53 protein-coding genes, 1 tRNA gene and 1 pseudogene (1 of these 55 only partly in view) are annotated in these 55,126 nt (G+C 72.2%); 22 read left to right on the top strand and 33 right to left on the bottom strand.

Features of this window, described 5'->3' with window-relative positions; all coding sequences use genetic code 11:
- Nucleotides 1-197: 197 nt before the first annotated feature.
- The gene (locus tag ACZ4NT_RS02965) at nucleotides 198-305 is read right to left on the bottom strand and encodes a keywimysin-related RiPP (RefSeq protein ID WP_121409093.1); all 108 of its coding nucleotides are present in this window, start codon (nucleotides 303-305) and stop codon (nucleotides 198-200) included.
- 624 nt (nucleotides 306-929) lie between these two features.
- Here ACZ4NT_RS02965 and ACZ4NT_RS02970 point away from each other — a divergent pair.
- Entirely contained in the window at nucleotides 930-1,682 is a 753-nt protein-coding gene (locus tag ACZ4NT_RS02970) for an FAD binding domain-containing protein (protein ID WP_467722973.1), read from the top strand.
- 153 nt (nucleotides 1,683-1,835) lie between these two features.
- On the opposite strand, the gene ACZ4NT_RS02975 is transcribed toward ACZ4NT_RS02970, so the two are convergent.
- From ACZ4NT_RS02975 to ACZ4NT_RS02985, 3 genes and pseudogenes are all read right to left on the bottom strand, one after another.
- Nucleotides 1,836-2,213 (bottom strand): toxin Doc, encoded by a 378-nt coding sequence (locus ACZ4NT_RS02975; RefSeq protein WP_121409095.1) that lies wholly within the window; start codon nucleotides 2,211-2,213, stop codon nucleotides 1,836-1,838.
- Nucleotides 2,213-2,452 (bottom strand): hypothetical protein, encoded by a 240-nt coding sequence (locus ACZ4NT_RS02980; RefSeq protein ID WP_183117239.1) that lies wholly within the window; start codon nucleotides 2,450-2,452, stop codon nucleotides 2,213-2,215. The genes ACZ4NT_RS02975 and ACZ4NT_RS02980 overlap by 1 nt, the downstream gene beginning before the upstream one ends.
- A gap of 102 nt (nucleotides 2,453-2,554) precedes the next feature.
- Nucleotides 2,555-3,477 (bottom strand): annotated as a pseudogene (locus ACZ4NT_RS02985) (SGNH/GDSL hydrolase family protein).
- Between the two features lie 573 nt (nucleotides 3,478-4,050).
- On the opposite strand from ACZ4NT_RS02985, the gene ACZ4NT_RS02990 reads away from it, so the two are divergent.
- Nucleotides 4,051-5,625 carry an MFS transporter gene (locus tag ACZ4NT_RS02990; protein ID WP_467722976.1) on the top strand — a complete coding sequence of 525 codons (1,575 nt, stop codon included), beginning with the start codon at nucleotides 4,051-4,053 and terminating at the stop codon, nucleotides 5,623-5,625.
- 119 nt (nucleotides 5,626-5,744) lie between these two features.
- Here ACZ4NT_RS02990 and ACZ4NT_RS02995 read toward each other — a convergent pair whose 3' ends face one another.
- From ACZ4NT_RS02995 to rpmG, 9 genes are all read right to left on the bottom strand, one after another.
- Nucleotides 5,745-6,377: a TetR/AcrR family transcriptional regulator gene (locus ACZ4NT_RS02995; protein WP_467722978.1), complete on the bottom strand. Its 633-nt coding sequence runs from the start codon at nucleotides 6,375-6,377 to the stop codon at nucleotides 5,745-5,747.
- 329 nt (nucleotides 6,378-6,706) lie between these two features.
- A complete protein-coding gene (locus ACZ4NT_RS03000; protein ID WP_467722980.1) occupies nucleotides 6,707-9,508 on the bottom strand; it encodes a DUF5682 family protein in 2,802 nt (933 codons plus the stop codon).
- Entirely contained in the window at nucleotides 9,505-10,617 is a 1,113-nt protein-coding gene (locus tag ACZ4NT_RS03005; RefSeq protein ID WP_121409100.1) for an ATP-binding protein, read from the bottom strand. Before ACZ4NT_RS03005 ends, ACZ4NT_RS03000 begins: the two co-directional genes overlap by 4 nt.
- A gap of 113 nt (nucleotides 10,618-10,730) precedes the next feature.
- Nucleotides 10,731-12,323: a vWA domain-containing protein gene (locus ACZ4NT_RS03010; protein WP_467722982.1), complete on the bottom strand. Its 1,593-nt coding sequence runs from the start codon at nucleotides 12,321-12,323 to the stop codon at nucleotides 10,731-10,733.
- A complete protein-coding gene (locus ACZ4NT_RS03015) occupies nucleotides 12,320-13,738 on the bottom strand; it encodes a hypothetical protein (protein ID WP_467722984.1) in 1,419 nt (472 codons plus the stop codon). The genes ACZ4NT_RS03010 and ACZ4NT_RS03015 overlap by 4 nt, the downstream gene beginning before the upstream one ends.
- The gene (locus ACZ4NT_RS03020) at nucleotides 13,708-14,226 is read right to left on the bottom strand and encodes a hypothetical protein (RefSeq protein WP_467722986.1); all 519 of its coding nucleotides are present in this window, start codon (nucleotides 14,224-14,226) and stop codon (nucleotides 13,708-13,710) included. The genes ACZ4NT_RS03015 and ACZ4NT_RS03020 overlap by 31 nt, the downstream gene beginning before the upstream one ends.
- 211 nt (nucleotides 14,227-14,437) lie before the next feature.
- Nucleotides 14,438-14,560, bottom strand: coding sequence for a type B 50S ribosomal protein L36 (gene ykgO / locus ACZ4NT_RS03025; protein ID WP_121409104.1), 123 nt, complete (start codon nucleotides 14,558-14,560; stop codon nucleotides 14,438-14,440).
- 41 nt (nucleotides 14,561-14,601) lie between these two features.
- Nucleotides 14,602-14,862 carry a type B 50S ribosomal protein L31 gene (locus ACZ4NT_RS03030; protein WP_467722989.1) on the bottom strand — a complete coding sequence of 87 codons (261 nt, stop codon included), beginning with the start codon at nucleotides 14,860-14,862 and terminating at the stop codon, nucleotides 14,602-14,604.
- Between the two features lie 47 nt (nucleotides 14,863-14,909).
- Nucleotides 14,910-15,074 carry a 50S ribosomal protein L33 gene (gene rpmG, locus ACZ4NT_RS03035; protein WP_121409105.1) on the bottom strand — a complete coding sequence of 55 codons (165 nt, stop codon included), beginning with the start codon at nucleotides 15,072-15,074 and terminating at the stop codon, nucleotides 14,910-14,912.
- Between the two features lie 543 nt (nucleotides 15,075-15,617).
- Here rpmG and ACZ4NT_RS03040 point away from each other — a divergent pair.
- Both ACZ4NT_RS03040 and ACZ4NT_RS03045 read left to right on the top strand, forming a co-directional pair.
- Nucleotides 15,618-16,628 (top strand): hypothetical protein, encoded by a 1,011-nt coding sequence (locus ACZ4NT_RS03040; RefSeq protein ID WP_467722991.1) that lies wholly within the window; start codon nucleotides 15,618-15,620, stop codon nucleotides 16,626-16,628.
- Nucleotides 16,629-16,784: 156 nt separating this feature from the next.
- Complete coding sequence (locus tag ACZ4NT_RS03045) at nucleotides 16,785-17,777, top strand: zinc-dependent alcohol dehydrogenase family protein (RefSeq protein WP_467722993.1); 993 nt, start codon at nucleotides 16,785-16,787, stop codon at nucleotides 17,775-17,777.
- Nucleotides 17,778-17,798: 21 nt separating this feature from the next.
- On the opposite strand, the gene ACZ4NT_RS03050 is transcribed toward ACZ4NT_RS03045, so the two are convergent.
- Together ACZ4NT_RS03050 and ACZ4NT_RS03055 are read right to left on the bottom strand one after the other, a co-directional pair.
- On the bottom strand, nucleotides 17,799-18,224 hold the full coding sequence (locus ACZ4NT_RS03050) for an ArsR/SmtB family transcription factor (protein ID WP_467722995.1): 426 nt from the start codon (nucleotides 18,222-18,224) through the stop codon (nucleotides 17,799-17,801).
- A 51-nt stretch (nucleotides 18,225-18,275) separates the two neighbouring features.
- A complete protein-coding gene (locus tag ACZ4NT_RS03055) occupies nucleotides 18,276-18,623 on the bottom strand; it encodes an STAS domain-containing protein (RefSeq protein WP_121409108.1) in 348 nt (115 codons plus the stop codon).
- Between the two features lie 227 nt (nucleotides 18,624-18,850).
- Between ACZ4NT_RS03055 and ACZ4NT_RS03060 the strand changes: the two genes are divergently transcribed.
- The 3 genes from ACZ4NT_RS03060 to ACZ4NT_RS03070 all read left to right on the top strand — a co-directional run bounded on the left by ACZ4NT_RS03060 (nucleotide 18,851) and on the right by ACZ4NT_RS03070 (nucleotide 20,944).
- The gene (locus ACZ4NT_RS03060; protein WP_121409109.1) at nucleotides 18,851-19,333 is read left to right on the top strand and encodes an ATP-binding protein; all 483 of its coding nucleotides are present in this window, start codon (nucleotides 18,851-18,853) and stop codon (nucleotides 19,331-19,333) included.
- A 487-nt stretch (nucleotides 19,334-19,820) separates the two neighbouring features.
- On the top strand, nucleotides 19,821-20,336 hold the full coding sequence (locus ACZ4NT_RS03065) for a GNAT family N-acetyltransferase (RefSeq protein ID WP_121409110.1): 516 nt from the start codon (nucleotides 19,821-19,823) through the stop codon (nucleotides 20,334-20,336).
- A gap of 23 nt (nucleotides 20,337-20,359) precedes the next feature.
- Nucleotides 20,360-20,944: an EF-Tu/IF-2/RF-3 family GTPase gene (locus tag ACZ4NT_RS03070; protein WP_467722998.1), complete on the top strand. Its 585-nt coding sequence runs from the start codon at nucleotides 20,360-20,362 to the stop codon at nucleotides 20,942-20,944.
- 36 nt (nucleotides 20,945-20,980) lie between these two features.
- Here ACZ4NT_RS03070 and ACZ4NT_RS03075 read toward each other — a convergent pair whose 3' ends face one another.
- From ACZ4NT_RS03075 to ACZ4NT_RS03090, 4 genes are all read right to left on the bottom strand, one after another.
- The gene (locus tag ACZ4NT_RS03075) at nucleotides 20,981-21,328 is read right to left on the bottom strand and encodes an STAS domain-containing protein (RefSeq protein ID WP_121409111.1); all 348 of its coding nucleotides are present in this window, start codon (nucleotides 21,326-21,328) and stop codon (nucleotides 20,981-20,983) included.
- Nucleotides 21,325-22,659, bottom strand: coding sequence for a SpoIIE family protein phosphatase (locus tag ACZ4NT_RS03080; RefSeq protein ID WP_121409112.1), 1,335 nt, complete (start codon nucleotides 22,657-22,659; stop codon nucleotides 21,325-21,327). The genes ACZ4NT_RS03075 and ACZ4NT_RS03080 overlap by 4 nt, the downstream gene beginning before the upstream one ends.
- Nucleotides 22,656-23,459 (bottom strand): alpha/beta fold hydrolase, encoded by an 804-nt coding sequence (locus ACZ4NT_RS03085; RefSeq protein WP_467723000.1) that lies wholly within the window; start codon nucleotides 23,457-23,459, stop codon nucleotides 22,656-22,658. Before ACZ4NT_RS03085 ends, ACZ4NT_RS03080 begins: the two co-directional genes overlap by 4 nt.
- Before the next feature lie 216 nt (nucleotides 23,460-23,675).
- Entirely contained in the window at nucleotides 23,676-25,772 is a 2,097-nt protein-coding gene (locus ACZ4NT_RS03090) for a DUF1996 domain-containing protein (RefSeq protein ID WP_467723002.1), read from the bottom strand.
- Between the two features lie 218 nt (nucleotides 25,773-25,990).
- On the opposite strand from ACZ4NT_RS03090, the gene ACZ4NT_RS03095 reads away from it, so the two are divergent.
- On the top strand, nucleotides 25,991-26,461 hold the full coding sequence (locus ACZ4NT_RS03095) for a GNAT family N-acetyltransferase (protein WP_121409114.1): 471 nt from the start codon (nucleotides 25,991-25,993) through the stop codon (nucleotides 26,459-26,461).
- 23 nt (nucleotides 26,462-26,484) lie between these two features.
- Here the strand turns inward: ACZ4NT_RS03095 and ACZ4NT_RS03100 are convergent, their stop codons facing one another.
- The 5 genes from ACZ4NT_RS03100 to ACZ4NT_RS03120 all read right to left on the bottom strand — a co-directional run bounded on the left by ACZ4NT_RS03100 (nucleotide 26,485) and on the right by ACZ4NT_RS03120 (nucleotide 32,503).
- A complete protein-coding gene (locus ACZ4NT_RS03100) occupies nucleotides 26,485-27,369 on the bottom strand; it encodes a universal stress protein (protein ID WP_467723005.1) in 885 nt (294 codons plus the stop codon).
- An 80-nt stretch (nucleotides 27,370-27,449) separates the two neighbouring features.
- On the bottom strand, nucleotides 27,450-27,956 hold the full coding sequence (locus ACZ4NT_RS03105) for a flavodoxin domain-containing protein (protein WP_467723007.1): 507 nt from the start codon (nucleotides 27,954-27,956) through the stop codon (nucleotides 27,450-27,452).
- Nucleotides 27,957-27,972: 16 nt separating this feature from the next.
- Complete coding sequence (locus tag ACZ4NT_RS03110) at nucleotides 27,973-28,704, bottom strand: CBS domain-containing protein (RefSeq protein ID WP_467723009.1); 732 nt, start codon at nucleotides 28,702-28,704, stop codon at nucleotides 27,973-27,975.
- Nucleotides 28,705-28,717: 13 nt separating this feature from the next.
- Nucleotides 28,718-31,411 (bottom strand): bifunctional acetate--CoA ligase family protein/GNAT family N-acetyltransferase, encoded by a 2,694-nt coding sequence (locus ACZ4NT_RS03115; protein WP_467723011.1) that lies wholly within the window; start codon nucleotides 31,409-31,411, stop codon nucleotides 28,718-28,720.
- 186 nt (nucleotides 31,412-31,597) lie between these two features.
- Entirely contained in the window at nucleotides 31,598-32,503 is a 906-nt protein-coding gene (locus ACZ4NT_RS03120) for a universal stress protein (RefSeq protein ID WP_467723014.1), read from the bottom strand.
- A gap of 505 nt (nucleotides 32,504-33,008) precedes the next feature.
- Here ACZ4NT_RS03120 and ACZ4NT_RS03125 point away from each other — a divergent pair.
- A complete protein-coding gene (locus ACZ4NT_RS03125; protein WP_467723015.1) occupies nucleotides 33,009-33,701 on the top strand; it encodes a CBS domain-containing protein in 693 nt (230 codons plus the stop codon).
- Nucleotides 33,702-33,791: 90 nt separating this feature from the next.
- Here the strand turns inward: ACZ4NT_RS03125 and ACZ4NT_RS03130 are convergent, their stop codons facing one another.
- The 3 genes from ACZ4NT_RS03130 to ACZ4NT_RS03140 form a co-directional block, all read right to left on the bottom strand.
- Nucleotides 33,792-34,379, bottom strand: coding sequence for an Rv1733c family protein (locus tag ACZ4NT_RS03130; protein ID WP_467723017.1), 588 nt, complete (start codon nucleotides 34,377-34,379; stop codon nucleotides 33,792-33,794).
- Nucleotides 34,380-34,549: 170 nt separating this feature from the next.
- Nucleotides 34,550-35,143 (bottom strand): Rv1733c family protein, encoded by a 594-nt coding sequence (locus ACZ4NT_RS03135; RefSeq protein WP_467723019.1) that lies wholly within the window; start codon nucleotides 35,141-35,143, stop codon nucleotides 34,550-34,552.
- A gap of 107 nt (nucleotides 35,144-35,250) precedes the next feature.
- Nucleotides 35,251-35,748 carry a pyridoxamine 5'-phosphate oxidase family protein gene (locus ACZ4NT_RS03140; protein WP_467723021.1) on the bottom strand — a complete coding sequence of 166 codons (498 nt, stop codon included), beginning with the start codon at nucleotides 35,746-35,748 and terminating at the stop codon, nucleotides 35,251-35,253.
- Nucleotides 35,749-36,187: 439 nt separating this feature from the next.
- Between ACZ4NT_RS03140 and ACZ4NT_RS03145 the strand changes: the two genes are divergently transcribed.
- Nucleotides 36,188-37,903 (top strand): sensor histidine kinase, encoded by a 1,716-nt coding sequence (locus tag ACZ4NT_RS03145; RefSeq protein ID WP_121409122.1) that lies wholly within the window; start codon nucleotides 36,188-36,190, stop codon nucleotides 37,901-37,903.
- Between the two features lie 103 nt (nucleotides 37,904-38,006).
- Here the strand turns inward: ACZ4NT_RS03145 and ACZ4NT_RS03150 are convergent, their stop codons facing one another.
- Both ACZ4NT_RS03150 and ACZ4NT_RS03155 read right to left on the bottom strand, forming a co-directional pair.
- Complete coding sequence (locus ACZ4NT_RS03150) at nucleotides 38,007-38,900, bottom strand: hypothetical protein (protein WP_467723024.1); 894 nt, start codon at nucleotides 38,898-38,900, stop codon at nucleotides 38,007-38,009.
- Between the two features lie 75 nt (nucleotides 38,901-38,975).
- The gene (locus ACZ4NT_RS03155) at nucleotides 38,976-39,689 is read right to left on the bottom strand and encodes a DNA alkylation repair protein (RefSeq protein ID WP_467723026.1); all 714 of its coding nucleotides are present in this window, start codon (nucleotides 39,687-39,689) and stop codon (nucleotides 38,976-38,978) included.
- A gap of 233 nt (nucleotides 39,690-39,922) precedes the next feature.
- Between ACZ4NT_RS03155 and ACZ4NT_RS03160 the strand changes: the two genes are divergently transcribed.
- From ACZ4NT_RS03160 to ACZ4NT_RS03180, 5 genes are all read left to right on the top strand, one after another.
- Nucleotides 39,923-40,561 carry a hypothetical protein gene (locus tag ACZ4NT_RS03160; protein ID WP_467723028.1) on the top strand — a complete coding sequence of 213 codons (639 nt, stop codon included), beginning with the start codon at nucleotides 39,923-39,925 and terminating at the stop codon, nucleotides 40,559-40,561.
- A gap of 182 nt (nucleotides 40,562-40,743) precedes the next feature.
- Nucleotides 40,744-41,796 carry a zinc-dependent alcohol dehydrogenase family protein gene (locus ACZ4NT_RS03165; protein ID WP_467723030.1) on the top strand — a complete coding sequence of 351 codons (1,053 nt, stop codon included), beginning with the start codon at nucleotides 40,744-40,746 and terminating at the stop codon, nucleotides 41,794-41,796.
- A gap of 55 nt (nucleotides 41,797-41,851) precedes the next feature.
- On the top strand, nucleotides 41,852-42,538 hold the full coding sequence (locus ACZ4NT_RS03170; protein ID WP_121409490.1) for a pyridoxamine 5'-phosphate oxidase family protein: 687 nt from the start codon (nucleotides 41,852-41,854) through the stop codon (nucleotides 42,536-42,538).
- Nucleotides 42,539-42,878: 340 nt separating this feature from the next.
- Complete coding sequence (locus ACZ4NT_RS03175; protein WP_467723032.1) at nucleotides 42,879-43,310, top strand: DUF485 domain-containing protein; 432 nt, start codon at nucleotides 42,879-42,881, stop codon at nucleotides 43,308-43,310.
- Nucleotides 43,307-44,917, top strand: a complete 1,611-nt coding sequence (locus ACZ4NT_RS03180) for a sodium/solute symporter (protein ID WP_467723034.1) — start codon at nucleotides 43,307-43,309, stop codon at nucleotides 44,915-44,917. Before ACZ4NT_RS03175 ends, ACZ4NT_RS03180 begins: the two co-directional genes overlap by 4 nt.
- Nucleotides 44,918-45,006: 89 nt before the next feature.
- Here the strand turns inward: ACZ4NT_RS03180 and ACZ4NT_RS03185 are convergent, their stop codons facing one another.
- Together ACZ4NT_RS03185 and ACZ4NT_RS03190 are read right to left on the bottom strand one after the other, a co-directional pair.
- A complete protein-coding gene (locus ACZ4NT_RS03185) occupies nucleotides 45,007-47,556 on the bottom strand; it encodes a discoidin domain-containing protein (protein WP_467723035.1) in 2,550 nt (849 codons plus the stop codon).
- A 426-nt stretch (nucleotides 47,557-47,982) separates the two neighbouring features.
- Complete coding sequence (locus tag ACZ4NT_RS03190; protein WP_467723557.1) at nucleotides 47,983-48,738, bottom strand: PIG-L deacetylase family protein; 756 nt, start codon at nucleotides 48,736-48,738, stop codon at nucleotides 47,983-47,985.
- Nucleotides 48,739-48,962: 224 nt separating this feature from the next.
- On the opposite strand from ACZ4NT_RS03190, the gene ACZ4NT_RS03195 reads away from it, so the two are divergent.
- Complete coding sequence (locus tag ACZ4NT_RS03195) at nucleotides 48,963-49,490, top strand: HAD domain-containing protein (RefSeq protein WP_467723037.1); 528 nt, start codon at nucleotides 48,963-48,965, stop codon at nucleotides 49,488-49,490.
- Between the two features lie 77 nt (nucleotides 49,491-49,567).
- Here ACZ4NT_RS03195 and ACZ4NT_RS03200 read toward each other — a convergent pair whose 3' ends face one another.
- Nucleotides 49,568-49,909, bottom strand: coding sequence for an alpha-amylase (locus ACZ4NT_RS03200; RefSeq protein ID WP_467723038.1), 342 nt, complete (start codon nucleotides 49,907-49,909; stop codon nucleotides 49,568-49,570).
- A 377-nt stretch (nucleotides 49,910-50,286) separates the two neighbouring features.
- Between ACZ4NT_RS03200 and ACZ4NT_RS03205 the strand changes: the two genes are divergently transcribed.
- A complete protein-coding gene (locus tag ACZ4NT_RS03205; RefSeq protein WP_467723040.1) occupies nucleotides 50,287-50,709 on the top strand; it encodes a PPOX class F420-dependent oxidoreductase in 423 nt (140 codons plus the stop codon).
- A gap of 91 nt (nucleotides 50,710-50,800) precedes the next feature.
- On the top strand, nucleotides 50,801-51,691 hold the full coding sequence (locus ACZ4NT_RS03210; RefSeq protein WP_121409132.1) for an NAD(P)-dependent oxidoreductase: 891 nt from the start codon (nucleotides 50,801-50,803) through the stop codon (nucleotides 51,689-51,691).
- Nucleotides 51,692-51,800: 109 nt separating this feature from the next.
- Here ACZ4NT_RS03210 and ACZ4NT_RS03215 read toward each other — a convergent pair.
- Nucleotides 51,801-51,874, bottom strand: a tRNA-Met gene (locus ACZ4NT_RS03215).
- Nucleotides 51,875-52,135: 261 nt separating this feature from the next.
- On the opposite strand from ACZ4NT_RS03215, the gene ACZ4NT_RS03220 reads away from it, so the two are divergent.
- The 4 genes from ACZ4NT_RS03220 to ACZ4NT_RS03235 all read left to right on the top strand — a co-directional run.
- The gene (locus ACZ4NT_RS03220; RefSeq protein WP_121409492.1) at nucleotides 52,136-52,564 is read left to right on the top strand and encodes a DUF7144 family membrane protein; all 429 of its coding nucleotides are present in this window, start codon (nucleotides 52,136-52,138) and stop codon (nucleotides 52,562-52,564) included.
- 378 nt (nucleotides 52,565-52,942) lie between these two features.
- Nucleotides 52,943-53,461: a toxin gene (locus ACZ4NT_RS03225; RefSeq protein ID WP_121409133.1), complete on the top strand. Its 519-nt coding sequence runs from the start codon at nucleotides 52,943-52,945 to the stop codon at nucleotides 53,459-53,461.
- A complete protein-coding gene (locus ACZ4NT_RS03230) occupies nucleotides 53,458-54,624 on the top strand; it encodes an MAB_1171c family putative transporter (RefSeq protein WP_467723043.1) in 1,167 nt (388 codons plus the stop codon). The genes ACZ4NT_RS03225 and ACZ4NT_RS03230 overlap by 4 nt, the downstream gene beginning before the upstream one ends.
- 232 nt (nucleotides 54,625-54,856) lie before the next feature.
- Nucleotides 54,857-55,126: the start of an MAB_1171c family putative transporter gene (locus ACZ4NT_RS03235; protein WP_121409135.1), read on the top strand. Its footprint extends 906 nt past the window's final position; the window shows 270 of its 1,176 coding nt (coding positions 1-270); it begins with the start codon at nucleotides 54,857-54,859; its stop codon lies off the right edge, out of view.

The raw sequence follows: 55,126 nt of genomic DNA on the forward strand, positions 1-55,126 counted from the left end.
GCACCCCCTCCCCCCAACACTACATTCGCAGAAGGAAAAAGACCATGCCACGTACGGGGGGCACCCCCCCACGTTCCTTGGGCCTCGGGGGGGGGGGGGGGGGGGGGGGCCCCCCCCCCCCCCCACCCCCAGGACCGGCCCTCCGTTCCCGCGCGACGCCGGTTCCGTCGGCGGGAGGGAGGGGCGGCCGTGTCGCGTCAGAGGAGGCTGTGGCCGCCCAGCAGGTCGGGGCTGCCCTTGCCTGCCAGGCCCGTCGTCTTGTGGAAGTTGCCGGCCTTGGTGAGGGTGGGACGCTCGTACGCCATCGTCGAATCCCTTCGTCGGTGAATTCGGCGCGCATTTCGTCGAATGCGACGCCGCTTTCCTGTGCCGAATCGACAGGCGTCTCTTCTCGAATCGCCGGTCGACGCAAGGCACAAAGCTAGGCGTGGCGTTCGTCCGCCACAACGGCGCACACACACCGACCGGAGCACCGATGACGTGACACCATGCCTCTTACCGCTCTCCGTGCTGCACGCGCACCCGGCGTCCGCCGCCTTGCGCGAGGCAATCACGGGTAGGCGTGGCCTTTTTCGTCGCCATAAGCAACTTGATTTCGGTCATATGAGCGAGGGAAAACTGTTCAGGGAAAACGCGCTCTCGCCCGGGATTGAATTCCCTTGCGGCAACTGGCATCACACGCGGGTCCGGAACGATGAATTCCCCACTGCCGTTCCGGCCGGCAACTCGCTGGTTCGCGCATCCTGTTGCCCGAGGCGATGACCTCCCTAGTGGCCGCGGGGCCGTCCCCGCCGTCGGCCCCGGGGCGCACGAGATGCGGCGATGAGCCCTGTACGCGCCCCCTCGTGCATGGGCAGAATGCGCCACGTCAGCGTCATGTGGCCGAGACCCCGCCTACCCCAACTCTCCCGGAAAGCAGGTCGGTTGCCGTGCAGTTGCGTCTGCCCACGTCCGTGTCGGAAGCGCAGGCGCATCTGGCCGAAGGAGCGGTGCCGATCGGCGGGGCGACGCTGGTGTGGGCCACCTGGCAGCGGGACGGGTTCCCCGAGCAGGCCATGTCGCTGAACAGCCTCCCGGAGGCGAACGCGCTCGCGCCCGACGCCCTCGGCGCGGCCGTCGTGCTGCACCGCGTCGACGACCGCGTACCCGAGGTGCTGCACCGGGCGGCGGCTTCGGTGGGAACCGGCGCCGTACGCCGCACGGCCACGGTCGGCGGCAACATCGTCGGCAGCACCCTGCGCTGCCTGCTGCCGGCGGCGCTCGTCCTGGACGCCCGCGCGCGGGTGCTCACACCGGACGGGGCGTACGAGACCGACCTGGCCGAGCTGGTCAGCAAGCAGCCGCTGCTGCTCGGCCTCCGCTGGCGCCTGCCGGTGTCCAGCAATTACCGCAAGCTGGACGGTGCGGCGGGCGGGCCGCCGCCCTTGGTCGTCGCCGCCGCCGTGCACGCCGAGGACGAAGGGCGCAGGCGACTGCGCGTCGCCGTCCGCGACGGCTACGAAGTGCTCGGCGACAGCACCGCCTACGACGACGGCGCCGACACCGGTCGGATCCTCGATGCGCTGGCCCGTACGGACGTTGGCGCGCTGCACGCCACGGGATGGGACGCGGTCCGCCACCAGGTCACGGAACTGCTGGACCGCCCCGCCGGACACCGAGCCGGGGCCGAAGACCGCCCGTAGGGGAGATACGGCAGGCACGCCTGCGGATCCCGCCGCGGGAAGCTGTTCGGCAGGCACATCTTCGGGTCCCGGCGCACGTTCCGCACGCCCACCTGCCGTACCCGGACACGCGAACGGGGGCGGCCGCCGACGCGCCCGCCCGATCCGCCGGGGTCAGACCTTCCAGGCCCGCAGCTGATCGGCGACGGGGAGGATGCCGAGCCGGGTGTCGCGGATCCTGCGGACCAGGTCGGACAGGCCGCCGTAGGGCGGGTCGATGCCCTCACCGGACTGGTCCATGTACTGGGCGGCGACGAACGCCGCGAAGAGACTGTTGCGGTGCGGGAGCGGCTCCAGGCGCACGATGGTGTGCATCAGCGCGGCCGCCCGCCACGCGGCATCGGGGTCGGCGGCGGCAAGCGTCGGCAGTTTCGTGCGGTGCCGCGCCACGGCCGCCACGAGCGCCGAGTAGTCCGCGACCGACATGTCCTCGCTCAGCAGGGCGGTCTCCTGGACGTCGAGCAGCCAGGCAACGTCTACGTAGAAGTGCATCAGGCAGCCGCAGCGCCGTCACGTCGCTCGGAGGGCGGCACCTCGTCGGGGAACGCGTCGTCGAACTCGCCACGCAGTCGCTCCGCCCACACCCCGGCGCCGTCGACGAACTGCTTGCGCTGCATCTCGCGCACCCCGAGGTCGTGCAGGTACTGCTTGAGGCTCTTGCCGGCGGCCGCGGCGGCCGCCCGGACACCCTCGAGCTCCTCGTCGGTGAAGGACACGTTGAGCGATGGCATATCACCATGGTACCTAGTTGGTGCCACCGAGGGGAACCCCTCCCCGGATCGCTCGTCCCGGTCGAGTGGGGCGCCCGTCGGACGCCCCACTCGGGTGAACGGTCAGCCGCGGCCGCCGTGCCGTCCCAGCCGGGCGAGCACCGCCTCCGCCATGGCCTCCATGCCCTTGGCGTTCGGGTGCGCGGGTGCGGCGGGCGCCGCCGGACGGAGCGGCTCGATCCAGCGGTCGGCGGGCGCCTTGCACATGTCGTGGCCCACCGTCGGCCGGTACGTGTCGACGTACTCCGCCCGGTTCAGCAGGGCCACGGCCCGCAGCATCAGGTTGAGCCTTTGCCGGTGTCCCGCAGGTACGGGAAGTCCTTCGCGGCGAACGGGACCGACGGATAGCACCCGCTGCCGTCGTCGGGGAGGAGGTCGGGATAACCGACGAGCACCACGCGCGCGTGCGGCGCCTTGGCGTGCACGGCGCGCAGTACGCGGGCCACCTTGGGAGCGGTTTCGAGGATGTTGACGGTGAGCTGGTCGGTACCGGACGAGCCGTAGTACTGCTGACACGGGTTTCCGGTCAGATCCTTCGAACCGAGGGCGGCACAGGTGGCGATGATGGAGCCGAAGCCCATGTCGTTGCCGCCGATCTGCACGGTCACCAGGTCGGTGTCCCGTCGCACGGCGTCCAGTTGAGGTCCGTTGGTCCCCTGCGCCTTCCACATCTCCGCGGTCGTCGCGCCACCGCAGCTGACGTCGGTGAACGTGGCGACCTTGCGGTCGGCCGCGACGAGCGACGGATAGTTGTGGTCGGAGCGGGCGCAGTTGGCGTCCACCTGACGCGGGATCAGCGGACCGGAGGTGTACGAGTCGCCCAGCGCCACGTAGTCCGTCCGGTGCGGGGAGTGCCCTCCACCGCTCGTGGCGGCGGCCGCGGGAGCGAAACCCGCCACGAGGGCGCAGCTGCTCAGTGCGGCCCCCAGTGCGACGGCGCGCCGCCGTCTCGGCACCGTGCCGTCCCCGCTCGCGTCTTGATTCATCGTGCCCCTCCCCTGAAGCGCTGACGGTGCTCGGGACGGGCCGGACTCCCGGGCGGCGCGCACACGGACGCGCGGCACCGCATCCGACGTGGAGAACTCCCGCCCCGCAGGCCCTACGCCGCTTGTATACCGGCAGGTAGGTTCCTGGACCAGGTTTTGGACAACGTCGCCTCGACCGGTTGTCCGGGGCGCTTTCCCGCCACGCCCCCCGCAGGCGCCGGTACTTGGCGGCCCCGACCCGCGGGCCCGGCCCTCCGCTCGCGGCGCGCACCGGCCCGCGCCCGCGCCCTCCTCGCACGGCATGAATTCAACGAGCGCCGAAAATCATCGATGCACCGACGAGGGCAGCGAACATCCCCCCGCACAGGTCCGACCCCCGAGCATCACAGTGCACGCCTCTGAACAGCATCGATCATCGTCCACGCCGTCAAGAAGCCCTGCCGCCGCAGCCCCGGAACCTCCTCCGCCGGGCCGGTCCGGAAATTCATCACGCTGGAAACCCGGAGACGCTCCGCGGAGCCTGGAGTCAGGACCTCGGGATCTCCCGGACCTCTCCGACGAAGGAAGCCCACCATGCCGTCCACGCGCGCCCCCGCCGCCGGCCCCGCCCCGGCCCTACGCCACCACTTGGTTCTCGTCGTCACGTGCCTCGCTCTCGGCACCGTGGTCGCCGCCATGGCCTCCCTCAACGTGGCCCTGCCCGACATCGCCCGCGAGACGCACGCCTCCCAGACCCAACTGTCCTGGATCATCGACGCGTACAGCCTCGTCTTCGCCTCCCTGCTGCTGCCGGCCGGTGCGCTGGGTGACAAGTTCGGCCGGCGACGGGCGCTGCTGGTGGGGCTTGCCCTGTTCGGCGGCGGCTCGGCCGCCGCCGCGCTGACGAGCGACCCGGGCACGCTCGTCGTCCTGCGGGCCGTCCTGGGAGCCGGTGCGGCACTGGTCATGCCGGCCACCCTGTCCACGATCACGAGTACCTTCCCCCGCGCCCAGCGGGCCCGCGCGGTCAGCGTGTGGGCCGCGGTGGCCGGAGCCGGCGCGCTGGTGGGGCTGTTCGCCACGGGCGCCCTGCTGGAAGGCTGGTCATGGCGCTCGGTGTTCCTGCTGAACGTGGCTCTGGCGCTGACGGCCCTGATCGGAACGCTGCTGTTCGTACCCGAGTCGGCCGAGCCGCACCAGCCGCCTCTCGACCTCGGCGGAGCGGTCCTCGCGGTGGCCGGACTGGTCGTCCTCGTCTACTCGGTGATCGAGGCGCCGACCCGCGGCTGGGGCAGCGCGGCGACACTCGGCGGGATCACGCTCGGACTGACGGTCCTGGCGGGCTTCGTGCTCTTCGAGCTGCGCCGTCCACACCCTCTGCTGGACCCCCGGCTGTTCCTGAACCGCCACTTCACGGCGGGCTCGCTGTCGATCACCCTTCAGTTCTTCGTGTTCTTCGGCTTCATCTTCGTGATGATGCAGTACCTGCAGCTGGTACGGGGTGACAGCGCCCTCATGGCCGCGGTCGCGATGCTGCCGATGGCCCTGGGCATGATTCCGTTCGCCCGTGCCACTCCGCACCTGGTGGCCCGGTTCGGCCTCCGCGGGCCCTGGACGGTGGGCCTGCTGGCCGTGGCGACCGGCATGGGCGTACTGTCCCGGCTCGACCCGTCCAGCCCGTACTGGCTCATCGCCGGCGGTCTGCTTCCCCTCGGCGCGGGCATGGGGCTGGCCATGACGCCCGCGACGACATGCATCACCGATGCCCTGCCGCGCTCGCTCCAGAACGTCGGGTCCGCCATGAACGACCTGTCACGCGAACTCGGCGGAGCGCTGGGGATCGCCGTCCTCGGCAGCCTGCTCAGCGCCGCCTACCGGGAAGGGCTGGACCTGCCCGGCGTGCCGCAGCCCGCGGCGGAGGCCGCCCGGTCCTCCCTCGCCGCGGCCCGCACCATGGGGGACCCGGTCAGCGGCCCGGCCACCACCGCGTTCATCGACGGCATGCACCTCGCGCTCCTCGGAGCCGCTGCGGCGGCGGCGCTCGCCGCGGCGGCCGTGGCCGTCCTGCTCCGCTCCCCCGTGCGCCCCGCGCGCTCCGGCACCGACAAGGTCCTGCACACCCCGGACGATTCCCGCTCCGCGGGACCCCGGGAGCACTCCTACCGATGAGGGACGGCCGGCGCCTCCCGCACGTGTCGGGAGGCGCCGGCCACGGAGGTCCGGCGAACCCGGCCGCCGTCTCCTGTCACAAGGCCGACGCGGGCGAATCGAACCCCCGGTGCGAAGGGTCAGCGCGGGCGGGGCGCCCCGGCCGGCCGGCGCGGTGAACCGCGCAGCGCCAGCCTCAACTGCGGTGCCACGTGACGGACCACGTCCTCCGTACTCATGGATGCGACCGGTTCCAGGCGCAGCAGATAGCGCGTGGCGATCAGTCCCGCCACCACGGTGGTGAAGGCACCCGCGTTCTGCCGCGCGTTCCTGCCGGGCAGGAGAGCCGCGATCCGGTCGACGATCTCCCGTTCCACCGCCTCCTTGACCAGGTCCCCGAACGCCTCGTCACCCGCGGCGCCCCTCAGCATCGCCAGCAGCGGCGGACCGGACACCGGGTCGTCCCAGACCGCGACCACTTGGCGGACGACACGCTCCGGGAACGTGGTCAGGTCTCCCTCGTCGAGCACCTGCGCGAGCACCTCGGCCGGGTTGGCGCCCAGGGCGAGTGCGGCCCCGAACAGCCCCTTCTTCGAACGGAAGTAGTAGCTGATCAGAGCCAGGTCGACCCCGGCCTCGGCTGCGACGGACCGCAGGGTGACCGCGTGATACCCGTCCTGGAGGAAGCGGCGCCGCGCGACCGCCAGGATCGCGGCCCTGGTGTCCGGGCTTCCCGGCCTGCGGCCCCGCTGCGGTCGCGTCCTGTTCGTCACGGGCGAATTCTAGGAAGCAGTCCCGCGGGCCCGGCCATGACGGCCTCTCTTCGGGACGACGGACGAGCCGCGCCAACGGACAGCAGGGGGCCGGGTACGCGCGTGTCCCGGGCCCCGGCCCACCTGCCATCCGGCGCAGCCCGGCTCCGCCGCCACCCTGCCGTCCGACGGCGCACCCCGGCTCCGCCGCCACCCTGCCTTCGGTCGGCGGATCCCGGCTCCGCCCCCTGCCGTACGTCGGCCCGCCCTCGATCAGCCCGGCGGCGCGCCGGCGGCGCTCGCCACGTCACGCGCGCGCCCCGTGGGACAGCCGTGGCAGGTCCCCGCCGTCACACACGGTCGAGCAGCGCCGCCAGCGCGACGGCCGTATCCGGATGGCGGCCGGTCAGCACGGCGCCCACCGGGCCCCGGTCCACCGGCTCCCATGTCCCGTCGCACCCGAGCAGGCTCGCCACCGCGTCGCACGTGTCCGGATGGACGGCCAGGAGCGCGCAGCCGCTGCCCCGGTCCGTGCCACCGGCCGCGGGCAGGGCTGCCGGTACCGCCTCCGCCCGCCACGGCGGCACCCACGCGTCGAGCGCCGCGAGCCGACCGGGGAACGTCCGTCCGGCCTCGCGGACCAGCAGTGGGGCCAGCTCGGCACCACCGGACCGCAGCGTGGTGATCAGGGTCGGCAGCCACGGCAGGAGCACCGGGTCGGGCAGCCGTCCGAACGCGTTGGACACGGCTTCCACGACGAAGTCGGTGAGACCCGGCACCGGCTCCAGTGCGTGCACGAACCCGCTCAGGTAACGCGGATAGGCCGGCACCACCAGGGGGTTGCCCAGCAGCTCGTCGCACTTCCCCCGCAGCTCCGCCCGGGAGAGATGCCCGAGGTGCACCTGAGCCGCCCACAGCAGCGCCGTCTTCGACGAGTCGTGCGGATGCGACTGGACCACCGCCAGCTCCAGCTGGGTCCGGTCGCAGCCCAGGGACAGCGCGAGGCCCTCCATGCTGAACAGGAAGCCGAGCATCGCCGCGACCTGGCGCACCGTCGCGTCGTCGTCGGTGAACGCCGTCGGCAGCAGGGTGCAGTAGTGCGCGTAGCCGGCTTTGACGAAGGACTCGATCCACGCCGGCAGCACCGGGCGGCTGGTCCGGTAGTGGGCCAGCAGCCGACGCACCCGGCGCAGCACCTCCGGTGCGCCGTCGACACCGCGTTCGGCGGAGAGCACCTCCAGGGCATGTATGCCCAGCTCGTCGGCGAGACGTTGGCTGCGCAGATACAGCGTGGCATCCTCGACGGCTTCCAGGACGGTCGCCGTGGTGGCCTGCGAGCCGTACGCCGTGCGACGCAGGCGCTGCTCCAGAACCTGTTCGATGCTGACGCCCTCGTAGCCGAGCTCGATGAGCGCCCGCTGATGGGTGCCCAGTGCCAGGTCCCAGGACTCCTGAATCGGCCGGGCTCCCAGGGTCCGCTCCCCCATGATCGGGCGCGCGGCACCCTGCGGCATCAGACGGCGCAGCATCCACAGCACGTCGGAGCATTGCTCCAGCTCCGGCCGGGACGCGATGTCCAGCAACGCCCTTTGCACACCGCGCTGTTGAAGCTTCAGGTTCAGCGGCGCGAGCCGGTCGTGCACGTCGCGGGCCAGCGGCGGCAGCGCATCGTATCCGACCCGGCCGACCCGGTCGCCGCCCATCATGATCTCGACCAGGCGGCGCACATCTCGCCGGCCGGGGACGGAGTCCTTCTCGATGCAGGTGACGGCCGCGTCCTGGAAGTCGTACGGCGTGGGCTTGGCCCGGTCGCGCATCCCGGCCAGCAGGATCGACGTCTCGAACACGGCGATCGCGTCGGCGGTCGAGGCGAGGTAGCCGTTGCGCCGGGCGGCGCGCACGATCTCGACCGACCAGCCGAGCAGTTCGGTCTCGTCCAGCCGGTCCAGGACGGGCGGCCGCTGGAGGAAGCCGGTCAGCCTGTCCGAGGGCGGAGGAGCGGGCGGGGAGTCCGCCGCGGTGACGGCCTTCACGGCCGCGGTCTTCTTCGCCCCCGCCTGACCTGCCAGACGGTACGGCCGCACGCGGGTACGCCGCTGATTCTTCGCCCAGACCGTCGCGGCGATCGAGACCGAACCGGCGGCGAGGCCGAACTGCGCCTCGATCGCGGCATGGCTGGAGGGAATGAGTCCGTGCCGCCACTTGGTGGCACTGCGGGGAGTGATCTCGAAGGTGTCGGTGCCGCCGATTCCGAACTCGGCGACATGGCTGGCCGCGTGGTAGGCACCGCAGACGTAGAGACAGTCTTCGGCGGCGGTACCGGTCGCGGCGAGGTGTTCGCGCATTCTGGTCCACATGTGGCGTTCGCGGTCCTCGTCGACCCGCACCCGGTGGGGGTCGCCGGGTGCCAAGCGCCGGAAGAGACTGCCGATCAGGAACATGACCTGGCGGTAGGTGTCGTGGTCGCTGTCGCCGAGGGGCAGTTCGACGTACTGGTGCCACCACTCCGACCAGTGCCGGACCCGGCCGTGGCGCAGCAGATGCTCCTCCAGCTCGGCGAAACGGGGCCGCAGGTCGCCGATCTCCACGCCCACCGCGTCGCCGTGCAGCGCCGCCTCCTCCTGGGGCGGTGGCGCGTCGGGGTCGGCGGCTTCGCCGTCGTGGGACACGCGCGCGTCCCACTGGAAGACGTGGTCCGAGGACCGGTCGACGAGGACCAGTGCGACGCCCGGCGTGTCCAGGGCGTAGGCGATCGCCTGGTACTCGGCCGAGGCCTCGGTGATGGGTGCGACCACCGACAGCGGGGCCCAGTCCGCCGGGAAGCCCTCGATCTCGGTGGCGAACGCCTGCACCGCCACCGGGAGCCTGCAGTTGCGCAGCTCGGTCAGCAGGGGTGCCATGTCCTCGCACAGCTCCAGATAGACCACCTTGGGCTGCTTCTCCCGCAGGCGGCGCGCCATGGCGGTCGCCGAGGCGGGCGAGTGGTGGCAGACGGGGAAGATCTCCAGCGGTTCGCGGACCGCGCGGTCGACGTCGTCCACGATGCCGAGGAGGATGCCTTCGAGGGCGTCGGGTCCGCCGGCGAACGCCTGCGCGGCTTGGTTGAGTTGGCCCCGCAGGGCGCCGAAGGTCTCGTCGTGGGAGCCGCTCATGACAGGGTGGCGATCGCGTCGCGGCCGCCCTCGAGGAACTCCGGCCACGAGCCGCCCTCTTCCCTGCTGCGCGGCTCCACGACGCCGTGCAGGTACTTGTTCAGGATGGCCAGGTCCTCGGGCTCGCGCCGGGCCAGCGATCCGACGAGCGAGGAGGCGAGGGTCCGGGCGGTCAGGGCGCGTTCGCCGAAGAAGTTGCTGTGCAGGATGGCGTCCTCCAGCACGCCGATCTGCTCGGCGGTGGACAGTGCCGACTCCAGCTTCTCGTCGTCGCTGCCGGCCGCGGCGGCCGAGGCCCGCAGATCGGCGAAGCTCTGCAGCAGCACGTCCAGCAGGGTCGGCGGTACGTCCAGTTCGAGCTGGTGGCGGCGCAGCAGTTCCTCGGTGCGGAAGCGCACGATCTCCACCTCGCTCTTCTTGTTCGTCACCACCGGGATGCGCACGAAGTTGAATCGGCGCTTGAGCGCCGAGGAGAGGTCGTTGACACCCCGGTCACGGCTGTTGGCCGTGGCGATGATCGAGAATCCGGGCTTGGCGAAGACGATGCCGTCGCTGTCCAGTTCGGGGACGGAGATGTACTTCTCGGACAGGATCGAGATCAGCGCGTCCTGGACGTCGCTGGTGGAGCGGGTCAGTTCCTCGAAGCGGCCGATCGCACCCGTCTCCATGGCCGTCATGATCGGTGAGGGGATCATCGACTCCCGCGACTGCCCCTTGGCGATGACCATCGACACGTTCCAGGAGTACTTGATGTGGTCCTCGGTGGTACCGGCTGTGCCCTGGACCACCAGCGTCGAGTTCCGGGAGATCGCGGCGGAGAGCAGCTCGGCCAGCCAGCTCTTGCCCGTTCCGGGATCGCCGATGAGCAGGAGTCCGCGGTCGGAGGCCAGCGTGACGATGGAGCGCTCGACGAAACTGCGGTCGCCGAACCACTTCGGCGCGATCTCCCGGTCCAGGCCGTCGGCGCGCTCGGAGCCGAGGATGAACAGGCGGACCATCTTCGGGGACAGGCGCCAGGAGAAGGGCTTGGGGTTGTCGTCCACGGACTCCAGCCAGTCCAGCTCCTCGGCGTACTTGATCTCGGCGGGGGCGCGCAACAGGTCGGACATCACAGGGCCTCTTTCTGGGTTCACGAACGTCGTAAGTGCGTGCTGCTCGGACGAGAACGTCGCCGGACCCGCCTCGGGGGGGGCCGGGCGAGGCCCGTCGTCGGTGCCTGCCGCTAGGTGAGAAAGGTCTTCAGTTCGTGGACGAGCTTGCGTATGTGGCCGGAGAGCACGGGCGTCCCGAGGTCCTTGAAGCGCTCCTTGAACCACGGGTTGACGCTGCCGCGCCCCGCGCTCGTCACCGAACCGACCGGGATGAACCGGGCTCCCGAGCGGTGGATCGCGGCCATGCTCTGGAACAGCGGTTCGCTCTGCCATTCGTAGAAGTCGGAGATCCACACCACCACGGTGTTGCGGGGCTCGGCGATCTTGGGCTGGGCGAGGGCCATGGCGACCGTGCCGTCCGTGCCTCCCCCGAGCTGGGTGCGCAGCAGCGTCTCGAAGGGGTCGTGCACCCATGGCGTGAGATCGAGCGCCTGCGTGTCGTACGCGATCAGGTGGACGTCGACCTTCGGCAGCCCGGCGAAGATCGACGCGAGGATCGTGCAGTTCACCATCGAGTCCACCATCGACCCCGACTGGTCCACGACGACGATCAGCCGCTGGGGTGTCGTCTTGCGGGCGGTGTGCCGGTAGTAGAGGCGGTCGACGTACAGCCGCTCCTCCTCCGGGCTCCAGTTGGTGAGGTTCTTCCAGATGGTGCGGTCGAGGTCGAGGTTGCGGAACACGCGCTTCGGCGGGACCGACCGGTCCAGGGCGCCCACGGTGGACTTCTCCACCTGGGTGCGCAGCACCTCGGCGACCTCGTCGACGAAACGACGGATGAGGGCCTTCGCGTTGGCCAGCGCGACACCCGAGAGGTTGTTCTTGTCCCTCAGCAACTGCTCGATCAGGGACATGCTCGGGGTGAGCTGCGCGGCGAGCTCGGGATCCGCCAGCACCTCGCGCAGCTTCATGCGCCGCACCAAGTCGGCCTCGATGGCTCCCAGTTCCGGACCGATCGCCGGAATCAGGTGGGTGAGGTCCGGCGCCCCGCCCCGGCCCCCGGAACCGCCCCGCCCCACACCCGGGCCCGCGGCACCCGCTCCCGCCCGGCCACCGCGCAGTTCTCCCGGCTTGCAGCCGAGGGCGCGCTCCAGCCATCCCGCGTCGGACTGCCAACGCGCCAGCTGTCCGGCGGTGACCGCGCCCGTACCGGTGGCGAACGCGTTCAGCAGCACCTTGGAGACCAGCGCCGCGCGGCGTACTTCGACGGCTCGATCGCGCCGGGCCTCGTCGGCATCAGAGCCGGCACCGGTATCGGCATCGGCAATGACATCGACGTCGGGCGCTGAGGCACCCGCGGTCGCGCCCGCATACTCACCCGTGTCAGCGTCGGCTCCCGTCTCAGCGCCCGAATCCGCTTCGGTCTCCGCACCGGCGCCCGGCGCCCCCTCGCCTTCCGGCGCGCCGGGCACCATCAGGCCGTCGAACTCCGCCGCCAGGTCGGGGTGACGCTGCACGATCGAGTCGATGGAGGCCTGCGGATCCAGCAGGGTGGACGGGAGGCCGATGTCCTCGACGACACCGAGACTCGCCGATTCCAGGGTCGCCTGCTCCTCCGGGTCGAAGAGGCGGGCGAGGAGCCGCCAGTACAGGACTTGGCGCCGGTTCTCGTCGGAGTCCGCCACGGGGGCGCGGCCGGGGTCGACGTCGCTCTGCTCGGTCATGTGCGCAGCAGCCTTCCCGCGCGCTCGCGCAGCACCGCGACGGCATCGGTGGCGGCCTTCTCCGCTTTGGCCGCGGCCTTGTCCGCCGTACCGCCCGCCCACGCTCCGGCGTGGATCGCGACGGCCTTCTTCCGGACGGTCGTCTCCACGGCCAGCGGCTGGACGCGGTAGGTCCCGGCGTCCCAGCGCAGCAGCCCGATGCACGCTCCCGACTTCGCCACGGCCTCGGGGGTCAGCGGTCCGGCGGCCGGAATCCGGTCGGTGTCGACCGGGAGCGGGTGGCCCGCGACGGTGAACGTGACCACGCCCTCGTCCTGTCCGATCGCATGGCCCTCGAGGAACACGGGCACGGCCAGGGCCGCCGGGTGCCGGTCCAGGGGTGCCGTCGCCGGGTCGGTCGCGGTGGGCAGGGCGACCCGGGCGGTGGCGAAGGGGTCCGCGGGTGCGCCCTCGCGTGCGTGCTCGTCGCTCCAGATCAGGTCACCCCCCGTGGTGGCCGGCATGCCGGTCAGGTCCATCGAGTGCCCCGTCCCCAGAGCGGCCAGCAGCGACATGTGCGGGCGCAGCAGCTGCCAGAGACCGGCTCCGACGACGGTGTCGGGCTTGGGCGCCGACACGGCAGCCCGCACCAGGCGGGACGCGGTGCCGTCGGCGGGCTCGAACACCGCGTGCACCTGGGCCTGTACGGCGGTGGCGTGTTCCTGAAGGTCGACGCCGAGCGGCAGCAGGCGTCCGGTGAGGGCCTCGGTGGCCGGCACGTCGGTCGCGCCGGGCAGCGTCAGCAGCATGGCGCGTGACCACAGATCGGCCCAGCGTCGTACCGGAATGCGGTCGAGGGTGGCGCCGGGGCAGGAGGCGGCGAGTTCGGCGGCGAATGCGTCCAGCAGCGTGGCCTGGCGGCGGAGGGCGGGGTCGGGCAGCATCGCGGAGACCACGGGCGCCGAGCCGGAGACGAGTTCGTGGTCGATGCCCTGCCAGCCGGCGCGCGCGAGGTCGGAGAGCCAGGAGCGGGCGGCGACGAGCAGGTTCACTTCCTGCCGGTCGCCCGGCGGGGGTGGTGTCGCCTCGCCGCGAGTGCGGCCGGTCGCCTCGTCCACGCGGTCCACCAGCGCGTCGTGGACCGAGCCGAGCAGGGCGGTACGGGCGGCGGCGAGGGCGACGAAGTGGTCCTCGCCGGCGGCCCCGGCCGCCGCCTTCTCCGCCGCTTCGGCGACCCTGGCGGCCAGCGGTGTGCCGGCGACGGCACGGGCGAGGGCCGTCAGACCGTGCGCCTGGGCGGGCTGGGGGCGGAGCAGACCGCTGATGAGGACGTGGTCGAAGGTGTCCACGGCCGTCAGTGCCTCGTCGAGCCCGGTGATCGGTTCGGTGAGCAGATCGGCGCGCATCATGCCACCGCCCTGGTGGGCGGGAACCACTGCATCTCCGGCAACGGGGCGGTGGTCGGGGCCAGTTCCAGGTAGGCGAGGTGCCGGAGGAAGCGGCTGAAGACGGGTGCGGCGGCCGCGGTGTCGCCCTGCGGCGGTCGGGTGGCCGTCATGGCGGTGGTGAGGGCCGGAGCGCTCGGCTCCTCCTCGCCCGTGTCGACCCTCAGATAGCGGGCGACGCGGTCGGCGCCGTACTGCAGGACGGCTTCGGTGACGAGGGCGCGGATGTGGTTGCAGAACGTCCCCCGCGCACCCCCGCACGGCCGGTTGTTGTTGGTGCTGCACGCGAACGCGTACGTGCTCGCCACGACCGACGAGACATAGACCCGCTCGATGTCCGAACCGCTGGACACCACTCCTTGCAGGCGCCCGTCGGCCAGCTCGACGAACGGGACCTTGGCCAGCTTGCGCGGCCGCGCGGGTGCTGCCACCCGTGCCGTGCTCGACCTCTCCCAATCCGACAACGCACCATCTCCCATACACCAGGGGGTTTTCCGCGCCGGTTCGGCGGGACACCACTGAACATAGACGCGACCACTGACAACACGATCACGGCCGCGTGGCGGGGAGCGGGGCCCCGGCCCGGCGGCGGGTGCCGGGGACCGGGACGGCGAAGTGCCCGGGCCAACAGGGCCCGGGCACTTGGTCATCGGCGTTCCGAGTCGTCAACCCGGGCCGGCGGAACCGGCGTCAGCCCTGGCGGGCCTTGAAGCGCGGGTTCCTCTTGTTGATCACAAAGGTCGCACCGCGTCGGCGGACCACCTGAGCCCCGGGGAGGGACTTCAGGGAACGCAGGGACTTGCGCACCTTCATGGCTCTGCTCTCCTCCTGCTCACCCGTCGCCGGGTGTGCGGTCAGCGTCGGGCGGAGTCCGCGCGGCCGTAGCGGCGCTCGAAGCGCTCGACTCGGCCGGCGGTGTCCACGACCCGCGAGGTCCCCGTGTAGAACGGGTGACTCGCCGACGAGATCTCGACGTCGATCACCGGGTAGGTGGCGCCGTCCTCCCAGGTGACCGTCCGCGCGGACCCCGCGGTCGAACGGGTCAGGAAGGAGACGTCGGCGGCGCGGTCACGGAAGACGACCGGGCGGGACTCGGGGTGGATACGGGGCTTCATGTGCTGTCCTTCCTCGCGGCTCTTCGCCTGACGGCTCCGGCCGTGCTTCAGCGTTCTTCCCGGAAGACGACGTGCGCTCCGGCCACCGGGTCGTACTTGCGCAGCACGAGCCGGTCGGGGTCGTTCCGGCGGTTCTTGCGGGTCACGTAGGTCGAGCCGGTCCCGGCTGTCGACCTGAGGGTGACGACGGGGCGCTCGCTGGTGCGTGCCATGAGGGTCCTCCTTCCGCCCACATCCGCGATGCTTGACTCGCGCATGTCAGCTACGTGTGCTGTAACAGCACCCCCGTCCGTGGCATTCCCGCCCCGCCGAAACCCCTCCACGGCCCGCCGTCAGGGGCGTGGGACACCCCGCTCCCCGGTCCCCACGGCTCGGGACCACAGGCGGCCGCGCCTGCCCCGGCTCCCAGAGTCCGCCGTCCGAGACGAAGGCCCCCAGCCCTCCGCGACCGGGACCCTCGCGCCCGCCCCCAGGCCCCGCTTCGTACCGGAACAGCACCTTCCGGGCGGGAGCGGCGACTGCGGGACGAGCAGTCCCGTAAAGCGCCATCATGGCGAACTTCCCTCTAGAATCGCCTGGTTGAGCCATCTACGCGTGCTGTACCCCGGCTCCGTCACCCGGCCCCGAGGCTCACCGGAGATGCCTTGGCCGCCGAGCCGGTTCCGCCCCGCCCGTCCCCGCCGACCGCGTCCGCGCGACGACGGGCCGTCGCAGCCCGAGGAATCCCGCCCCGGGCCCGTATCTCTCCACCGACCATGGAGAAGGAGCAAACGATGAAGGACCGGCCCGACGACGTCCCGGCACAGGCCGAGCACCAGCCGCACCAGCCCCAGGTGCCGCCGCAACCCACCGACTCCACCGCACCCAGAAGCCCCACCGTGCCCGCGATGCCGTCGCCCGGGGGGCAGCCGGATCCCCGGCAGCCGGCGTCACCGCCGAGACCGCCTTCCGACCCTCAGCCGACCGTCGTGCAGCAGCCGGGCGGCTACGGCCCGCCTTCCGGTCCCCAGCCGACCGTCGTCCAGCAGCCGGACGGTTACGGTCCGCCGCCCGCTGCGGTTCCGGGCCCGCACTACCCGTACGGGCAGCCGGGATACGCGACGCCCGCCGCTCCACCGCAGCCCCGGCCCCGGGGCCGGGCGGGGCAGGCCGTCGCGTGGGTCGCCGTGGGCGCGCTCCTCGCGTCCGCCCTGTGGGCCGGCGGGGTGTTCCTGCTGGACTGGGGCAACGACGGCAAGGCGGACCTTGCCGGATACCGGGCCAAGGCCAATCTCTGCTCCGACGTCGACTACTCGTCGGTCCGGACGGAGTACACCGAGGAGGACTCCGCCCCCACCCACAACTCGCTGGAGCACGAGGCCCTCGATCAGAGCTACTGCAGCATCTCCCTGAAGAAGTCCGCGGCCTCGTCCTACTCGGACGCCTACCTGTCGGTCCAGATGGACCTGCACAAGGAGACGAACCCCGCCGCGGAGTTCACCGCGCTGTGGTCCGAGTACGACCAGCGCTACGACGACTACGACGTGGACAAGGTCTCCGGTTTCGGCGACGAGGCGTATCTCGTCACCCAGGACACCACGTCCGGCTCCGGGACCAGCGGCAGCCGGTCGGTCATCCTCGCCGTGCGGGACGGCTGGATGACGTACCAGATGAGCTGGAGCGCCTACGCGTCCTCCTACGGCACGACACCGGCCGACGTCGACGACGTGGCCGGCTGGCTCAAGACCGACACGCGGTCGACGCTGGAGAACCTCACGTCCGACTGACCGCGTCGCCGCCCGGCCGGCGAGAGAGGTGGACCACCTTTAATTCGACGCCCATCGTAGTTTGACGTTCATCGTACTTTGGGGTTTGCTGGATGCGTGCCGCCGCACCACGGCGGCGCGCCCTCCCACACACCACGGACGAAGGACGGGAACCCCATGGCCAAGGCAGTGAAGTTCGACAGGACGGGCGGTCCCGAGGTCCTGGAACTGCGGGAGGTCGAGGTCGGCGAACCCGGCCCCGGTGAGCTGCGGCTGCGCGTCGAGGCCATCGGCCTCAACCGGGCCGAGCTGATGTTCCGCGAGGGCTCCTACTTCTACCAGCCGTCCTTCCCCTCCGGTCTCGGGTACGAGGCCGCCGGTGTCGTGGAGGCCGTCGGGCCCGACGTCTCCGGCTTCACCCCGGGGGACCCGGTCGGCGTCGTCCCGGCCTTCCTGCAGACCGACTACGCCACGTACGGCGACCACGTCCTGGTCCCCGCGGCCGCCACGGTGCCCCGACCGGCAGGCGTGAGTGCCGAGAGCGCCGCCGCGGTCTGGATGGCCTACCTCACCGTCTACGGCGCCCTGGCCGAGGACGGCCGCACCCGCCCCGGCGACCACGTGCTGATCACCGCGGCCTCCAGCAGTGTCGGGCTGGCCGCGATCCAGACCGCGAACCACATCGGCGCGATCCCCGTCGCCACCACTCGCTCCGCCGACAAGAAGCAGCGCCTGCTCGACGCCGGTGCCGCCCATGTCGTGGTCACCGACGAGGAGGACCTGCCCGCCCGGCTGAAGGAGATCACCGCCGGCGCCGGCGTGCGCACGGCCTTCGACCCCGTCGCGGGGCCCGGCGTCGAGACGATCGCCCAGGGCATCGCACCGGGCGGCCACCTCATCGTCTACGGCGCCCTCGATCCGCGCACCACCCCCCTGCCGAACGCCCGGAGCTACCCCGCTCTGAGCACCAGCACCTACACGCTGTTCGAGGTGACCTCCGACCCCGAGCGGCTCGCGCGGGGTGTGGCCTTCGTGAACGCCGGCCTGTCCACCGGGTCGTTCTCCCCGGTCGTCGACCGGACCTTCGACCTGGAGGACATCGCCGGGGCCCACCGCTACATGAAGTCCAACACACACGTCGGCAAGATCGTCGTCACCGTCCGCCACTGACCGCCGTGCGCGCCGAGGGCCTCAGCCGTCCGCCCGCGCGCCGCACTCGGCCTCCTCGGCCGACAGCAGGGCGGTCACCAGGCCGGGGAACCGCGCCTCCAGCTCCTCGGCGCGCAGCGCGTTCATCTTCGTCGTCCCCACGTAGTACTGCCGGATCACACCGGCCTCCCGCAGGACGTTGAAGTGATGGGTGGCGGTCGAGGGCGCCACCGGCATCTCGAACGTCCCGCAGCTCAGGTCCCGCCCGGCCCGCGCCAGCTGCCCGACGGCCGCGCGCCGCACCGGGTCGGCGAGCGCCTCGAGCAGCCGCTGGAGGGTGAACTCCTCCGGCGCGGGGTTCGCCACGCTGCGCGGCGTGCTTCGCGGACGGGGCACAGCGGACTCCACGGACTCGACCGGCAGACGGGCGCCCACGACCGGGGCGGACAGCGATTGTACGTCGGCCACCATCGAAGTTCGACGGCCGTCGAATCCGCCGCGCCCGGCCGGCCGTCACCCTCAGGACGTCAGAGCGAGGTCGAGGGTCGGGTAGAGCGGAAGCACCTCGTCCAGACCGACGATGTGCAGGACGTCGTGGACACCGGCGGGCAGGCAGGCCAGCCGAATCCAGCCACCGCCCTGGGCCGCGTCGCGATGCGCGGCGACGAGGACGTTGATCCCGCTGGAATCCATGAACGTGACGCCTCCGAAGTCCACGACCGTGCAGTGCCCCGGCGCGTCCTCGCGGTCGGCGAGGGCTGTCCGGAAGTCCCCGACGGTGGTGAAATCGATCTCTCCCGCCATCTTCAGCACGCTCACGCCCTCTGGGGTGACATGGCGGGAGATGACCAGACGGGCGGCGCTCATGCCATCTCCCTCATCGTCTTTCAGCGGCCGATCCGCTGACGCTGCGTCCACGCAAACGGAACATTCACGCTGGTGTCAACTGGCCGCCTGTTAATCTCACCATCAGCTCGGATCGATCCGCAGCCTCGCCGCCGAGGCGAAGGAACGGCCGAACAGCCACGTGGAGGCACGCTAAAGGGGTACGCGTCCAACGGGGCCATGTGACCTAGGCAACGCGAGGCGACCGTATGGACCAGACCGCGCACTACAGCGAGCAGACGGCTCCTGGCGCACGTTCCGCTCCGGCGGCGTGCGCCGCCTACGACGGGAACACCCGTTGCATCGGCGCCGCCAGACGTTTCGCCACCGCGTATCTGGCCCGTGTCCACGCCGACCACGATGTGCCCGTCTCCCCCCGTGCCCTGGGCCTGACCCAACTGGTCGTGAGCGAGCTGATCACCAACGCCTGCCGGTACGCCCCCGGTCCCTGCCGACTCGACCTGCGGGTCGTCGACGGCAGCGTGGAGATCACGGTGTGGGACGGCGACCCGGTCCTGCCGGTGCCCCGCGAGCCCGATCCGGCGCGCATCGGCCAGCACGGGCTGGAGATAGTCCTGGCGGTCTGTCAGAAGTACGACGTTCGCCCGGCGCCGACGGGCAAACGGACCACGGCACTCCTCGCCCTCACCGACAGCCACCAGGACAACCTGACGGGCCAGCGCTCCCCCTGACGCCTCCACCGACGGCGTTCACGGCGCACACCGGTCGTCAAGGGCGCCTGCCCGTTGCGGTGTTCGGCGGGCGTCCGCGGCCGGCCGGGACGAGGCGCGTACATGAAAGAACCCCACTCCGGAGACCGGAGTGGGGTTCGCACGAGCGCCGAGCAGGCCTTGCACCTGCATCTCCCCGCAGGAAGCGGGGCGCCTTTCCTTGGACCATCGACGCGAGACGCGGCACCGAGGAACTCGGCGGCACGCTCAAGATCGAGCATACCCCAGGCACGGCACCTGTGCGCAACCCGACATGAGGGGCGGTCAGGTCCGTCGGCTCCCCGACCGGCCCGCGCGGCGGCCGTGTGCGGCTCGTGCGCCTCGACCCCAGCCGCCCCTGGACGTGTCGGCGGCGGCAGTCGAGGCGGCCCGTGCCCGTGCCGCAACGGCACGCAGGCCATGGCGTTATCTCTTTGCGCCCCGGTCGCCGTTGTCCCAGACTGTGCCGGTGCTGATCCGACGTGAGGTCCCCGCCGACGTTCCCGCCGTCCGTGCCGTCACCGCGGCCGCCTTCGCCGCGCCGGGCACCCCGGTGCCCGTGGAGGTCACCCTTCTGGACGCACTGCGCGACTGCGCCGGGTGGCTGCCCGCGCTGTCGCTCGTGGCGACCGGTGACCGGGAAGAGGTGATCGGACACGTCGTCTGCACCCGCGGGCAGGTCGGCGCCACGCCCGCCGTGGGCCTCGGGCCGCTCAGCGTCCACCCGGACCACCAGCGCGGTGGCGTCGGCCTGGCACTCGTGCACGCCGTGCTCGGCGCGGCCGACGCCCTCGGCGAGCCCCTCGTCGCACTGCTGGGCAGCCCGGCCTACTACGCCCGGTTCGGCTTCCGTCCCAGCGTGGAGCAGGGCATCACCCCGCCGGACCCCGCCTGGGGCGAGTACTTCCAGGTGCGGCCCCTGACGGCGCACGACCCCGCGGTGCGAGGCACGTTCGCCTACGCCGAGCCCTTCAACCGGCTCTGACCTCGGAGTCGGACGGGAGAACCGTGGAAGCACCCGTGGACGCCGCCGCGGATCCGCTCCTGCTGAGCGTGGAGGACGTCTTCCCGCTCGGCCGACGCGGAGGGGTCATGGTGGCCGGCCTGATCGAACGCGGCCGGGTCCGCGCGGGCGACGAGGTGGAACTCGTCGGCTTCGGAGCCGGCACGACCGCGCAGGTGGCCGCCGTCGAGACGGGCGGAAGGCCCGTGGGACAGGCGGCTGCCGGCATGAACGCCGGGGTGCTGCTGCCCCGCGTCCCGGCGGGAACCGTCGAGCGAGGGCAGGTCCTGGCCGCGCCGGGCTCGATCGGCGGGCACGCGGCTTTCGCCGCCGACATCGCCCTGGCTGCGGCCGAGGAGGGCGGCGCGGAGGTGCACAGCGGCGGGAGCCTGGTCTTCTGCGTACGCGCGGCCGTGCTGCAGGGGATCGTCACGCTGCCCGACGGGACGGGCACGCTCAAGCCTCTCCACCTGTCCGCGGTGACGGTCGGGCTCGACCGGGCCGTCGCACTCGAAGAGGGGCAGCGCTTCGCGGTCCGCCACCGCGGTCGCGCCGCGGGCTCGGGCGTCGTGACCGCACTGCTCGGCTGAGCGTCCCGTCCTGAACGCGATCGGCTCACCGCGGCCCTACGCGGAGCGTGCCCGGACGGCATCCTCCGTGTCGGGGTGGATGTCCAGGACCTGGTCGAGACCGACGATGCCGAGCGTACGGACGATCATGGGCGGGACGGCGACCAGAGCCAGCCGGGCCTCGGCGGCCACGGCCTGGCGGTGCGCGGCGACGAAGACGGAGATGCCGCTGGAGTCGCAGAAGGTGAGGTGCCGCAGGTCCAGGATGAGGAGCCGACCCGGTTGCAGCGGCAGGTCGCGGATGGTCTCGCGGAGCCTGCCGGCGCTGTAGTGGTCGAGCTCGCCCTGGATGGTGATCACGGGCCCGGTCGGGATGTCCAGGATGCTGGTGGTCAGTGCTGTCACGTCTGTTCTTCGTCTGAGGTCGTGGGTGCGGGGATGCCGATCGCGAGGACGGCGGTGTCGTCGTCGAGTCCGTCGCCGAAACTCTCCAGCAGCGTGGTGACGGCCGATACGGCCTTGTCGGGCCCGGCGGGCGCCAGGCCGGCGGTGAATTCGAGCAGTGCCTCGTCACCGTAGCGCGTGCCTTCGGGGCCGATCCGCGCCTCGGTCAGGCCGTCGGAGTAGAGCAGCAGGGTGTCCCCCGCCGTGAGCTCCCGGGTCACGTCCTTGAACGGGGCTTCGGGGAGGATCCCCACGAGCAGGCCGCCCGGTGTCGGCAGGTACTCGACGGTGCCGTCGGCGCGCAGCAGGATCGCGGGCGGATGACCGCCGCTGGCGACGCGGACGGTCACGCCGGAGCCGTGCGGGGTCAGGGTGCCGAAGATCGCCGTGCAGTAGCGCGGATCACCCCGGATGTAGTGCTGGTGCAGGACGGTGTTCAGCGTGCGGAGCACCGTGACGGGGTCGGCGTCGTGCATGGCGGCGGCCCGCAGCGTGTAGCGCGTCAGGGACGTCACCACGGCCGCCTCGGGCCCCTTGCCGCACACGTCGCCCAGGAAGAACCCCCAGCGGCCGTCGCCCAGCGCGAACACGTCGTAGAAGTCGCCACCGAGCTGGTCGAGGGAGGCCGTGTGGTAGTAGGCGGCCGCCTCCATCCCGGGTGCCTGGGGCAGGGAGGGCGGCACCAGGCTGCGCTGCAGGACGGCCAGCACGCTCTGCAGCCGCTCCTTGTCGTGCTCGGCCTGCCGGCGGGCCCGTTCGGTCTCCTGGCGGGCCTGCTCCGCCTCCTGGCGGCGGCGTACCAGCTCCCGCTCGTAGGACCGGCGGTCCCGGGCGTCGACGACCGTCGTGCGGATCAGCAGGGGCTGCCCGTCGCCGCCCGTCTTCACCTTGGAGGACACCAGGACCGGCAGGCGGCTCCCGTCGGACGCCTTCAGCTCGAAGGCGATGCTGTTGACCTCGCCCTGCATGCGCAGGAGCGGTGCGAAGTGGGTCTCGTGGTAGAGCCTGCCGCCGACCGTGAGCAGGTCGGAGAAGTGGAGCCGGCCGACCGTCTCCTCACGGCTGCGGCCCAGCCAGGCCAGCAGGGTCGCGTTGGCCTTCGCTATCTGTCCGTCGAGCAGGGTGGACAGGTAACCGCAGGGCGCGTTCTCGTACAGGTCCTCCACGTCGTCCTCCAGCAGCGCACTGAACGCCGCGTCGGACCCACCGACGTCTCCTCCCGTCCCGGGGCTCTGCGGGCCCGTCCGCGCCTGTTTGTGCGGCTCCGGACCCTGGTCCGTGCGGCACATCATCGGGGCGGCGCCGCGAAGGTGACGATCGCTTCCGCGGTGGCCTCCGGGGCGCTCAGCTGCGGGCAGTGACCGGTCGCGTCCAGGGTGACCAGCCGGCTCCCGGGGATGGCGGCGTGCACGTAGGCCCCGACGCCCTGCGGGGCGATCACGTCCTGGGCGCACTCCAGGACCAGCGTCGGCAGTCTCACCGAGGCCAGCTCGGCACGGCTGTCGGACAGGAACGTCGTGCGGGCGAAGACCCGGGCGATGTCCGGGTCGGTGCGGCAGAAGCTGTTGGCCAGCTCCTCGCCCAGCTCCGGCCGCTCCGGATTGCCCATGATCACGGGCGCCATCGTCGCCGACCACCCGAGGTAATTGGAGTCCAGGGACTCCAGCAGTTCCTCGATGTCCTCGTGGGTGAAGCCGCCCTTGTAGTCACCGTCGTCGATGTAGCGGGGGGAGGGCACCAGCAGGACCAGCTTGGCGAACCGCTCCTCGGCTCGCGCCACGGCCATGACCCCGGCCATCGCGCTGACCGAGTGCCCCACGAAGGTGACGTCGCGCAGGTCGAGCTCCTGGCAGATGTCCACCACGTCCTGGGCGTATCCGTCCAGGGAGCCGTAGCGCTGCTCGCTCCACGCGGACACGTCCGACGAGCCCGAGCCGACGTAGTCGAACAGCACCACCTTGAAGTGCTCGGACAGGGCGGGCACCACCAGGCGCCACATGTTCTGGTCACAGCCGAAGCCGTGCGCCAGCATGATCACCGGTCCGTCCGGACGCCCCGTGACGACCACGTTGTTCCTGCTTGCGACATCCATGGCGCCCATGGTGCCACCAGCCACGATCGAGGCGTGAAACCGCGGATTAAACCTCTTTTCCCTGTACACGATGTGGCGGTTTCGTGTCGTGGCGGCCTGGCGGGCGCGCCCGCTCACGGGGACCCGCGAGCCCCCGCCCCCACGCCGAGGGCGACCGGGACCCGTCCTGCGGTCCCGGTCGCCCCGGCTCCTACCCCACCCGGTCGGTCCTCGGACCTACCGGTGACTCATGCGACGGAGCAGTACGAAGCCGAGGATCAGCATCACCGCTCCGGCCGCCGCCGGCCACAGCTGGGCTCCCGTGTCGGCGAGCCCGCCGGTGGAGGCCTGCGGCTCGGTCTGCGAACCGCCCGCCTGGCCGTCCTGCGTCGGCTCGGGGCCCGGAACCGCGCTCTCCTGGCCCACCGAGTCGTCGGTCGTGGTCACCGGATCCCGGTGGACGGCGGAGGGCGAGGCGTCGGCCTTCGGTGACGCGTCGTCGCGGTCGTCCGAACCGCCGGCCGGTTCCGTCGACTGCTCGTCGTCCGGCTCCGGCTTCGCCCCGGCCCCGTCGTCCGCCGCGTCGTCGTCCTGGTCGCCGCCACCGGCGGGCGCCTCGGACGGAGCCTTCGTCGCGGTGGGCTCGGGCGACGGCTTCTCCGTCTCGTCCGGCTTGGCGGTCTCGTCCGGCTTCTCCGTCTCGTCCGGCTTCGCGGTCTCGTCCGGCTTGGCGGTCTCGTCCGGCTTGGCGGTCTCGGAGGGCTCGGGCGTCTCCTCGGGCTCGTCGCCACCGCCACCGCCGCCACCGGCGCCGGCACCGCACTTCCGTCCCTCGTTGATGCAGTCGACCATCTCCTCCATCAGCTTGTCGTCGAAGACGTTGATGAAGTCGTCGTGGTCGGTGCTCGCCTTGTGCAGCTGTTCGGGGAATCCGTCCACCGCGTAGGCGTTCTTGACCTGTCCGTTCTCGATGGTCGGCGCCGGAACGTCGTAGACCAGGCGCATCGTCAGCTGCGGGATCGCCTTGAAGCCGTTGGCGCAGTTGCCCTGGGCGTCGGCGAACGCCACGTGCGTCCGGTGGTTGGCGCTGTCGATGTTCTGGCCGTCCCAGCAGCTCTGGAAGGCGAACGAGCGGACCACGCTGCTGCCCCCGGGGCAGATCGGGTACTGCTCGGTCAGCTGCACCTTGTCCTCGAAGCCGGTGCAGCTCCAGTGCGCGTTCGCATTGCCGAGACCGTTGGTGAGGGTCTTGGCGTCGCCGGTGATGATGCGCAGGAACTTCGGCATCGCGACGACCTTGCTGCGCGGGTTGCCGACGAACTTGATCGACGCCTGCTTGGTCTGCTGGATCCGGCCGACGTTGCCTTCCTTGCCGCCGCCGTCGTTGTTCTGGTCGAAGTCCTGCGTACCGTCCTGGACACGCACCACCGGCCAGTAGTACGACGACTTGTCACCCTGGTTCGCGCAGCTGGTCTCGGCCGCGGCGAAGGTGTCGTTGTTGGCGAAGGCGTCGTTGGACTGGTTGCCGACGTAGTCGTGCAGGTGGTGAGCGCCGTTGGTGACACCGGGCGCCACGATCACGTTGTCGGTGTTGAACTTCTTGTTGGCGTTCACACCGCAGGAGCTGACGAACGTACCGGACGAACCGCCGGACCCGGCCTGCGGCTTGGCGGCCACGTTCGGCTGAACGGTCGTGATGTCGACGAAGTCCGCCGCGACGGGACCGTTGCCGGCCTGTCCGCCGTTGCCCTGGTCCTGACCGCCGTCCTGACCGTCACCGTTCTGGTCCTGACCGTCGCCCTGGTCCTGGCCGTCACCGTTCTGGTCCTGACCGCCGTCGGCCTGACCGTCCTGGTTGCCGGAGGCGCGGAGCGTACAGGGCGCGAAGGCGTCCAGGCCCTCCGGACGGTCGCCCACCCGGTCGATGGCGACCAGGATCCGCTCGATCGTCGCGGCCCGCTTGTCCTTCAGCGGCGTCATGATCGAGTTGTCGGCGAAGGCAGCGTCCTGCTGCCCGTCCCGTGTCGCCTCCTGCAACCGCTGGTAGGCCTCGGTGATCTGCTTGTCCAGCAGGGCGAGTTCCTTGTCGACCTCCGCCCTCGCCTGTTCCGGCGTCGCCGTCAGCCGACTGCCGACGTCCGGGCAGTCGATGGTGGCTCCGCCCGCTGCCAGGACCTGCGCGGTCCGGCCCTGACCCGGCTCCGCCGAGTCCCCTTCACTGGCGGTGGCGTAGACGTTCACCGCCACGAGTCCGCCTCCGCCCAACATCAGCGCGACCGCCGCAAAGGTGGCGCGTCGTGCGCCCGTTGGGCGTCTTCGCGTGTTGCGTCTCAAGGAACTACTCCTACCGCTTCGTTGCCGGCCCGGCATGGCCACCTTCTGTACGGCGGAGGACCCACGCGTGTTCAATCGCCCCGCCGATTCACAGAAATCTCGTGGCCAACCGCCGTCGCGGCAGGGCGTGTTCGCAGGCCAGTGTCGGATCGCCACCGAAAAAAGAGGGAGCACGGCAACACTGGACGTAAGAGCCGAACCAGCCCTACGCTTATTACATGTCATCTGTGCAGCAGGCAGTCGAGGACGATGTCGCCGAGCTCGTACGCCTGCGGGCGATGCTGTTCGAGACGCTCGGCGGCGACTTCTTCCTTCCGTCACCCGGTGACACGGGCTGGCGGGAGGCCCTGGCCACCGTGCTCGAGGAGCAGGTGTCCTCGGACGCCGTACGCATCCTCGTCGTGCCCGGCGACGGCGGCCTCGCCGCCTGCGGCATCGGCACGATCGAGCAGCGGCTGCCCGGGCCGCATCTGCGCAACGGCCGGATCGGCCACGTGATCGGCGTCGTCACCGACCCGGCTCACCGGAGGCGTGGCCACAGCCGGGCGATCATGCGGGGGCTGCTCGACTGGTTCCGGGAGCAGGAGGTGGCCCGGGTGGACCTGTACGCCTCGCCCGCCGGTGAACCCCTGTACCGCGCCCTCGGTTTCACCGACCACCCGGACCCGTCGCTCTACTGGCGCCCTTGACGCATCGCACGCCCGGACGCGGGTCAGTCCGCGTGCGGGACGATCGCCACGGGGCATTCGGCAGGGTGGAGCAACGCGTGTGCCACGTGGCCCAGTTGCAGCCCGTGCTGGTGTCCCGGCCGGCGCCGGGCACCGACGATCAGGAGGTCCGCGGCGGCGGAGCGGCGGACCAGCACCTTGTGGGCGGGGCCCTCGACGGTGCTCGGGCGCACCCGCACGTCGGGGTGGGCCGCCTCGGTGTCCCGGACCACGGCGTCGAGCAGGGCACGCGCCCGCTTCTCGTGGACCTGCGCGGGTTCCGCGGCGAAACCGGGATGGTCCGTCGTCTCGTGCGCCGGGCAGCGCCAGGCGTGGACGACGTCCAGGAGGCAGCCGCGGGCTTCGGCCGCGCGGCAGGCGAAACGCACGGCCTCCGCGCCGGCCGCCGGATCGCCGACACCGAGCAGGATGCGCCCGTGCGTGCTCTCCAGGGCCGCCATGTCGCCGCGGACGACGATCACCGGGCAGTCCGCGTGGGCCGCCCCGCCCAGTCCGACCGAGCCCGGCAGCAGCCCCTTCAGTTCTCCGCGTCCGCGCGAACCGGTCACCACACAGGCGGCGTTGCGGGCGGTCGGCAGGAGGGCGGAGACCGCGTCCTCGGGCACCACCTCGGTGGCGAGCTTCAGGTCGGGGTGCCCGAGCCGGGCGCGCTCCGCGGCGGAAGCGACGATGTGCTCCGCCGGCACCCGTCCGGAGGGCCGGTCCACGCTGCCGAGCGCGACACCCTCGTAGCGCTCCCAGAGGAAGCCGTGGACCAGCCGCATCGACAGGCCGCGGCGGGCCGCCTCGTCCGCCGCCCAGTCCGTCGCCGGCAGGCTGGACTCCGATCCGTCCACACCGACGACCAGGGGACGCTCCATCGATCCCATCGGCTTCCGTCCGCCCGCGGCGGTGCGCCGCGGGGTCCCTTCTCATCGGAGTGCGGGGCCGGGAGCGTCCGTGGCGACGCTCAGTCCGTGGCCCCCGCCTTCAGCTCGGCGGCGATCCGCTGCGCCCAGGCCTCGATCTCCGCGAAGTCGCGGAAGTCGCCTCCCTTGCCGGCGGAGACGATCCGCTTGGCGACGAATCCCTTCGCGCCCTCTTCGAGGCATCCTCCGAACGTGATGTGTCCCCGCGCATCGAGGCGGCTGACGGCCCGACGCACGCCGGGCACCGGCGGAATGTCCCGCTCGGAGGCGGAGGCGTCGAGCGGACCGCTGCTGAACAGCCACAGCGGGCGCTTCTCCAGGGCGTCGCCGTGACGGCGCAGGAAGCGGCGGGCGTCCTTGTGCCAGCGACCGGCGTACAGTCCGCCGCCGAGCACGACGGCGTCGTACGACGTCACGCTCGCCACCGAACCCGCGGGCAGTGCTTCGGCCGTGAGCCCTTCCTTGCGCAGCACACCGGCGATGGCCTCGCCGATCTGCGCCGTGGATCCATTGGTCGTTCCATAGGCGACCAGCACGTTGTCGAACACGGCGGCCCGCCTCCTCTCACGGATTGCACAGCCATGCGTCGGCGATGCCGTGCAACGTCTGCGCGTCGGTACTGACACGGGAGTCGTCGAGGCGGTGGGTGAGCTTGTCCACCACCGCGACGACGCCGTCGATCTGGCGGGTCATGGAGACGGCGATCTCCGTCTCGCTCCTGCGCTCCAGGTGACCGGCGAGGGTGACCACTCCCTCGTCGACGGAGACGTCGACACTGCGGGGCGCCAGCCACAGCGCGCGTACGAGCACCTCACCGATGACGTCCTGGCGGATCCTCTCGTCGGGGCGCAGGAAGACCTGCAGCAGGTCTCGGCGGGTGACGATGCCGACGAGCCGTTCCTCCTCGTCCAGGACGGGCAGCCGCTCCACCCGGTGCTCCGCCATGATCCGGGCGGCTTCGGCGATGGTGTCCTCGGCATGGACCGTGACGGGCGGTGCGGTCATCAGCCGGCCGGCGGTGCGGGCCCGGGCCTTGACCGCCGTGGCCTTGGCACCGCGGGACGGGAGAGCGAACCGGATACGCCGCTTCGGCTCGTAGAGGTCGGGCGTCTCCGCCTGCCGGACCATCAGGTCGGTCTCGGAGACGACGCCGATGACCTTCTCGTCGTCGTCGACGACCGGCAGCCCGCTGATGCCGTGATCGGCCAGCAGCCGTGCGACCTCCTTGAACGGGGTGCCGTACTCGGCACGGACGACCTCGGTGGTCATCAGGGAGCCGACCTTGTTGTGCTTCATGTCTGTCTCCTCCTCAGCGGAGCCGGCGCAGATAGGGATCCTGGGACCTGCGGGGCAGCAGGCGTACGCGTGCGTCGAGGACGGACACTCCGGCCGGTGTCGCGAGGACGGGGTTGAAGTCGGCCTCGGCGAGCTGGGGCAGATCGGTCGCCATCCGGGACAGCCGCAGCAGCAGCTGCTCCAGACCCTCCAGGTCGACGGGTCCGCTGCCCTGGGCCCCGAACAGGAGCGGCGCGCAGCGCGGTGCCGTGATCAGGTCGTGGACGTCGTGGTCGGTGAGCGGTGCGAGCCGGGCGGCGTGGTCGTTCAGCACCTCCGTCGCCGTGCCGCCCAGCCCGAACACCACCAGGGGGCCGAAGACCTCGTCCTGCACGACGCCGGCGAACAGTTCCGAGCCGCGGGCGGCGAGCGGCTGCACGACGACTCCGGCGAGCAGCCCGGCGAACCTGGTCTCGAAGTCCCGGAAGGCGGCGCGGACTTGCGCGTCCCCCTGGAGGTCGAGGTGGACGGCGTGCTGCTGGCTCTTGTGCAGCAGCCCCGGCCAGTGGGCCTTCATGACGACCCGGCCGTCGGGGCCGCGCAGCCGTTCCGCCGCGAAGACGGCCTCGTCCTCCGTCTCGGCCCAGGCCCAGGGAAGCTGGGGAATGCCGTAGCAGGCCAGCAGATCGGCGCAGGTGCGCGGGTCGAGCCAGCCGCCGTCGGGATGAGCGGTGAGGAAGGCGTCCGCGACCGTGTGCGCGCGTGGCACGTCGACGAGGTCGAGGTCCGGGATCGTTCCGGCGGGCCGGCCGAGCCAAGCCGCACGGCGTGCGGCATGGGCCAACGCACCTGCCGCAGCTCGCGGTTCGGCGTAGGCGGGCACGGTCGTGCCGTCCGCGGCGGGCAGCAGCCGGACGGGCAGGTCCTGTTCCAGGCGCACGGCGGCGACGGGCTTGGACCGGAGGCCGGACGGCCGGGTGAGCGCCCGGACGAGATCGTCGCCGGTGGCCGCGGCGATCGCGGTCGGGACGAGGGCCAGCAGCACGGCGTCGATGCCGGGGTGCCGCAGGATCCGCTCCACGCAATCCCTCAGCTGGTCCTCGGTGACCGCGGCGGTGGCGTCGACCGGATTGCCCACGGCGGCGCCCTCGGGCAGCACGGCCAGCACGTCGTCGATCACCTCCGGGGTGAGCGCGGGGAGTGTCAGTCCCGCCTCCGCGCAGGCGTCGGCCGCGAGGACCCCGGCGCCGCCCGCGTTGGTGATGATCGCGACGCGACTGCCCCGGGGCAGCGGCTGGGAGTGCAAGAGGGAGGCGGTCTCCAGGAGTTCGCCCACCGAGCGGGTCGCGGTGACGCCCGCCTGGAGGAACAGCGCCTGACGGGTCATGGTGCGGGTCGCGGCGGCCGCCGTGTGCGAGGCGGCGGCGCGCCGGCCCGCGTCCGTGCGGCCCGCATCGACGGTCAGCACCGGCATGCGGCGGGTCACCCGCCGTGCGGTGCGGGAGAACGCCCGCGGGTTCCCGAAGGACTCCAGGTGCAGCAGCGCCAGGTCGGTGCGCCCGTCGCACTCCCACCACTGGAGCATGTCGTTGCCGCTGACGTCGTATTTGTCACCGAGCGAGACGAAGGACGACACGCCGATACCGAGCCGGGAGAGACCGTCGAGCAGGGCGATGCCGACGCCGCCTGACTGCACCGCGACGCCCGCCGTGCCGGGCGTCGGGTGGTCGGCGGCGAAGGTCGCGTCGAGGCGGAGAGCGGGGTCGGTGTTCGACACCCCCAGGCAGTTGGGGCCGACGAGGCGCATGCCGTAGGTGCGGCACGCGGTCATCAGCGCCCGCGACTGGACGTCGTCGAGTCCGGCGGAGACAACGACGAGGGCACGTACACCTGCCTTGCCGCACTCCTCGGCGGTGGCCGGGACCGCAGCGGCGGGGACGGCGACGACGACCAGGTCGGGCGTCCTCGGCAGGGCGCTGACCGACGGGTGGGCCCGGATGCCGAGGATCGAGGTCGCGCTGGGGTTCACCGCGAGCAGACGGCGGGTGAAGCCGCCCGAGCGGAGGTGGTGCAGGATCGCACGGCCCACGGAGCCGGGTGTGCGCCCGGCTCCCACCACGGCGACCGCGTCGGGCCGCAGCAGCGGTTCCAGGCTGGCGACGTCGGCGGACCGGCCTCGGTCCTCGACGGCGGACAGGTAGGTGTCGTCCTCGTCGAGTGACACGGTGCAGCGGACCTCGGGGCCCTCGAAGCGGCGGGCCACGCGCAGTCCGAGGTCGGCGAAGAGCCGCAGCACCTCCCGGTTCTCGCTGAGCGCGTCCGCGGTGAACGTGGTGACGCCCTCGGCGCGGGCCGCGGCGACCAGGTGTTCGACGAGGAGCGTGCCGACGCCCCGGTGGTGCCGGCCGTCGGCCACCGCGATCGACATCTCGGCCGACGCCGCGTCCGCGCCGCACTCGTACTCGGCCAGGCCGAGCACCCGGCCCCGGCTCTCGGCGAGCAGGGCCCGGTAGCCGGCGCGCGGTGCCGCACAGGCCCGGTCGGCGGCCTGTGCCGCGGAGCGCCGGCTCACGGCGAAGAAGCGCCGTCGCAGGTTCTCCGGGGACATCTCCTCGTAGAGCCCCAGCAGCTGGTCGTGGTCGTCCGGTGTCACGGGCCGGATGCACGCGGTGGTGCCGTCCGCGAGCAGCGCGTGGACCGTCGATCGGCTGAGTGCCTCGTTCGTCATCGCGGGTCTCCTCAAGGGCTCTTGGCACTTCGAGCATCCAGCGGATCGCGGAGCCGTCCCAGGGGCTGGTGGGGGCCCTCACGGGGGCCGGTCGGCCCTTCGGAGGGCCCGCCCGGCCGGTGCGTCCTCCCGCACGCGCGGGGGGGGGGGCCGGCTTCCCCGAGGAGCCTGCCCCCCGGTGCACGGTCAGGAGTGCGCGACGACGGCGACGGGTGACGTGGCGTGGTGCAGGACCGCGTGGGTCACGGGCCCGATGTGCGCGCCCATCGCGCTGCGCCGGATCCTTCGGCCCACCACGACCAGGGACGCCCGGCGGGACGCGTCGACCAGGTGGGTGGCGGGGCTGCCGACGAGGCATTCCTCGACGACCTCGACCGACGGGAACTTGTCCCGCCAGGGCCCCAGGACTGCCGTCAGCGCGTCCGCCTGCGGACGGGCGAGTTCCTGGTGGAACTCGGGGTCGGCGGCGAGCCCGTACACGTAGTACGACGGCAGGTTCCAGCCGTGCACGACCCGCAGGGCCGTGCCGCGGCGGACCGCCGCGTCGAACGCGAAGCCGATGACCGAGTCGTCCGGGTGCTCGGCGTCCAGGCCGAGCACGACGGGCCGGAACGGCGCCGCCCCGGACACGCCTTCCACGTGTGTGTCCGTGGCCTGCTCGCCGGCCCGGACCAGGACCACGGGCTGCTCGGTGCGGGCGACGACGGCCATCCCGACGGACCCCACCAGGAATCCGCCGACACCGCTCAGACCGCGGGAACCGAGGACGAGCACCGCGGCATCCTTCGCCGCCTCCGCGAGCGCGTCCCCGGGCGCGCCGGTGCGCTGCACGGCGGTCATCGGAAGGGCGGGGTGGCGCTGCCGAAGGCCTTCCAGAGCCTCTCGGGGGACGCGTTCGCTCCAGTGCTGAAGCGTCTCGGCGCCGAGGAGCGGCGCCTGCGCCAGGGGGTCGGGCGCGGGCTGCCAGACGTGGACCAGCTCCAGCGGGAGTCCGCGCAGCTCCGCCTCCCGGGCTGCCCATTCCGCGGCGGCCAGGCTTTCGGGGGAGCCGTCGAGGCCCGCGGTGACGGTGTGGGGAGTGGTACGCGACATGATGTCCACCTTCTGCGTCGGAGGTTCCGCTTTCAGCGTCGTGCGCCGAGGGCGGCAGGGGCAGGGGCCGCTGGTCCCCGGAACGGGCCGGTCGGCCCTGCCGGTGCGCGGCCGCTTCCGGGGGGGGGAGCAGGGCGTCTGCGCGCACCGACCCGGCCGGCGTGCGCTCCGCCCCGTCCGCATGCACCGACCCCACCGGGGTGTGCGCCGCCCCCGTCCGTGCGCGCGAGCCCGGGCGGGGCTCCGCGCCATCCCCGGGCCGTGCGGGTGCCGCGCAACCACGGCGCTGCCCATTCCGCCGTGGCCGCGCACCCGCGTGTGCGCCCACGCCGTGCCGGACGTGAACCTGGTGATGCCGTACCGCTCGGAGAGTGCTCATCGGCCCGCGGCTCGGGCCGGGTGGCCCCTGGGTCCGGCGGCCGCCGGGGCCCATCCTGGAAGGGACCGGCCCGCGGTGTCGGCTCCGGTGATCCTGTCGGCGGCCGGGGCCGGGCGAGGAGGCGTCATGCCCAGCACCCCGCACATCGTGAGCGACGTGATGACCCGCGCGGTCGCCGCAGTGGCCCGTGAGGCGCGCTTCAAGGAGATCGTCCGGCTGATGCAGGAGAGGAACGTCAGCGCGCTCCCCGTCCTGGACGGGCCCGGACATGTCGTCGGCCTGGTCTCCGAGGCCGACCTGCTGCCCAAGGAGGAGTTCCGCGACAGCGACCCGGACCGCCGCACGCAGTTGCGCAGACTGCCGGACCTGGCCAAGGCCGGCGGGCTCACCGCCGACGAGCTCATGACGTCGCCGGCCCTCACCGTCCACCCGGACGCGACGCTCGCCCAGGCCGCGCGGACCATGGCCCGGGCCGGGGTCAAGCGCCTGCCCGTCGTCGACGGGGCGGGTCTGCTGCGGGGCATCGTGAGCCGCGGGGACCTGCTGAAGGTGTTCCTCCGGGACGACGAGGACATCGCCGACGAGATCCGCCGGGACGTCCTGCCGTACCTGCCCCCGCCGGTTTCGTCGGTCCTGGTCGGGGTCCGGGACGGCGCCGTGACGCTCAGGGGCCGGATACCCGACACCTCGCTGGTGCCGGTGGCCGCCCGCCTCGTCAGGGCCGTCGAGGGCGTGGTCGACGTGGACTTCGATCTCGACACCCACGGGCTCTCCTCCACGACGCCCACCGCCGCGGCCCCGTCGGCGCCCCACCGCTAGAGGTGCCATTCGGATCACCTCGGAAGGAGGTCGCGGCGCACGGTGCGCGGTGCGGCGCCTGCCCGTCCCCACTGCGGCACGATCCCGGCCTCAACCGGGTCTCCTCCCCCACTGCGGCCCGACCCGGTCCCATGCCGCTCCCCATTGCTCGACGGCCCGGCGCTCGACCCGGAGACGCACCCCGAGGCCGCCCCCGAGCAGCGCGAAGCCCCCGGCCAGGCCGCATCCCGTACCGGTCAGCGCCACCCGTGTCGCCGCCTCCGCCGCACCGGGCGGCGCGGAGACCGGCCGCTCCCGGCCATCGGTCCACAGCGTCACCTCGGCGCCCGCCCTCGTTCCGGGCACCACCTTCGCCTCCGCCCTGTGCACCGTTCCGCCGCCGTCGGTCCAGCTCACCTCGGCCCGCACACGGTCGACCACGGAACCCGTGAGCCCGTCGCCCTCACCCTGCGGGGCGGGCTCCGTCAACACGGCACGGACGAGCTGCCGTCCTTCCCGGCGCTGTTCCACGGCGTGCGCCGCGGCGTCCGCGCCCAGCAAACCCGCCATGGTGCCGCCGACCGTCGCGGCGACCCAGGCGCCGACGGTGATCCACCCCTCCACGACGTCGCTGTGCCGCCGCAGCGGATTGGGCCGCCACCGCCATCCCCTGACCGTCGTGCGCCGGGTGGAGAGCATCGGGTGCGCCCCTCACCGGATCACTTCTGGGCAGAAGGTTCCGTCGGCCGACGGCTGCCGGGGCCGGCCGACGCTCCGCGCAAAGGGGGCCGACCGAGGGCCCGGTCGGCCGGGAGTCCGTCGGCCGGCCGTCCGCCGCTCGCCGGGGACGGTGCCCGGGGCGCGGGCGGTCATGTCGTCCGGCGTCGCCAGCGGGGCCCGACCTGTTCCCACTCCCGCGCCCACAGGTCGTAGCGCCGGCAATCCAGCCGCCACCGCACGGCACGTCCGGCGGCGTACGTCATGCCGCTGAAGGCGACGGCCGCGCCGGCTCCCAGGAGGGCCGATTCCGTCGCCGCCTCACCCGCCGAGGGCGGTTCCCGGGTGGGCCGGCCCTGGCCGTCGGTCCAGACGGGCACGGTCGCACCGGCCTTCCGGCCGGCGTCCACCCAGGCGCGGGAGGTGTGCGTGGCGCCGTCCGAGGCGGTCCAGCGGACCTCCGCCCGCACACTGATCCGCTGAGGTCCCTCCGCCATCGGGACGGCGTCCATGGTGCTCTCCAGGAGCACCCCCTGAGCGGGATGGAGTCCGGCGCGCCGCTCCGCGAACGACTGATCGACGGTGTGCGCCGTCATCGTGCCGACGAACGCGCCGCCCAGCGAGACGGCCGCCCACACCGCCACGACGGTCCATGCCTCGACGACGTCGTCGTGCCGCCGCAGCGGATTGCTCCGCCACCGCCACATCAGGTGCCGTCTGGTCCTCTCGTGCTCCGCCTCCGGCATCGGACTGCACCTCCCGGTCGTCCCCCTTCAAGGTGACATCGGGTGGGCCACCCCCGCATGTGCTGAGCGGTCCGGGCGCGGGTCCACCCGGTCCGCGGCGGGGAGGGCTAGGGGGCCGTTCGGCCCCGGCCCCCGAGCGGGGGCGCCGCGGCGGTCGCGGGCGCAGCGGTGAGGCGGACGCCGGTGACCAGGTCGGGGCGGATGCGGACCGCGTAGTCCATCGACTCGTTCATCCAGGGTCGCAATCGCGAACGGTAGCGGGCCAGCTCCCGCGGGTCGGTCACCAGGCGGGCGAACCCGGTGACCACGACGCTCCAGCCGAGATGTGTCTCCGGGTCGATGGCGTCGGCCTCGTAGGCGACGACAACCCCGGTGCCGCCGGCCGGCCCGGCGTACGAGGTGAGGGCGGCGCCCTCGTGGGTGCGGACGACGATGTCGCCGTCCTCCAGGACGTGGTTGACCGGCCGGACCGCGGGCAGCGCCTGCCGGGTGAAGACGATCCTGCCCAACGAGACGCTGCCGAGCAGCCGCAGCGCCTCAGCGGTGTCGAGCGCGACGGTTTCGCGCGGCACGGCCGTGCTGATGTCGGTGTCGTCGATTGCCATGGTGAACCCTCGTGCGAACGTGTCACCGGACGGATGCCACGGGACCGGTCACCGCAATGGAACGTCCGCCCCACGCGAGGGCGCTAGGGCTGTTCGGCCCCCGTGACCGCCGACCGGTCCCGGGAGGCAGGACCGGCACACCGCCCCAGATGTCGGCGACGGCGGCACCCGCGCCCGTGCCGCCTGACGGCTCGGCGGACAGACGCCGTCAGGCCCCGCATGGCCCCGGGGCCCGTCACCCCGCCGGAGGCGGGCACCCGAGGCCCCACCGGCGCTCGCCACGGCCGTTCGGCCCGGCGGAAGCGGCCGGCGTTCCCCCGACTCGTCCGGCTCGGGAACGGGCGGATGCGGTACCACCCCGTCATCCGTCGGCGGTACGGTGAGGTTCCACCGGAACGATCGACTGTCGGTGGCCGAGGCGCATCTGGAGGCAGCGGCTGTGGCAAGCCCCGAGAGCGGCTGGGTGCGGCTTCCTCATCTGCGACTGGACGAGCTGCTGGAGGAGCTGCAGGCCAGGCTGGACGCGGCGCGCGGAACCCGCGACCGGGTGCACAGCCTGCTCGAGGCGGTGATGTCCGTCGGGCGCGAACTCGACCTGGAGCAGGTCCTGCGGAGCATCGTCGAGGCGGCGGCCGTGCTGGTCGAGGCCGAGTACGCCGCGCTGGGCGTGATCGGCCCGGACGGCAAGCGGCTGTCGGACTTCCTCACCGTGGGCTTCAGCGAGGAGCAGATCGCGCTCATCGGCCACTATCCCGAGGGGCACGGCATCCTCGGCGAGCTGATCCGCCACCCCGTGCCGCTGCGGCTGGCCAAGCTCTCGGACCACCCGGCGTCGTACGGCTTCCCGGCGCACCATCCGCCGATGAACACCTTTCTCGGTGTCCCCATCCGGGTACGGGGCCAGGTCTTCGGCAATCTGTACCTGACCGAGAAACGCGGCGGGGCCCGGTTCGACGACGAGGACGAGTCCGTGCTGTCGACGCTGGCGGTGGCGGCCGGCGTGGCCATCGACAACGCCAGGCTCTACGAGGAGTCCCAGCGCCGCGAACGCTGGGTCCGCGCCAGCGGGGAGATCACCCGCAGTCTGCTGTCCGGTGTCCCCAGCGGCGAGGTGCTCAACCTGGTCGCCGAGCGGGCCCGCGAGCTCACCGGCGCGGCACTCACCGTCGTCGCCCTGCCCATGGAGGACACCGGGTCGCTGTCGGTGGAACTGGCCGTCGGCCGGGAGGCCGAGGCGCACCGGGGGCTGGTGCTCCCGGTGCAGGGCACGCTCATGGGTGCGGCCTTCTCCGCCGCGGCCCCCGTGATCAGTCCGGACGTTTCGCACGACGAGCGGATCTCGGCGGGTCCGCCGCGGTTCGCCGGGCTGGGGCCCGCGGTCGCCGTGCCCATCGGTACCGGCGACGGCGTACGCGGGGTCGTGCTGCTCGCCCGTGAGAGCGGTCAGACGGTGTTCTCCGAGCTGGAGACCGAGCCGCTCAAGGGGTTCGCGGGCCAGGCCGCCGTGGCCATGGAGCTGGCCGACCGGCGCAGCGACGCCGAGCAGATGGCACTGCTGGAGGATCGGGACCGTATCGCCCGTGACCTGCACGACCTGGCCATCCAGCGGCTCTTCGCGACGGGCATGACGCTGCAGAGCGCGGGCCGGTTCATCCAGCATCCGGAGGCGTCGGAGCGGGTCATGCGCGCGGTCGACGACCTGGACGAGACGATCAAGATCATCAGGTCGACGATCTTCGGGCTCCGGGCGCGCGACAGCGATGCGCGCCAGGGCCTGCGGGCCCGGGTGGTGCGGGCGGTGGGCGAGGCGGCGCCCGTGCTCGGGTTCGCCCCGAGTCTGCGCATGGAGGGGCTCCTCGACACCCAGGTGCCCAGGGAGACCGCCGATCACGTGATGTCCGTGCTCACCGAGGCGCTGGCCAACGTCGCCCGGCACGCACGGGCGTCCCGGGTCGACGTGGTCCTGATGACGGACGGACGACATGTGCGGCTGACCGTCTCCGACAACGGCGTGGGCATCTCCCCGGGAGGGCGCCGCAGCGGCCTGACCAACCTGGCGGAACGCGCCCGGCAGCTCGGCGGCAAACTGGAGTTGGCGTCTCCCCCGGGTGGCGGGACGACCCTGGTCTGGGACGCCCCCGTGGCGGCGGACTGACGGCACAGGCCCTGCGTGGAGGCACGGCCGGTCACGCCGGACGCCGACAGCGACCGTCGCCACCGTTGTCACCACCACACCCGGACGACGTCCCCGCGCCCGGTCACACGTCGTCCACGGCCCGCCACAACTGCACGTCCTGCGTGAGGAGCCGGCCCGGCCGTCGGGTCCCTGCGTCCGGGACCGTCACCCGCACCACCGACGTGTCGCCCTTCACGACCGCCACTTTCGCGCCGTCGAACCTCGGTGCCTCGTCGCGGACAGTGGACCGCAGTGTGTCGGCGACGCGGCCGGCGGTCGCCCCGTCCTTGGCCACGACACACATCACCTCGGTGTTTCTGCCGGCGGAGGAGACCCGCTGGCCGACCGCGGAAAGCCGGACTCGTTTTCCGGCGGTCAGCGGCCGTACGTCGGCGCGGTACACGTCGCCGAGGCAGGCGGCGACGCGCTGATAGTCCTTGCTGTCGGCCAGCGAGGCGCCGTCCGCGGGGTCGACGTCCGCCAGGGCGGCCGTGCTTCCCGTCACGTAGGAGACCTCGTCGTCCGAGACCTGGAACGAGGGTTGCCTCGTGCCGGACCGCTGCCAGACCTGCCGGCCGTCCTTCTCCCGTTTCGTGTAACCGTCCGCCTCGAGGGACTTGGTGAGGGCGGCCGCGTCGAACGAGCCTTCCAGGTGCCCGGCGTCGGGGGTCTCGACGGAGGTGTCGATCCGGGACGGCGTCAACTGCTTCTCCCACGGCCCGGAGACGTATGCGCTCATCACCGTGATGCCCGGCTGCCCGATGGTGCCGTACGTCTTGGCGTCGCCGTCCTCGCGTATGCGCTCGCCGTCGATGTACAGCACCTGGCCCGAGCCGGCGTCGTCGGACAGTTCTCCCAGGGCCGCCCGCAGACCCGACGCGTCGTCGGCGGAGCCGGACGAACACCCGGTGACGGCCGTCAGCAGGAGAGCGGCGAACGCGGCGGGCAGGGCGGATCCGCGAAGACTTGTCGGCATGACGCGGGAGCCTATCGGCACAACTCCTACGCTCCCCAGCGGATTTCCGGCGACCAGCGAATATCTGACGCTCCATCAGACACAAGGGTCCTGGCTTCGGCGCCGGCCTACGAACCGGGCCCGGCTGTCCGGCGACAGGCGCTCCGTCGCGTAGCGCACGGTGACGCGCGGGAACTCGGCGGCGTGCCGGTCGAGGAAGTCCACCATCAACGGCTCGTCCCGGCGGCCGATCTCCCGCAGCATCCACCCCAGCGCCTTGTGGATCAGGGGTTCCGTGTCCCCGCGCAACCGGAGGGCGAGGCGGAGGGTCGGCTCGAAGCGGCCCTCCCGGATCAGCGCCAGCGTGGCCACCACGGCGATCCTGCGGTCCCACGGCCACGCCGACCCCGCCAACGCGTCCAGCACGTCGGACGCGCCGTCCAGGAGCAGCGGCCCCAGCACGACGTACGCGGAACCGTCCACCAGATCCCAGTTGTCCACGCGGTCCGTGCGGGCCAGATAGAAGTCGGCCAGTGCCTTCCGGTCGGCGTCCCGAGCGCTTCGCACCTGCTCGGCGAGGACCAGGAGTGCGGTGAACCGTTCCTCGTGCACCTGGCTGCGCAGCAGAGTGTCGATGTCCTCCAGCCGCAACGCCCGGTGCTGCCGGGCGAGTTGCCGCATCACCGGGACGCGGACGCCGAGCAGTTCGTCGTCGGAGGGAGTGAGCACCCGCACCAGCTGCGCCCGGACGGCGGGCTCCGCCCGCTCGCGCAGCTCGGACCGCAGGGTCGTCAGGGCGTCGGTCGTCATGCTTCATCCTGACGGATCCGTCCGCGTCCGGCGGTCGTGCCGTCCCGGTGCCACGAGGGCCGCGCTGCCGAACGCGCGGGGCGGCCACGCACTGGCGGGCGCACGGCCGTCGGCCGAGAATGCCCTGGAGACGTCCGCGGGGATGCCTCAGCGCCACCCTGCGCACGTACTGGAGGCATCGTGAGCACCGCCACCGGCCGCCGCGTCCTGCTCGCCGGGCCCGGCCGGCGCCGATGAGCCCGCTCGCCGACCGGACGCGACGGTCGTCTCGGCTGCGCTTCGACGGCTGGATCGCAGGCCTCGGCACGTCCTCCGGGACGCGCATCGTGCTGGGGCACTGGCCGCGTTCGCCGTTCGGTCCGTTCAGCGACGTGATGCTGGAGCGCCCCCACGGGGAGCGGGTGCTGCTGGCGCCCACCCGGGAGACGGCGGACTTCGTCAGCGGCACCTACACCTTCGACACCGTGCGGGTGGTCCCCGTCGACGTACGGGCCGAGGGCGACACGTGGACGGTCGTCGCCGGCCCCCTCCTCCTGTCCTTCACGACGGGCCGCCGGGGGCTCCTGGGACTGCTGCTGTGTGCGGTGCCCGGCGCGCTCGGCCGCAGTCCGGCGTGGAGCGCGCTGACGGACCTGCCCGCGCGGATTCTGCTGCCCGGCGTACGCACCCGCGGCAGCGCCGGCGGCGGTCGCAGGGAGTGGTACGGCGCCCGTGATCTGCGGCCGGTCCGCGCGGTCTCGGCCGTCTTCGAGGGCGCCGACCTCGGTGCCATGGCACCCGTCGCACCGCCCGTGCGGTTCGGGTTCGGCTCCGTGCCACGGCGCCCCGCCCTCACCCGGATCACGACGACGGTGGACCCGGGCCCGCACTGAGGGCACCGGCCCGGAGCCCTCGGTGGCCTTCCGGTCACGGCCCGGGACGACACGGCCCGCGGCGGCGTCCGTCCCGTGATTCTCTGCCCGTGTGGACCCGCCGCGGGGGCCGGTCAGCCCATGTGCGACGCATCCGGAGCGGCCACGCTGGGAGTGTCAGCCATTCCCAGGAGGGATACGCCATGAAGGCCTTCGTGTATCACGGTTCCGGGCAGGCGTCCTGGGAGGACGTGCCGGATCCCGCGGTCCGGGAGGCCACCGACGCGATCGTCCGCGTCGACGCCGTGACCATCTGCGGGACGGACCTGCACATCCTCAAGGGAGACGTCCCGGAGGTCCGGCCGGGAACGGTGCTCGGACACGAGGCGGTCGGCGAGGTCGTCGACGTGGGCAGCGACGTCCGGACGGTCCGCCCCGGTGACCGGGTCCTCGTCTCGTGCATCTCGGCCTGCGGGCGCTGCCGCTTCTGCCGTGAGGGCGTGTACGGGCAGTGCCGGGGCGGCGGTGGATGGATCCTCGGACACTTGACGGACGGCACACAGGCCGAATACGTCCGGGTCCCCTACGCCGACCTGTCCGTGCACCCGCTGCCCGGCGCCACGGCGAGCAGGGACGCCGTGCTGCTGGCCGACATCTTCCCCACCGGCTACGAGGTGGGCGTGCTCAACGGGCAGGTGCGGCCGGGCGACACCGTCGCCGTCGTGGGGGCCGGGCCGGTCGGGCTCGCGGCGATCGCCACGGCTCGGCTCTACTCTCCCGAGAAGATCATCGCGGTGGACCTCGCCCCCGCCCGGCTGGACGCGGCCAAGCGCTTCGGTGCCGACGCCGTCGCCCTGGCCGGCGACGAGGCCGAGCAGCTGGTCGCCGACCTCACCGGAGGGCTCGGCGCCGACACGGTCATCGAGGCGGTCGGGGTGCCGCAGAGCTTCGAGACGTGCACGCGCATGGTGCGGCCCGGCGGCCACGTGGCCAACGTCGGCGTGCACGGCAAGCCGGCGACCCTGCACCTCGAAGACCTGTGGATCAAGAACGTGACGATCACCACCGGCCTGGTCGACACGCATTCCACTCCGACCCTGCTGCGCATGCTGGCCGCCGGCCGGCTGCCCGCATCGCCGATGGTCACCCACACCTTCCCGCTGGACGACATGCAGGAGGCCTACGACGTCTTCTCCCGGGCCGCCGACACCGGCGCGCTCAAGGTCGTCCTCGAAGGGAGCGCCACCGGGACCTGACGCACGAGGGGCCAAGGGTCCCCCGGGGCCGTTCCGACGAGAGGCAGTGATCTCCATGTCCGAGCAGACACCGTCCGGCCCGCCGCCCGCGGCGGCCGGTACCGCCCGGGGCGACATCGGGCGCCGCATCGCCCTGCGACGCGAGGAACTCGGCCTGACCCGCACGGAGACTGCCCTGCGGGCGGGCACGGCTCCGGGCTACATCCGGTACCTGGAGGAACAGTCCACGGCCATGCCCGGCACCAGCATCCTCATCCGGCTCGCCGACGCCCTCCGCACCAGCGTCGCGGCGCTGCGCGGCGGCGACGCCGACCTGCCGCCCGGTATCGGCCGGGCCGCCCGCCACCCCGAACTGGTCGAACTGAGCGCCGAGGAGTGCCGGGCGCGGCTGTCGACCCACGGGGTGGGCAGGCTCGCGGTGGACACGGTGGAGGGGCCCGTCATCGTCCCGCTCAACTACAGCGTCGTGGACGGCGCGGTCGTCTACCGCACCGCACCCGGCACGACGCCCGCGGTGCCCGACGGCACCCTGGTCGCCTTCGAGGCCGACCACATCGACGACGCCCTCAGCCAGGGCTGGAGTGTGCTCGTCCGGGGCCGCGCCGCGCGGGTGACGGAACCGGACGCCGTACGGCGGCTGGAGGAGGCCGCGTACAGCGCCCCGTGGGCCGGCGGGGAGCGTGAGCTGTGGGTGCGGATCGACGGGGCCGAGCTCAGCGGGCGACGCGTCGCGACGGACTGACGACCGGCGGAACGACCGGACCGACCGAGCCGAGTCACGGGCGACACGTCCTGTGAGGACGCGCCCTTCCCGGGTTCCCTGATCGGGAAGGGCGCGTGTTCCGCGTTGCCCTTCGCAGCGGCTCCGTACGTCCCGGAAGTCGCATCAACCACTGCTTGCACAGGGCCAACATGCGAGGTCAGAGCGCCGGACGCGGTCCGACCAGCCAGTTCGGGGAAAGTCCCGCGCGACACGCAAACGCCGCATAGCGTGCGATGACTCGAACTTGAAATCGAAACCGCTCCCCCCACCTCCCTGCGGCCCGCGCTCACCGGGCCCAAGCCGTGCTAGGAGAACCGGGATGTCCTACGACCCGTCCGAGTCGTACCCAGCCCGACCGCACAGCGCCCGCCCTACCCCACCCGTCCCCCGCAGCTGGCCGCCGTCGGGAGAGCCCTTACGCGGCTGGTCCTCACTCCGCTCCTCGTCCGGGCACCACAGGGATCTGCGCATCCTCCGCCGCGCCTACCGCTGGCAGCGCCGGGTGGCCACCTTCGCGGCCCTCGGCTACTTCACCCTCTTCCTGAGTCTCTCCGCCTACGCTCCCTCCTTCATGACGGAGCCCGTCACCGGGGGGCTGACCACCGGCATGCTGATCGGGCTCGTCCAACTCCCCGTCACCTGGCTGGCGATCGCGCTGTACGAGTTCACCGCACGCCGCTACGTCGATCCGCTCGCCCGCCGCCTGCGCCGCCGGAGAGGACGGCTCGACCGGCCGGAGCAGGGCCGATGACGGACTTCAGCGGCTCCGCTCAGTCCTGGTCACTCGTCGCCTTCTTCGCCGTGGTCACCGTCACGCTCCTGCTGTGCGTGATGACGGGGCCGGACCACGACGACCTGGACGAGTTCTACACGGGCTACCGCTCACTGCCGCCGATGCGCAACGGCCTCGCCATCGCCGGTGACTACATCTCCGCGGCGACCGTGCTCACCATCGGCGGCGTCATCGCCCTGTGCGGCTACGACGGCATCGTACTGGCCCTGAGCACCCTGCTGTCGCTGGTGCTGCTGATGTTCCTGCTGGCCGAACCCCTGCGCAACACGGGCCGGTTCACCATGGGCGACGCGCTTGCCCGGCGGATGCCGGGGCGCTCGGTGCGCATCGCGACATGCGTGGTCACCATCGCCTCCCTGATGCCCATGATGCTGGTGCAACTGGCCAGCACCGGGCAGTTGCTGGCGTACATCCTCGGGTTCTCCGGCAGCACCATGGAGACCGGCTGCGTCATCGGTGTGGGTGCCCTGATGATCAGCTACGCGGCCATCGGGGGCATGAAGGGCACCGCCCTGGTCCAGATCCTCAAGATGGTCATGCTCCTGGGTTCGGGGGCCGTGGTCAGCGTGCTGATCCTGCGGACCTTCGGCTGGGACGCGGGGTCGCTGTTCGGCGCCGCCTCGGACGGCAGCGGGGCGGGCTCGGCGTTCCTGCGCTCCGGGCTGCAGTTCGCCGGCGGCCCGCACACCGAACTGGACATGATCAGCACGCAGTTCGCCATCGTGCTGGGCGGCGCGTGTCTGCCGCACGTCACCATGCGCATGTTCACCGCGGACAGTGCCTGGCAGGTCCGCCGGGCGATGTCGTGGGCGGTGTCGTCGGTGGCCCTCTTCGTGGTGATCATCACCGTGGTGGCCGTCGGCGCGGCGGCCCTGATCGGGCGGGCGGGCGTCACCGCGGCCGATCCGAGGGGCCACACGGCGTATCTGCTGGGGTCGCGGGCCGCCCTCGGAGTGCATCTGTCGAGGGCCGAGACCCTGTTGTTCACCACGGTCACCACGGCGATCTTCCTGACGCTGCTGGCCTCGGTCGCGGGGATGATCCTCGCCTGCGCCAACTCCCTGGCGCACGACGTGTTCGGCAGCCGTGACAAGCCGCTCGCGCCCCGGCGCGAGATGGGACTCGCCCGTGTCTCCGCCGTGCTCGTGGGTGTTCCGGCGATCCTGCTGGCCAGTCTGGTCCAGGACAGGAGTCTGCAGCCCCTCGCGACCGTCTCGTTCTGCCTGGCCGCGTCGGCCATCGCCCCCGCCCTCGTCTACAGCCTGTTCTGGCGCCGCTTCACGCGGGGCGGTCTGCTGAGCACGCTCATCGGCGGGTCACTCACCGTGCTGCTGCTCATGCCGGGGACCAGGCTGGTCTCCGGGACGCCGACCGCCGCGTTCCCGGACGTCGACTTCAACTGGTTCCCCTTCACCACCACGGGTCTGGTGTCCATCCCGCTCGGCTTCGCGTTCGGGTGGGTCGGCACCATGATGTCCGGGCGCCGCAGCGCGGAGCGGCAGCGCAAGGAGTACGAGGCGATGGAGAGCCGGATCCTGGCGGGGCCGGAGCGCAGGACGGGCTGATCCGCTCCCCCGGCAAGGGACCTGTGGCCCGCCGCGAGCGCGACGGGCCACAGGTGCGGGATCAGCCGTTCAGCCAGTCGTGGCCGGTGTCACGGGAACAGTGTGATCTTGGACGGCACGGTGTCCGTCCCCGAGGTCGGCGCTCCCGTGTTGTTGACGACGTGGGCGTACTGCCCCTTTCCGCCGAGGGAGATGACGAGGATGTCGTGCAGCTTGATGCCGGTCTTCACCGGTACCTGGAACCCGTGCTGCTGCACGATGCTCGGATCGGAGGTGAAGTTGCAGTAACTGCCCATCCCCCACGCCTCGTGGGTGTTGACGCTGTCCGCCACCTTGTAGGCGGCGTAGCCGACGATGCCGTCGTGGGTGACGGCTGCGGCGTTGGGCACGTCGTAGGCCTTCTCGTTCTGGAAGAAGATCGTCCGGCCGCGTTCGCCGTTCCAGAGCACGTCGTACTTGTTGAAGTGCTCGACGAACAGACCCGTGGTGAGGACGTCGTCGCCGTTGACGACGAGGCCGTAGTCGGCTCGGTTGGTCTCCCAGCCGACGCCCTCGCCGTGGTCGGCGCGCCAGATCCAGGTGTGGTCGACGATGACGTCGTCGCTGTTGACCACGACCGAGTTGGTGGCGAGCCCGGGTCCCGCTCCGCCGATGCGGATGAAGACGTCCTGCATGGTGGTCGGGTTGGCGGCGTGGTCGGCCGAGGCGTTGGCGCCGCCGATCTGCAGGAGCGTGTCGGACCTGGTGCGGCCCGCATCGATGAGGAACCCGGCCAGCCGCACGCCGTCGACGTCGGCGACGTGCAGGGCGTCGACGCCGTTGTCGGGGACGATCGTCGCCAGTCCGAGGCCGAGGACCACGGTGTTGGCGCGGTTGACGTTGATGGTCTGGTCGAGGTGGTAGACACCGGGCGTGAACAGCAGGTTGAGGCCCTGGGAGAGGGCGGTGTTGATGGTCGCGGCGGTCGCCCCGGGCTTGACGACGTAGAACTGGCTCAGCGGGAGCGACGTGCCGCCGGCGTTGGCGGGCCATGACACACCGCGGGCGTTGGTGCGCTTGCCGGGCACGAACACCTTGTAGGTGCTGCCGTCCAGGTACAGGAACGGCTTCTCGCGGGAGACCGGCGTGGAGTCGAGCGTGGTGTACGGGCCGCTGTCGAAGTTGGTGGCCGGAGCACCCTGGACACCGGAGAAGGTCATGTTCCAGACGCCGTTGGTCCAGCCGCCCACGGAGCTGTCCCGGGTGTACCACTGCTGCTGCGAGTACGGACCGACCGTACCGTCGATCTTCGAGTCGGCGATGTAGCCGCCGGACGCCCACCCGTAGCCGTTCGGGGCGAGGTTGAGGCCGCCCTCGACGTGGATGCGGCGGAACGGCGCGGCCTGGGCGACGGCCCAGCGGTCAGTGCCGTTGACGGGCTTGAGCGACAGGTTCTCGGCCGAACGCCAGAAGTTCTGGGTGGCGTTGCCGTTGAACCAGCCGGCGTCGACGGTGACGTCACCGTTGATCTTCGTGTCGTCCGGGTTGAGGCCGAGTCCGGAGATCGAGGTGTAGAAGCCGAGTTGGGCGTTGATGCCGTTGTAGGTGCCGGGCTTGAGCAGGAACTGGTAGCGGTCCGAGCCGAACTGGTTCGACTCCTGCTTGGCGAAGACCTGGTCGAACTTGGCCTGCAGGTTGGGTGTGCTCGGGTCGACCACGATGACGTTCGGGCCCAGGTCTCCGCCGCCCTCGACGGGCGGGGTGCCGCCGCCGGAACCGGTGTGCACGGCGACCTCCCACAGTGAGTAGCCGTATGCGGTGCCGCGGACCGTCCCGAGGATGCGGACGTAGCGGCCGGAACCGCTGACGTCGTAGGAGGTGGTTCCCGCGGTGCCGTTGGTGACGTCCTTGAGCGTCGTCCAGTCCTGGCCGTTGGCCGAGGCCTGGATCTTGAACTCCTTGCCGTAGGCGGTCTCCCAGTTCAGATCCACCTTGCAGATGTCCTGGGCGGAGCCGAGGTCCACCTGGACCCACTGCGGGTCGGAGGCCTGACTCGACCAGCGGGTTCCGTTGTCCCCGTCGAAGGCGCTCGCGGCGGGTGTGCCGCCGTTCTCCGTGGAGGATGCGGTCGCCGTCCGGCCCTTGGCGGCGTTGGCGGTGCCGCAGTCGGCGGGGGGTGTGCCGCCCGCGTCGCCGAACACCTGGAACTCCCAGAGGGAGTAGCCGTACTGCGTGGCACGGGACACGCCGTACAGCCGTACGTAACGGCCCTGACCGGAGACGTCGAGCGTGTCGGTCCCGCCGTCGCCGCCGGTGACGGTCTTGATGTCGGTCCAGGAGCTTCCGTTCCCGGAGACCTGGATCTTGTAGTCCTTGCCGTAGGCGGTCTCCCAGTTGAGGACGACCTTGGTGATCGAGGCCGTCGCCCCGAGGTCCACCTGCAGCCACTGGGTGTCGGTGCCGGCCGACGACCAGCGGGTGCCGGTGTTGCCGTCGACGGCGTACGAGGCGGCGGTGCCCGCGCTCTCGTCCGAGGAGGAGGTGGCGGTCTTGCCCTGCGAGAGCGGAACCTCCGCCGCGCTCGCCGGTGTCGTCTGGGCGGGGATGGTCACCAGCGCTGCCGCTGTGGCGAGCGCGATCCCCCAGGATCTGAATCTCATTGGTCCACTCCGTGCGGGTGAAGGAGAGCGGGTTCCGGTGCCCACCATGACCGAGGCATGACAAACTCCCCGGCCGGGTGCACACCGCGGGGAGTCCCCCGGCCGGGCCGGAAAGCCCGGACAGCATGAACGGCCGTACGCAGATACTTAGTTCAGGCTTTGATTTAAGTAATGAGGCAACCGGACGGCAACCCCTCCGACAGGACTTCTTTGCCGCCACCCCGGTCCCGGCACCCTGACGAGGGCGGCCCGTGCCGCGTGACCTGCGAGGACCGCGCGCGGGTCACCGGCCCGACTTCACAGGTTGAACGTCGACGGGGATCGCGCGACCCGGCCGACCGCGGGCCTCGACGCGGCACCGCGGACTTCCCGCGCCCGGGCCTCCGGTCCTCACCCCGGGGCCGCGGCGATGGGGCGTCCGCCGCCTCAGGCCGTGAGACGCGTCTGCGGGGCCGAGCCCGGCGGGGGCTCGTGGCGGATGTACCACTCGGTCGCGAGCATCCGCTCCCGGACGTCGGCGGGCCAACTCGCGATCAGGCCCGGCGCGGCGCCCCGCGCAACCTCGGAGCGGTGCGCCCGTACGGCGGCCCACTTCTGCGCGAGCCAGGGGCCGACGTCGACGGTCGCGGTCACCAGCTCGTCCGGCACGGTGTACCTCGCCTTGCCCGTCCGGATCAGACGATCGCCCACGGCGCGTACCGCGGAGTGCGGGTGCGTGGCGAAGTAGAGGGCACCCGGCCGCCAGGGGGCACCCGAGTCCGGGTACACGAGGTCGAGACCGGCGGCCCGGACCGCGAGCAGGGTCGCCCGGTGGGTGTGCACGTGGTCCGGGTGGCCGGTCATGCCTCCGTACGCGTCGTGGGTGACCACGATCTGGGGCCGGAACTCCCGGATGTGCGCCACCAGCCGGCGCACCGCCTCCTCGAGGGGCACGTCGCACCAGCGCCGACCGTCCGGGGCCGAATACGGGACGCGCGCGTCGGCGTAGCCGAGCAGCCGCGGTTCCCCCGCGCCGAGGATGCGCAGCGCCTCCGCCAGCTCACCGGCCCGCGTGGTGCCCGCGGTCCAGGTCGTCGTGACGACCGCGGTGCGCGCGCCCGCGGCCGCGTGCCGGGCGAGCACTCCACCCGACCACAGGGACTCGTCGTCCGGGTGGGCATAGACGGCGAGCACACTCGGCAGTCGATGCCGTCCCCCCGTCGGCGCTCCCGGTCGCCACCGCACCTGCCCGGAAGACCGGTCGCGCCGCGACGGCGCTCCGGGAGAAGAGTCGGTCACGGCCGCGCACTCTACGCGCCACGGTCCCCGCATGCCGCGCGCACCGGCCGCTTTCCGCCTGCCGTCCGCGCCCGGGGCCGCGCCCGGCCGGGCGCTGGACCGAGGACAGGGGCCGGTATCGTGCGGCGGTGCACGATACCGCGGAGCGGCCGCTCCTCTTCCTCGACATCGACGGCCCCTTGATCCCGTTCGGCGCGCCGTCGCCCGCGGGCGGGTATCCGGTCTTCCCCGCGCGCCCCGGCCTCCCCGCGTCCGGCGCGAACCCCCTCCTCGAACGGCTCGACCCCGGCCACGGCCCGAGGCTGAGGGACCTCCCGTGCGAACTGGTCTGGGCGACGACGTGGATGGATGAGGCGAACGCGTGTGTCGCGCCGCGCCTCGGGTTGCCCGACCTGCCCGTGCTGGCCCGTGCCGAGCCGTCGGAGGACGAAGACGCCCGGGACGCGCGGATGGGGCTGCACTGGAAGACCCGGCCGATTCTCGACCGGGCGGCCGGGCGCCCCTTCGCCTGGGTCGACGACGAGATCACGGACCGGGACCGCGTGTGGGTCTCCGCCTGCCACGGCGAGCGGGCCCTTCTCCACCGCGTCGATCCCCGGCTCGGGCTCACCGGCGCGGACTACCGAACCCTGCAGGACTGGCTGCGGAGCGTGTGACCCGGGCCCGTCGACCCGGTTGCGGATGGGGGCCGTTGCTGCGGCGGTGGGCCCGGGGCCGCGCCCGGCCCTCGGCCTCAGTGCGAAGCCGTCTCGACCGGGCACTCCCGGAGGCCGGTGACGTGGTTGAGCTGGGGTCCGTAGCCGGGGAAGGTCGCCAGGTCGCCGGGCAGGAGCGTCCGGCACGGGACCGACTGGCCGTCGGCGTACTCGACCGTGAGCGTCACCTCGGTGCCGCAGTCGTTCTCGACGGTCGTGTACCGCCAGCTCTCGTAGTACTGGACACAGCCCGGCACGGAGAGGTCGGCGTCCCGGGCGTCGACCGCCCGGGCGGCGGGCGTCGGCAGCAGCGTCGTGACGAGCGCCGCGAAGGCGGTCACGCAGGCGGCGGCGAGGGAGCGGCGACGCGAGAGGATCATGACGGGGGTCTCCTGGAGTGCGAAGCTTGCAGCGGCCGAAAATCCCTGCGGAGCAGGGGCGTTGTGGTCCGTCACTCTCACAGTCGTTGCAAGAATTGCGCAAAACGATGGAGGTTCTTTCAGTCGTTGTCCCCCGGTCAACCATTTCGGCGCCGGACGGATGTACGGGCAGCTCAGCGGCACGCCGTGCGTCCCGGGCTGCTGCCCGGTCGGGTGAACTCGTATGCAACCGCATGCGCACACGTCCCGAAGGCGACACGGCCGCCGGCAGGGGCTTCACCTTCCCCGGTATGGCAGCGTGGAAGGGCATCGTCCGGGGCATCCGGTGTGGTCGGAGGCCACGAGACGAGACATCACCCGGAAGCAGAGGAGACCTCATGTCGAAGCCCCCGCTCCCCGAGGACGCGGTCACCATGCTCGGCAAGCCCAACCCCGCCGTGATCACCACCCTGCGCCCGGACGGCCAGCCGGTGTCGACGGCCACCTGGTATCTCTGGGACGAGGGCCGGGTACTGGTGAACATGGACGAGGGCCGCAAGCGGCTGGCGCATCTGCGCAACGACCCCAGGGTCACGCTGACGGTGCTCGACAAGGACGACTGGTACACCCACGTAACGCTCATCGGACGCGTCACCGAGATGCGGGACGACAAGGATCTGGCCGACATCGACCGGTTGTCCCGGCAATACTTCGGCCGGCCGTACACCCAGCGCCAACGCGCCCGGGTCAGCGCCTGGATCGAGATCGACCGCTGGCACGGCTGGGGCAGCCACAAGGACAGCGGCCAGGCGTCCGGCTGACCGCGCGACCGCCCTCACGACGCCGTCGGCCGGAGGGCACGGACACCCCCACCACCCCCACCGCACGACTCGGCTCAGGGAAGTTGACGTCATGACCGACAAGCTCACCGTAGGCGTCCTCGGGACGGGCATCATGGGCGCGGCGATGGCCCGCAACCTCGCGCGGGCCGGGCACTCCGTCCGGGTCTGGAACCGTACCCGCGACAAGGCCGAGCCCCTGGCCGACGACGGTGCGCTGGTCGCGGACACGCCGGCGGAGGCGGTACGCGGCGCCGATGCCGTCCTGACCATGCTGCACGACGGCGAGGCGGTCCTCGACGTGATGCGGCAGGCCGCCCCGGCGCTCCGGCCCGGCACCGCCTGGGTGCAGTCGACGACCGCGGGCCTCGACGCGACCGCCGCCCTGGCCGCCCTGGCCCGCGAACACGGCCTGGTCTTCTACGACGCCCCGGTGCTCGGCACCCGTCAGCCCGCCGAGGCGGGGCAACTGCTCGTGCTGGCAGCCGGTCCCGGCAGCGGGCGCGAGACCGTGGCCCCCGTCTTCGACGCCGTCGGCGCCCGCACCGTGTGGACCGGAGACGACGCCGCACAGGGCAGTGCCACCCGGCTCAAGCTCGTGGCCAACAGCTGGGTCATCGCGGCCACCAACGCGACCGGCGAGGTCCTCGCGCTGGCGAAGGCGCTCGGTGTGGAACCTCAGGACTTCTTCGACGCCATCGCCGGAGGCCCGCTCGACATGGGCTATCTGCATGCCAAGGCGGATCTCGTCCTCAACGAGCGGCTGACACCGCCCGCCTTCGCCGTGGCCACCGCCGTCAAGGACGCCCGTCTGATCGTCGAGGCGGGGCGGCAGCACGGCGTCCGCCTCGACGTCGCGGAGGCGGGCGCCGAGCGCCTCGCGCGGGCGGCCGCCCAGGGCCACGGCGACGAGGACATGGCCGCCGCGTACTACGCCAGCTTCGACGAGGACGCCGAGGCGTGAGCCCGGTCGCCTCCTCACCGGCCGCCGTCCACGAGGGTTCCTGACCCGTCCGGCGCCCGGACACGCCGGAGGGCCCGGCAGCTTCGGCTGCCGGGCCCTCCGGTACGAGTAGCGGGGACAGGATTTGAACCTGCGACCTCTGGGTTATGAGCCCAGCGAGCTACCGAGCTGCTCCACCCCGCGTCGGTGACACCAGCCTACGGCATGAACGACGGGCCGATGACCACGGCCGCACCGCCCGCCCCGGCCCCCGCCGGAGACCTCACCTTCCGTGTCCGCGCCGTCACGCCGTCCGCCACGGGGCGTTCCCCCTTCCTCGGTCTCCCGGCAGGGCGTTCGGTCCTGAGATGCGAGACGCGCACATCAGGCACAGATTGGTAGTAGCCCGATCGGCGTAGCGGATCCGGCCTGTCGGGCCGGAATCTCCCAGTGAAGGAGCGCACCATGACGAGTCATGCGAGCCAAGCCCGCCCGCACGCGGGGCAGAGGTCGGAGGCGGGTGCCTTCGTCGGCGGGTGGACCGTGTTCGCCGCCGTCCTCATGATCTTCGGCGGCCTCATGGCCGTCTTCGCGGGCATCGCCGCCATCGCGAACGACGACGTCTTCGTCAACACACGGAACTACGTCTACCAGTTCGACCTCACCGGGTGGGGCTGGGTCCACATGATCCTCGGCGTCGTCGTCTTCATGGCGGGATGCGCCCTCTTCCAGGGCGCCACCTGGGCCAGGGTCGTCGGCGTCGCGCTCGCCGGTCTGAGCATGCTGGCGAACTTCCTGTGGCTGCCGTACACGCCGTTCTGGGCCCTCGCCCTGATCACGATCAACGGATTCGTCATCTGGGCGCTGTGCGCACCACGCAACAGGGAGGCCTGACACCGGGACACCGCCGGCCCTTCGGCACCGGCCCGGGCCCCCGAGCAGACGCTCGGGGGCCCGGGCCGTTCGTCGTCGAGGCCCGGATCGTCCGGCATCGTCGACCGCCGCAGAGCGGAGCGGTTACCCTCACGTCGAACACAAGCTTCAACAAAACGACGTGCTGTGGAGAACGCTCGGTGGCTGCTGACGCTAGGCCCAACTCGCCGACATGCTCGAGTTCTTCCTCCACGCGACGGGGCGGACCGCTCGCGCCGCGGGTACGCCCCGCGCCCGGATCGGCCCCGGAAGCACCGGAATTCACCGGTTTCCCACCGTCCGGCCCGACGTGTTCCGCACGTGTCCTCGCCGGGCGGTCCGCCGACCGGGGGGAGGACCGTGCGTAGGAGCAAGGAGATGCGCCGGCTCGCCGACGCCCTCACCGATCCCATCCGCGTGGCCTTTCCCGCGGATCCCGACAGCCTGTTCACCGCACTCGTCGAGTCCGTGAGCCGGTGGCGGGGACGGGAGATCCGGGTCATCAAGACGACCTTCCCGCCGCACACGGCGACCGGGCTCTGGCTGGCGCGCGAGACCCACGACGACGTCGTCATCGAGGAACGGGCCGCCGTGTGGCACCAGATCGTGATCTTCTCCCACGAGGTGTGGCACATGAGCCAGGAGGACACGACCTCCCCCGACGGCTCCCCGGGCCCCCGACTCACGCCCGCCCGCACCGACTTCAGCCTGCGGGCCGAGCAGGAGGCCGACGAGTTCGGGATGCTCGTCGGCCGTCGGCTCAAGACATGGCTGGAGGCGTCCGCCCACTCCGTCTACGCGGCCGAGACCGACGGGCCCGACGACGACCTCGCCAGCCGTATCGGGGCCGCCCTCAACTACCGCGGGAAGCGCATATGAGCGGCGTGATCAACTACCTCAGCTGCGGTGCCCTGTGGTTCGGCCTGACGGTGAAGCTGCCCGATCTCGTGCGCGACCGACGCGACCGGTTCCTGCGCACCATCTGCGTCGTCATGGCTCTGGCGGGGCTGTGCTTCCTGCTCGGCGCGCCCCCGACCGTGGGCGCGATCAACCGCGTCAGCGGCGTGCCCAACCTGGCCGCGCCCCTGACCTACGCCTCCATCACCGCCTACTGCGCCGCCTCCCTGGTCCTGATCGTCTACTGGCGGGGCGGGCCGCACGTGCGCCGGACCGCGCGCTTCTGGATGTCCGTCTACGCGCTCGTCCTCGTCGGCATCGCGGCCACGTTCGTCGCGGGCGAGGCGGCGGAGGAGCGGCGCACCGACTTCGACACCTACTACGCGACCACGCCGTACGTGTCCGAGATGATCGTGCTCTACCTGGTCGCCCACCTCACCGCCGCCACCGTCACCGCCGCCCGGTCGCTGGGCTGGGCGCGAGGGGTGGACGGCTGGCTGCGCGCGGGGCTGCTGACCATGGGGGCCGGCACGGTGGTCGGCGCCGGCTACAGCGTCTGCAAGCTGACGGCCGTGGTCGCGCTCTGGTGCGGGCGCGACTGGTCGGCGCTGAGCTCCGAGGTGAGCCCGGGGTTCGCGGGCCTGGGCGCGCTGATGACGGTGCTGGGCATCCTGATACCGCTGGTCGGCCCCCGCCTCACCGGCTGGCGGCGCAGTTGGCGCGCGTTCGTGCGCCTGAGGCCGCTGGACCGCGCGCTGGACGAGGTCCTGACCAGCCGGAAGCTGCGGCTGCCGCGGCCCTGCCCGTCCTCCCCGGGCAGCCTCCTGACGTGGCGTCAGACCAGCATCACCAACGGGCTGTTCTTCCTCGACGGGCTCTTCGACCACGAGTTGTACGCACAGACCCACGCGGCGGTGCTGCACGAGACGGGAGACCGGCGACGGGCGGAGGCCACCGCCTGGGCAGTGATCATCACCGCGGCGGTGCGCGGGGAACGCAGCGGGCAAGCACCGTCCGACGCCGGCCGCCTGGCGGGCCAGGCACCCGATCCGGCCGTGCTGGAGGGCATCTCGGAGGCGCTGGCCACGTCCGACACGGTGGCCACGGCACGCACGTACCGCCGGGCCACCGAGGGCGCCCTGTGACGCGCGGCCCGGCAGCCCCGGCACACCTCCCGCTCGCGTCCGGCCGGCCGCAGCCGTTCCCCGACGGCCCGCCTCCGTCGGTCCCGGACGGCATGCGCGTGCCGTCCGGCGCCTGCGGGCCGCTCCCCTCCGGCGGCGTGAAGCCATGGCCCTCCCCCGGCGCGGGGGCCGCCTTCTCCGTCGGCGCGGCGCCTGTCGCCCCGGCCGGCGGAGCCGATCGGAGCGCTCCGGTATGAGCCTCGTCGTGTACCTGGCGGCCGGGCTGCTGGGACTCTCCGCGATCCTGCTCTTCGGCGGCCCGCGCGCGGCGCTGCGGGATCCGCTGACCGCCTCCACCTGTGCGGCGGTCGCCCTCGGCGCCCTGTGCTTCTTCTGCTCCGCCCCGGCCACGCTGGCCACCGTCAACCGCCTCACCGGCATCCCCAACTTCGGTGCGCCGCTGACCTACGGCATGATCTCCGCGTACAGCTGCTCCCTGCTCATCCTGCTCATCAACTGGCGG

The sequence above is a fragment of the Streptomyces sp. NPDC026417 genome (assembly GCF_055567695.1).

Coding starts and splice junctions, on each gene's coding strand:
- ACZ4NT_RS02965 (WP_121409093.1), bottom strand. CDS start 305: ATGGCGTACGAGCGTCCCACCCTCACCAAGGCCGGCAACTTCCACAAG.
- ACZ4NT_RS02975 (WP_121409095.1), bottom strand. CDS start 2,213: ATGCACTTCTACGTAGACGTTGCCTGGCTGCTCGACGTCCAGGAGACC.
- ACZ4NT_RS02980 (WP_183117239.1), bottom strand. CDS start 2,452: ATGCCATCGCTCAACGTGTCCTTCACCGACGAGGAGCTCGAGGGTGTC.
- ACZ4NT_RS02990 (WP_467722976.1), top strand. CDS start 4,051: ATGCCGTCCACGCGCGCCCCCGCCGCCGGCCCCGCCCCGGCCCTACGC.
- ACZ4NT_RS03000 (WP_467722980.1), bottom strand. CDS start 9,508: ATGAGCGGCTCCCACGACGAGACCTTCGGCGCCCTGCGGGGCCAACTC.
- ACZ4NT_RS03005 (WP_121409100.1), bottom strand. CDS start 10,617: ATGTCCGACCTGTTGCGCGCCCCCGCCGAGATCAAGTACGCCGAGGAG.
- ACZ4NT_RS03010 (WP_467722982.1), bottom strand. CDS start 12,323: ATGACCGAGCAGAGCGACGTCGACCCCGGCCGCGCCCCCGTGGCGGAC.
- ACZ4NT_RS03020 (WP_467722986.1), bottom strand. CDS start 14,226: ATGGGAGATGGTGCGTTGTCGGATTGGGAGAGGTCGAGCACGGCACGG.
- ykgO (WP_121409104.1), bottom strand. CDS start 14,560: ATGAAGGTGCGCAAGTCCCTGCGTTCCCTGAAGTCCCTCCCCGGGGCT.
- ACZ4NT_RS03030 (WP_467722989.1), bottom strand. CDS start 14,862: ATGAAGCCCCGTATCCACCCCGAGTCCCGCCCGGTCGTCTTCCGTGAC.
- rpmG (WP_121409105.1), bottom strand. CDS start 15,074: ATGGCACGCACCAGCGAGCGCCCCGTCGTCACCCTCAGGTCGACAGCC.
- ACZ4NT_RS03040 (WP_467722991.1), top strand. CDS start 15,618: ATGGAGAAGGAGCAAACGATGAAGGACCGGCCCGACGACGTCCCGGCA.
- ACZ4NT_RS03045 (WP_467722993.1), top strand. CDS start 16,785: ATGGCCAAGGCAGTGAAGTTCGACAGGACGGGCGGTCCCGAGGTCCTG.
- ACZ4NT_RS03055 (WP_121409108.1), bottom strand. CDS start 18,623: ATGAGCGCCGCCCGTCTGGTCATCTCCCGCCATGTCACCCCAGAGGGC.
- ACZ4NT_RS03060 (WP_121409109.1), top strand. CDS start 18,851: ATGGACCAGACCGCGCACTACAGCGAGCAGACGGCTCCTGGCGCACGT.
- ACZ4NT_RS03080 (WP_121409112.1), bottom strand. CDS start 22,659: ATGATGTGCCGCACGGACCAGGGTCCGGAGCCGCACAAACAGGCGCGG.
- ACZ4NT_RS03085 (WP_467723000.1), bottom strand. CDS start 23,459: ATGGATGTCGCAAGCAGGAACAACGTGGTCGTCACGGGGCGTCCGGAC.
- ACZ4NT_RS03095 (WP_121409114.1), top strand. CDS start 25,991: ATGTCATCTGTGCAGCAGGCAGTCGAGGACGATGTCGCCGAGCTCGTA.
- ACZ4NT_RS03100 (WP_467723005.1), bottom strand. CDS start 27,369: ATGGGATCGATGGAGCGTCCCCTGGTCGTCGGTGTGGACGGATCGGAG.
- ACZ4NT_RS03110 (WP_467723009.1), bottom strand. CDS start 28,704: ATGAAGCACAACAAGGTCGGCTCCCTGATGACCACCGAGGTCGTCCGT.
- ACZ4NT_RS03115 (WP_467723011.1), bottom strand. CDS start 31,411: ATGACGAACGAGGCACTCAGCCGATCGACGGTCCACGCGCTGCTCGCG.
- ACZ4NT_RS03120 (WP_467723014.1), bottom strand. CDS start 32,503: ATGTCGCGTACCACTCCCCACACCGTCACCGCGGGCCTCGACGGCTCC.
- ACZ4NT_RS03125 (WP_467723015.1), top strand. CDS start 33,009: ATGCCCAGCACCCCGCACATCGTGAGCGACGTGATGACCCGCGCGGTC.
- ACZ4NT_RS03130 (WP_467723017.1), bottom strand. CDS start 34,379: ATGCTCTCCACCCGGCGCACGACGGTCAGGGGATGGCGGTGGCGGCCC.
- ACZ4NT_RS03135 (WP_467723019.1), bottom strand. CDS start 35,143: ATGCCGGAGGCGGAGCACGAGAGGACCAGACGGCACCTGATGTGGCGG.
- ACZ4NT_RS03140 (WP_467723021.1), bottom strand. CDS start 35,748: ATGGCAATCGACGACACCGACATCAGCACGGCCGTGCCGCGCGAAACC.
- ACZ4NT_RS03150 (WP_467723024.1), bottom strand. CDS start 38,900: ATGCCGACAAGTCTTCGCGGATCCGCCCTGCCCGCCGCGTTCGCCGCT.
- ACZ4NT_RS03155 (WP_467723026.1), bottom strand. CDS start 39,689: ATGACGACCGACGCCCTGACGACCCTGCGGTCCGAGCTGCGCGAGCGG.
- ACZ4NT_RS03160 (WP_467723028.1), top strand. CDS start 39,923: ATGAGCCCGCTCGCCGACCGGACGCGACGGTCGTCTCGGCTGCGCTTC.
- ACZ4NT_RS03165 (WP_467723030.1), top strand. CDS start 40,744: ATGAAGGCCTTCGTGTATCACGGTTCCGGGCAGGCGTCCTGGGAGGAC.
- ACZ4NT_RS03170 (WP_121409490.1), top strand. CDS start 41,852: ATGTCCGAGCAGACACCGTCCGGCCCGCCGCCCGCGGCGGCCGGTACC.
- ACZ4NT_RS03175 (WP_467723032.1), top strand. CDS start 42,879: ATGTCCTACGACCCGTCCGAGTCGTACCCAGCCCGACCGCACAGCGCC.
- ACZ4NT_RS03180 (WP_467723034.1), top strand. CDS start 43,307: ATGACGGACTTCAGCGGCTCCGCTCAGTCCTGGTCACTCGTCGCCTTC.
- ACZ4NT_RS03185 (WP_467723035.1), bottom strand. CDS start 47,556: ATGAGATTCAGATCCTGGGGGATCGCGCTCGCCACAGCGGCAGCGCTG.
- ACZ4NT_RS03200 (WP_467723038.1), bottom strand. CDS start 49,909: ATGATCCTCTCGCGTCGCCGCTCCCTCGCCGCCGCCTGCGTGACCGCC.
- ACZ4NT_RS03205 (WP_467723040.1), top strand. CDS start 50,287: ATGTCGAAGCCCCCGCTCCCCGAGGACGCGGTCACCATGCTCGGCAAG.
- ACZ4NT_RS03210 (WP_121409132.1), top strand. CDS start 50,801: ATGACCGACAAGCTCACCGTAGGCGTCCTCGGGACGGGCATCATGGGC.
- ACZ4NT_RS03220 (WP_121409492.1), top strand. CDS start 52,136: ATGACGAGTCATGCGAGCCAAGCCCGCCCGCACGCGGGGCAGAGGTCG.
- ACZ4NT_RS03230 (WP_467723043.1), top strand. CDS start 53,458: ATGAGCGGCGTGATCAACTACCTCAGCTGCGGTGCCCTGTGGTTCGGC.